Source organism: Thiomonas intermedia (genome assembly GCF_002028405.1).
GTDB classification, from domain to species: domain Bacteria; phylum Pseudomonadota; class Gammaproteobacteria; order Burkholderiales; family Burkholderiaceae_C; genus Thiomonas; species Thiomonas intermedia.
In genome coordinates this window covers 2319659-2375712 of sequence record NZ_CP020046.1, presented here as the reverse complement: position 1 = coordinate 2375712, position 56054 = coordinate 2319659, and the positions used below count along the sequence as shown (strand labels likewise).

The window sequence follows — 56054 nt, the reverse complement described above, 5'->3', positions numbered from 1 at the left end:
CCCGCACGCCATCAACCAGCCGCGAACTGGCCTGACCCGTGGTGTCGTAAACCAACACCGAGACATCCACACCCGCCGCTGCAAGCCCACGCGTGAGCGTCTCCACATGGCGCTCCATGCCCCCCGGCCGCTCGAAGGCGTATTTGGCGATATGAAGAACGCGCATCAAAGACCCAACTCAATAGGGCATCAGGCCAGGCTGCGGTAGACCGCCAAAGTTTGCTGCGCGCACTTCTCCCAACTGAACGCCTTGGCACGCTCCAAACCGCGCTCTGCGTGCTGCCTCGCAAACTGGGCGTCGTCGAGCAAGCGATACAAACCCTCGCGGATGGCCTCTGTGGAAAGAGGATCGACCTCCAGGGCCGCGCCCGCCGACACCTCAGGAAGCGAGGTGACGTTCGAGGTCAGCACAGGTGTTCCGCTGGCAAACCCTTCCAACACCGGCAGACCAAACCCTTCATAGAGCGACGGGTAGGCAAAAACGGCTGCGGCTGAATACAGATCGACCACTTGCGAGCGCGGCAGGTAGCCCGTGCGCACAACTTCGCCCTTGGCTTCCAGCTCCCTCACCCGTGAAAGCAGGGACGAATCGCGCCAGCCGCCGCCGCCCACAAGGACCAGCGGGCAGGCGCGGCGCGTGGCCGCTGGCAAGTCGGCATAGGCTGCCACTAGGAGACCGTCGGACTTGAGCCCGAGGGGCGGGGGTGGCGGCGGTGAGCCGCGCGGTTTATGCGCGGCCAGGCACGCCGCCAGCGTCTTCATCACTTGCACAGGCTCCTGGGCGGCCCGTTGGGGCGCAGAGCAGGTCGTGCGGGGCGCGATCTGGGCGCACTTTCCCTCTTTGCTCGTCACCCGGCGCGCAGCACATGCATGCGCTTGATGTTCCAGGCCATGGTCACGAGGTTCCACTCGCCTCGCGCCTTGTGCAGCCCGCGCATGCTCATCTGACGCCAGCCCATGACGTGCTTGATGATGCCGAACACGGGCTCGACGGTCTGCTTGCGCAGTTTGTACAGCGCCCGGCCTGCCTGTGTGCACAGGCGGTGGGCCATGTTGGCGACCGGCTCCGCAGTTCGCGGCGCGTCGGGGTCGGGCCCAAACCGTTCGGCCAGGGGCACGTGATGCGACTCGCGCTTCATCGCCAGCAGCGGCTCGATTCCCGCCTGCACGCAGGCGAGCACGTTCGCCTGGCTGCAAAAACCGTTGTCGGCAACGAGGGTCTGCACGTTGCCAAGCGCCCCGGGCAACGCCGCAATCTGCTCGAGCGTGGACACCACTTCGCGCTTGTCATTGCAGGCCTGCGTGACGTGCGCGGTGACCACCATCATCGTCTCGATGTCCACGCCGGCCTGGGCGTTGTAGCTCTGCTCGAAGCCGCCGCCGGACACCGGCATGATGCGCGACTCCTCGTCCGTCAGGTTGACCTGGTCGCTGTCCTGGGGTCCGGCCTGGGGCGGCTCAGGGTCCCGCCCGCGCGGCTTCTTCCCGGCCTCGCGCTGGGCCCGGCGCTTGGCCTCTTTGGTCTCGAACTCCTGCTGCTCCGCTTTGAATCGTTCGGCGGCGCGTTGCGCAATCTTGGCCTTGGCCTGCGCGATGGCGCTCAGGCGGTCCTCGCGGCGCGCGATCTCGGCGGGCACATCCATGCCATCGGGCGCGCTGGAGCGATCATCCTTCTCCGCCCGCGCCAACAGGTCCTGGACTTCCTGGCGCAACTGCGCCTCGATCTTGTTGGCATGCCCCCACGACAGCGCCTTGTGCTTGCTCGCGCTGGCTCGGATCTTGGTGCCGTCCAGCGCAATGTGCCCGAGCTTGAGCAACTTCATCTCGCGCGCCAGCACCAGCACCTGCACGAACAGCGCCTCGATCTCCTTCAGAAAGCGCCGCCGGAACGCGGCCAGCGTATCGTGGTCCGGATGCGTATTGGCCGCCACAAAGCGGAACGCCACCGAGTCGTAGGTCGCGCGTTCGATCTTGCGGCTCGAATGCACCCCGTTGGCATACCCGTAGATCAGCAGTCCCAGCAGCACCGCAGGGTGATGCGCGGCCGAACCCCGGCCCGCGTACTGCTTGACCAAATCGTCCAGATCGAGCCGATCAATCACTTCGACAACAAAGCGCGCGAGGTGATCACTGGGCAACCACTCGTCCACCGACGGCGGCAGAAGGTAGGCCGTGTCTCGATCAACACAAACAAAGCGACTCATCGCGAGGAACTCCTCAATGGACTGTCGCCATTGTCTCGGATCGAACCATCAGGCGAAAGCCTGGAAAGTCCGACAGCCTCCTAGGCGTTCCACGTTTTTACGGGGTTCCAGAGTGGCGACGGAAAGCACAAAGCCCCGATACCGAAGACCGAAGGCCTTCAAGGTCTCTGCGACCTCTTCCGATGTCCTCACGCGAAAGTCTGCGTCCGCCCCGAGGTGGGTGACAAAAAGCTTGCCTGCCGGAATGCCATACACCTCTGCAAGCTCGCCCGCGACAAAGTGCGAATCGGTGACCACCCGGTCAGCCCTGGCTAACGCCGAAGCCAAATGCTTGTTGAGAAAAGCCACTCGCTCTACAGGATGAAACTGCGGATAGCGCACATGCGAGAGGTCGTGCGCCGTGATGACCAAGGGGCCGGCATATCGCACCGGGACGTAGTTAGGCTCGTGGTAGACAAACCCTTCTCTGGCCAAGACACCAATACGGCGACCATCCTGCCATTCGCGCAAAGCCTGCCTTGCCGCGTATGCCCCTGGAACCCCCCGTATCGCCACCTTCAGCGCTGCAAGCCTGCCCCGTGGGCTCATCAAGGCCGGGGCGGCATGGGCAGACCGATCTTCATTCACATAGGCGTGAAGCGCCTCACCGCGATAAATGCGCCCCCCCAGGAAACCCGCCACGGCATCAAGTTCTCCCGTGGCCGTCAGCGCCTCGATGAGATGTTGCGTGTAAAGGCCAATTCCGGTGCGCGGCGGCAACAGCGACTGCACATTGAACAAAACTTTCAAGCAACGGCTCCAGTGGCCGCATCACCCTGCAGCATCCACGCTAGAGTGTCTTCCAGGGCATGGCGGGGAGCAAACCCGATGGCTTCTGTGAGCTTGTGGTGCGAACCACGAAGCACGGGAATTTCGTTCGGCCGCACGAAGGCTGGGTTGACTTGCACGGCCATGGCATGACCCGTCCTGCGGGTCATGATGTCCAGCACCTCGCGCAAGGCCACCGCCTTGCCCGAACAGACGTTGAAAACCTCAGACCGCACATCAGCCTCCAGCAACCCCATGTAAGCCGCGGCCACATCGCGCACGTCCGAGAAGTCTCGGCTGACGTCCAGATTGCCCAGCTCGATCTTGGCCGCGCGGCGTTTGAAATGACTCACGATCTTGGGAATGAGAAACTTCTCGTCCTGCCCTATCCCGGTGTAGTTGAACGGCCGGGTCATCACGATGGGCAATCGGTCGAACCAGGTGCGCACCATGTGTTCCATGGCGAGCTTGCTGCAGGCATAGTGGTTGACGGGCGCGGGGCAAACCGATTCATCGATGACCTCGATACCCGGGGTGCCATAGATATTGGCCGAGCTGGCAATCAACACCTTGCACGGCAATTCAGGCAACGCAGCAAGGGCTTCGAGCAGATTCAACGTGCCGAACAGGTTGACATCATAAAAGGCACATGCGTCTCCGCTCGCCACGAACGAAAGCCCAGCCAGATGAACCACATGCGTGGGCCGTGCCCCCTGCACAGCTGCGCGCACCGCGGTGGCATCCGTCAGATTGCAGGCCAGATCGCGATCTGCCGACGAAACCCCCTCACCCAAACCGACCACACCATAGCCTTTGCTACGGAGCGCAGGTACCAGATAGCGACCAGTAAACCCGCCCGCTCCAGTCACCAGTACGACGGGTGCGCGCATCAGAAAGAAAACCCGGCTTCGTTACGGCGCAAATCGGCCTCCACCATCATGGCGCACAGTTGCTCCAGCGTGGTGGTCGGCTCCCAGCCGAGTTTGGCCTTGGCCTTGGCTGGATTGCCAATGAGCAAGTCAACCTCGGCTGGCCGGTAAAACTTCGGATTGATGGAGACGATGGTCTTGCCCGTGGCAGTATCGATGCCTCGCTCTTGCTCATTCTTGCCCTGCCATTCGAGCGTGATGCCAGCGCCTTTGGCGGCCATGGACACGAAGTCGCGCACCGTCTCGGTACGGTTGGTGGCGAGCACGAACGTGTCGGGCTCGTCCGCCTGCAGCATGCGCCACATGCCTTCCACGTAGTCCTTGGCGAAACCCCAGTCGCGCTTGGCGTCGAGGTTGCCGAGTTCCAGCACGTCCAGCTTGCCGAGCTTGATCTTGGCCATGCTGTCGGTGATTTTGCGCGTGACGAACTCGCGGCCGCGCAGCGGGCTCTCGTGGTTGAACAAGATGCCGCTGCTGCCAAAGATGCCGTAGCTCTCGCGGTAGTTCACCGTCATCCAATGGGCATAAAGCTTGGCAACACCGTAAGGGCTGCGGGGATAGAACGGGGTGTCTTCCACTTGCGGAATGGCCTGCACCTTGCCAAACATTTCCGAGGTACTGGCCTGATAGAAGCGAATTTTCGGATTGACGATGCGAATGGCTTCCAGCAAGTTAAGCGCGCCAATACCGGTGATCTGCGCCGTGGTGTGCGGCTGGTCGAAGCTCACCCCGACGAAGCTCTGCGCCGCGAGGTTGTAGACCTCCGTGGCACCCGTGCTCTGCAGCAGACGAATGGACGACCCCAGGTCCGTCAGGTCGTACTCGACCAAATGCAGTTTCGGATGCTTGGCAATGCCCAACTCGTCGATCCGCCAGAAATTAACGGAGCTAGTACGCCGGTACGTGCCGTAGACCGTATAGCCCTTCGACAGGAGGAGCTCCGCAAGATAAGCACCATCTTGGCCGGAAATTCCCGTAATAATGCAATTTTTCATATCAAATTAACCAAAAAATTTATTAACCATGTCTGCAACATACGCGACATCATCTTCACTGAGAAGGGGTGAACTCGGCAAATTTACGGCCTTCGCCGCCAGTTCGCACGCAACCGGATAATGTCCGCTTGAAAATCTAGCATACATGGGCATCATGTGCGCCGGATAAAATCCAGGTCGAGTCTCAATTCCGCGGGACTTCAAAAATTCCCGCAAACCATCTCTAGACCCACCATCGTTTACAGAGATAGTGCACATCCAAAACGAATTTGTTGTGCCGCCAATCTCCCAGTGCAATTTTGCATATTTAGAATCGATTTGGCTTCTATATTGCTCCGCTATTTTTCTTTTTTTACTCAAAATATAATCAAAATTCTCCAATTGACCGACCCCAATTGCAGCGCAAATATTGGTCATTCGATAATTATACCCTACAACGTCGTGCCAATATTCCCTGTCACCAGCCAAACCTTGGCCACGCAGCTTTCGCGCTGCGGTTAAGTATTCAGGGTGCACACCAATGAGTGCGCCACCCTCACCAGTGGTAATTGTCTTATTACCAAAGAAACTTAATGTGCCAATATGGCCAAATGTCCCAACGGATTTTTCACCAATCTTTGAGCCGATAGCCTCCGCGCAATCCTCAACGACAAAAATATCATTGCGCTCAGCTATTGCCATCAGCTGAAGCATGTCCGATGGTTGCCCGTATAAGTGAACTGCCATAATTGCTCGTGTTCTTGGAGTTATCGCACGCTCAACAGCACTCGGATCGATCTGCCACGAATCCGTTAACGAATCCACAAACACCGGAGTGGCACCAACGTACGCAATTGCATTAACACTCGCAATATACGTAAACGTAGGCACTATAACCTCATCACCAGGGCCGATCCCAAGTGAGAGCAGCGCCAAATGTAGCGCTACGGTACCGTTGCAAACCGCAACTGCATCGGCAGAACCAGTGACCTGCCCCAGCATACCCTCAAACTGACCGATGAACCTCCCTCGCGAAGAAATCCAGTTTGAATCAAGACATTCCTTTACGTATGCCTTTTCTGCCGACCCGAGCATTGGCTCATATACCGGAATATTTTTCATTTCTCAATTTCCATTAATGACATTTAAATAACTGCGTGCCATATCCGAGAAGGTGTACCCCTTGTGGACATCTGCAAGAATATGCTGCGCACGTACAAATTCAACCCTTTCGGCCAAGACCACCTGAATCATCTTTACAAGTTTATTTAAATCATACGGATCAAAGATCCACCCAGAAAATAAATTCTCTGAAATTGAATATCTCAAAAACATTTCCCGGACAACGGGTATATCCGAAACAATTACGGGCGCTCCAAGAGCGACGGCGCGAGACACATTAAATATATCCCCCCCCTCAGCCAAACTTGGGTGAACAACCGCAGCCGCGTTCGCGATCAGGAAATTCAGCATTGCGATTGGGACTGTTGGCAAGAACAAAATTTCACGATCCAGACGCCGCTCCTGGATATATTCGAGAACTTCAGCTGAAATGCTATGCGAGGTACAAATAAGTTTTACTTGAATTTGCTCAACTCTCAATAATTTTTCGACAGCCTTAACCAGCGTGATCGTATTTTTATGAGGTCGATCTACTGAAGGGTAAATCAAATATTTTCCCTCGCCCTTCGCGAGCATTTCAACCAATTCGATATGCTTAACAGGAGGAACGCGAGCCCGTAGAATCTGAAATGCTTCTGATCTCGATGAAGTCCGCCCCAGCTCATCTACAAAGAATCCTTGCGGAATGACGCTAATTTTCTCCGCAGAAACCGACGGAAAAAATCGTCGCAGTTGTCTATCGCGAGTGTAATTCGAATAACAAATGACATCATTTGCATTGTTAATCGCCTTGGAGATAGAAATATGCAAATTTTCCCCCAATACTCCCTGCGGATATCGGCTCGGAAAAGCCGCTGTAACCAAATCTGGAAATACAACGACCTTCCGCACTCTGTGAATAGATTCGACAAGATATCCTTCAAATGCATTTATAAATAATATGCATTTAACTGACTCATCTGAATCAATAATTCGCCCCAATCGCCGCGACTCCAATCGATATGACGCCTCCAAGAATTTAATTTTCTCGTTTTGAATGGTTGCGTCAATGCTCGACTTAAAATTCGCAAAAATCCGCAGGAAACGCATAATGCGCAACCTATGCGCGATCGCCCGCCGCCGCCTCCAAATCGCGCGCCAAGCTACAAGCGCACCTAAGGCGAAAATCAAAGGAAATGTCAACAATCCGAGGGAGACTAAAAGGAACGCCAACAACATTTTAGGAATTAAAGTTATTGGCGAAAAATCCAATAACCGTGCAAATAGAACAATTAAACGATCACGCACGGCTTCCATTCGCCCACCCGTCGATGCTCTGATCTTAGATTTCTTCATGGCTACGCCCCCCCATCGAGCGCGCCTCAAAATCCAGCTTCCGGCCATCTCCACTTTAATTTCAACTTTTCCTAAATCAATTCCATTTGTTGTAAGCGCTTTAATAAGGCCATCATAATGTCGGCGCGTGGTAAATACCCTAACTACCTCACCAATATCTGCAGCACCGATCAGCAAATCAGCAAACAAGACGTTCAAACCCTCACTCGCCGAAGTTTCCGAGCTTCGCTGGTAAAATATAATATCCATAAATTGGGTATCAATCAGAGGGGATTTGAATGGAGGCCGCTCTTAATCGCATCCCAAAATTCTGGCGCCGCCTGAATATATGTTTTTCCATCAAGGACCTCCTTACTTGGCATTCTTTCCCTTAGAGCATCTTGATTATTAATCATATATTTAATTTTTTCTGGCAGATTGGATCCATTTAAATCAAAAAATTCCATTCCTAGCTGGAATTTCTCATCAATTTCTCGCATAGCTGCATAACCTGCCGATAAAGTTGGAGTTCCTAGCCTTGCAGCCTCTATCGCCGTATAGGTTCCATTATCAAACCGCGTGCCATGCAGGAGGAATGCTGATCGAGCGATCGTTGCTAAAAATGTCGCGTCGTCTAAATACCCTGTGAAATTCAGCGCCCTTCTTAGAAGCGGTGAATTCTTAATTTTCTTCGCTACAGATTTAATATATGGATGCGCATCAACCTCGGAGAATTCCGGCGAAAATTGGAAAACCGAACCAATTACGTCGACATATATAGGCTCGGCGCATTCACTAAGAATTAACTCGATCGAATCCAATATTTCAAGATGATTTTCATGCTGCGAGTAGGTGGTCGCCCAAGATATTCTATTTCGGCTGCGCACCTCTTTTGACAACGAATAACCAACATCTAGCATCGGATCGAAATCCAATGGTGCTCGCAATACTTTTTCAGAATGGGCACCTATGAAGTTAATTATGTCTGATCTAGTTTGATTCGATGTTGCGACTATAAAATTCGCGCGCAATGAAATTCCAGCGCGCAGATCCATTAGGCGCCATCCATTTTCATCGAATATATCGGGGTAATACCGGCAAACATAGTCGTACACGACCACTGAATATGGCTTTTTAATTCTTGCTGAATATGGTATGTTATCGGAGGCAATCAAATAAAAGTCGGCCTCTTCGAAATTACTCATTCCGTCATTAAAAACAACTACATCCTGACTCGTTTCATCAATATTTTTTGAGTAATCTTCTTGAAATTCATCATAGACCTTAAAGAGATCGCTCGGCATAATTTGAAGCGTGAACTCCCTTGCATTTACGCCATAATTTCCTAGCGACTCAATTGAGCCCTTTCTAAATTTTGTACCTTTCGGATATCCAAAGCTCACCCTCACCTCGTCTCCACGCTTCTTCGAGCCGATCACTAGCATTTTTGCCATGTTGACGGCACTTTTGAGCACCCCTCCTTCATAGGGCGCAGGCAATATTACCGCTATATGTAAATTCATGATTTCTTATTGATTTCACGTGCTGCTGCACCTACAACGATTTGTGAATTTGGTATATTTCTCACCACAGCGGTGCCCGCCCCAACAATGACTTTGCGGCCGATCCGAACGCCTGGTTTAATTGAAGACCCGACGCCAATTAGCGCTTTTTCTCCTACATAAACTTGACCGGCTAAGGCGCAACCAGGAGCGACATGTGCACCGCTACGTATTTCGTTGTCGTGCTCTACGATTGCACCTGAATTTATGATCACAAAGCTACCAATCTGGGCATGAGTACCAACACTTGCATTCTGCAAGATAACAGCTCCGCGCGATATCGACGCAGATCTTGAAATATAGGCCCTTGGGTGTATTATTGCTGGGAATTCACACCCACTCTTCGAGAGAGCGCGCGCAATCTGTAATCTTTTTGTATTATCTCCCAAAGCAACGACGATATTCTGTATTCCAATATTTTTTATTACCTCCATCTCGCTTGCTCCCGAATAAACAGGCAAGTCATACAAGCGTGATTGGGAACCCTGAGGCGCCACAAACCCCACGGCGCGAGCCCATCCCCCTTCAATAATTGCCTCAAGAACTACCTTCGCGTGGCCGCCAGCGCCAATTATTAAAATTTCCTTCATCATGCGGCACCTGTTCTCCCGTACTCATCGGCGAATCGAATAATGTCATCCTCCCCAAGATAATCGCCGCTCTGTACCTCGATCATGACGAGGTCAACCATTCCAGGGTTGCTCAAGCGGTGCTGGGTACCCGCAGGGATGTAGGTGGACTCATTGGTCCGCACGAGCATGTCTTTTTCGCCGTTGATCACTCTTGCAATGCCGGAAACGACAATCCAATGCTCACTGCGGTGGTGGTGCATCTGCAGCGAAAGCGTGCCTTTGGGTTTAACCACAATGCGCTTGATTTTGAAATCTTCAGCTTCTTCAAGCACCGTGTAGGTGCCCCACGGCCGGTGAACTTCGCGGTGGATTTTGTAGGCATCGTGGCCGCTGGCCTTGAGCTGTGCGGTGATCTGTTTAACGTCTTGGGCGCGGCTGCGGTCGGCCACAAGCACGGCGTCTGGGGTGTCCACCACGATCAGGTCGTGCACCCCCACCAAGCCGACAATGCGTTGCGGGCTTTGTACATAGCAGTTGCGCGCGTCGTGCAGCAAGGCTTCACCGAGGATGCGGTTGCCTCGCGCATCGGCATCTTGCAGGTCGCTCAATGCGTTCCACGAACCGATGTCGCTCCAGCCTATGTCGCACGGCACCACGGCCACCTCGGTGGAGGGTTCCATCAAGGCGTAATCAATCGAGATGTCGGGGGCGTATTCGAAGGCTTTGGGTCGCATCTCCACCTGGCTGATGCCACCGCCCTGAATTTCCGCCGAAGCGCCCAGGCAGTTCTGCACGCTGTCGAGCACATTGGGGGCATGTTCTGAAAGCTCGCGCAGCACGGCATCCACACGGAAGCAAAACATGCCGCTGTTCCAGAGGTAGCGCCCGCTGCTCAAAAATTCGGAGGCCTTGGCCAGCGTCGGTTTTTCCACAAAGCGCAACACGGTGTTGCCCTCCGCTTCGATATAGCCGAAGCCGGTTTCTGGGGCCGTGGGCTGGATGCCAAAGGTCACCATCTTGCCCTGTGCCGCGAGCTCGCAGGCTTGATTCACGGCAGTGGTGAACTCTGCCTGCTTGGTGATGAGATGGTCTGCGGCGAGCACGAGCAAGGTGGCATCTGGCCCGAGGTGCTTCTCGGCCCAGAGGGCGGCGGCGGCCAGCGCGGGGGCGGTGTTGCGGCCGAAGGGCTCAAGAATGTAGGCCGTGGCCTTGCCGGTGGGGTTGACCTGGGCGTACTCGTCTTTGGTCTTGAACACGAGATCGCGGTTGGTGACGGTGAGGACTTGCTCGACGCCCGGCAGGGCCGCTGCACGCAGAAAAGTCTTTTGCAGCAGGCTCTGGCCGTCGGCCAACTGCATGAAGGGTTTGGGATGCTGCTCGCGCGAAACGGGCCACAACCGGGTGCCCGCACCACCAGACAGAATGACGGGCAGAAGTTTTTGACAGGTGTTCATAGGAGGATGGGCCACGTCAAGGCGTTCGACGCTGGCTCTGTTTGCGTTGGGAGAAAGCTGTGTTCGCAACGCGCTTCCGTAGCATTTTGGGGACAGGTGGCGGCATCTCGTGAGGGTGCATCACTTGGTCGTACTGACTGACGACCTCGTCAACCTCGCCAAACATCTTCACTTTGCCACGCTCCATCCACAGCACTTTATTACAAGTTTTTCGGATTGCGTCGCTGTTGTGAATAGCGAGCACCACAATCTCCGCACGAGCATGCAGGTCTTGCAAGCGTTTGTTGGCTTTGTCCTGAAAGCTGGCATCACCCACTCCGAGCACTTCGTCGAGCAGCAGGATGTCGGCCTCCACGGCGGTGGAAATGGCGAAGGCCAGGCGCACGCGCATGCCGCTGGAATAGGTGCGCAATGGCAGGTCGAGGTAGTCGCCCAGCTCGGTGAATTCGGCGATGTCTTCGGTCTTGCGCTTGATTTCGGCGTCGGTCATGCCCAGCAGCAGGCCGCGCAGGCGGATGTTCTGGCGGCCGGTGGACTGGTCGTCCATGCCGAGGGCGATGTCGAGCAGCGGCACCGACTTGCCTTGCACGTCCACCGTGCCACTGCTGGGCGGGTAGATACCTGCCATGACCCGCAGCAGGGTGCTCTTGCCGGCGCCGTTATGGCCGATGAGGCCCAGGCGGTCGCCGCTCTCCAGCTTGAGGCTGAGGTCGTCAATGGCGCGCACCACGACCACGCCGGTGTTGTCTTCGGCAATGCGGTTGCGGCGTCCCATGCGCAGCACGCGCTTTTTGAGAGACTGCCCCGACACATCGAAGATGGGCAGGTCGAGATGGACGTTTTGGAGGGTGATGCTGGCAGGCATGGGGTTGTGGGGCTCGGGTGTCACACCAGGGTGACGAGGTCGCTTGAATACGCAGGCAATTGCCTATCGGCGGTGAGCAAGCGCAGCGGCTCTGAAAGGGCTTGCGCGATGAGTAGCCTGTCGAACGGATCTTTGTGATGATTAGGCAGCAAAACAACTTTCAGAGTGTGCTGCCAGGTGACGGGTAACTCTTGAAACCCCGCCAGATGAAGCTGCCGGGTCAACTCGGCAACCTCAACCTCAATTTTCCCCAGGCCCGCCTTGATGGCAATTTCCCACAACGAGGCGGCGCTGACATACACCGCGTCTGCGGCTTGCAACTGCTCGCGCGCTGCACCCGACAGGCGGGGGTCGTCTGTCATCGCCCACAGCATCACATGGGTGTCCAGAAGCAATTTCAAATCTTTTGCCCTTCGGTGAAACTCTGCAGCACCTCGGCGGGCAAAGGATCGTCAAAGTCTTCAGCGAGTTGAATTTGGCCTTTCATCAAGCCGAGGCGCACGGTCGGCTTCGCCGTGGCCTGCAAGGCAGTCAGCCGAGCCACGGGCCTGCGCGCCCGGGCGATGATGACCTCTTCACCATGCTCGACACGCTCAATCAATTGAGACAAGGTGGTTTTGGCTTCGTGAATGTTGACGGTCTGCATAGCACTCGCAATTTGCACGGAAATTGAGTCTAGTTTAGCCAACTTCAAATCAGATTCGGGCTTTCGACCAATAGCCCCCCCTTTTTTGAGGCTTGAGCCCTGTGTCCAGAGGGGTTTGGTGTCATGCATCAGCCTGCACTGCCCTGACTCCGCTTTGAATGACAGCGCAACGCGTTCACACCCAATACGGAATGCGCCGGTGGTAGCGCCCGGTCATACCCAGCGCGAGCAGCCAGCCGAACACGGCCATGCCGATGGTGAGCCCCCAGGTGAAAGGCGGCGGCACTTCGCCCACCAGGGGCTGGCGCACGATGTCGATGAGATACGCCAGCGGGTTGAACTCCACGATCCATTGGTGTTTGCCGCTGAGCATGCCGCCATGAAACAGAATGGGGGTGACGTAGAACGCGACTTGCAGCAGGGCGCTCACGATTTGTGGCAGGTCGCGAAAGCGCGCCGAAATCAAACCTGCCACGGCCGCCATCCACATGGCGTTGAGCAAGAAAAGCGCCAGGCCCGGAATGAACAGGGGCATGGTGGCCCAGCTCTTCACACCGAAGATCACCAGGGTGATCAACACAATGATGAAGTTGTGCGCAAAGATCACCGTATTGCGCCACGCGACCTGCAAGATGTAGATAAGCCGCGGGGTGTGCACCTGGCGGATGTAGTTGGCGCTATTGATGTAGGCGGTACAGCCTTCATTGACGATGCTCGAGAACAGCCCCCACATGACGATGCCGATGGCTAGCAAAGGTAAATAATCACTGAGGTTCTGACCGAATAAGGTGCCATACACCACCCCCAGCGTGCCAACCAGTACGCCCATGCTGATGGTGAGCCAGAACGGGCCAACTTTGGAACGCGCATAGCGCTGGCGAATTTCGAGCCAGCCCAGCAGGCTCCACAAACGCCAGGCGAAGATGCTGCGGGTAAGATCGTTGAGGGCGGTTCGGAATGCAGACATGGGCGAGGCAAGGCGGCCTAAAAGCGAGTCATCTTAAAGGACAGGCACACTCACCCGCCTTAAAAACCCGGCATTCCGCGGGATCGGGAGGATGGTCGGATTTGAGTGATTGATTCTGCATTGAGAGGGATGAACGGTTCATGGGTCGTGACCAAGCGACGGCCGCTTCCCCTCTCGATCTCATTCGCAGGCGGAAAAGGCCGTTTTGCCCCACCCACCCCGTGGGGGAAGACGGGGCTGGGCATTTCCCCCTCCCAACCTCCCCCACCCCGTGGGGGAGGGGCATTCTCTCCCCTCACGCCGTGGAGGGCGTGTTCTCTCCCTCTCCACTTGTGGGGAGGGCCGGGGTGGGGAGGCTCGGTCTCAAACGTCAACGTACCGGATCATTCGCTCGGCACGGACTTCGCCTCCCCTGGCCGAAACTGCATGTGGTGCAACTGGGCATAGAGCCCGCCTTTCTGCAGCAATTCGTCTTGGGTGCCGAGTTCGATCAGGCGGCCCTCGTCGAGCACCGCGATGCGGTGGCAGTGGGCTATTGTTGCCAGCCGGTGGGCGATGACGATGGTGGTGCGGCCTTCCATGAGGCGGTTGATGGCCTGCTGCACGAGGCGCTCGCTTTCGGCGTCGAGCGCGCTGGTGGCTTCGTCGAGAATGAGCAGAGGGGCGTTGCGGTAAAGCGCACGGGCAATGGAAAGTCGCTGGCGTTGTCCGCCCGAGAGCTGCGAGCCGTTGTGACCCACCGGGGCCTGCAAGCCGCCGGGCAGGCCCCGCACGAACTCGCCTAGCGCGGCGGCGTCGAGCGCGGCCCAGGCGCGGCTTTCGTCCACCTCGGAACCAAAGCTCACGTTGGCGCCAATGCTGTCGTTGAGCAGCACCACGTCTTGTCCGACATAGGCGATCTGCTCGCGCAGGCTGTGCAGATTCCAGTCGCGCAGCGGCACGCCGTCGAGTAGCAGACGGCCCTGGCTGGGTTCGAGCAGGCGCGGCACGAGGCGCATGAGCGTGGTCTTGCCAGCACCCGACGGGCCCACGAGCGCGAGGCTCTCGCCCGCCTGCACGCGCAGGCAAATGCCGTCGAGCACAGGGCGGTCCATGGCGCTGAGGGTGACGCCCACATCGTCGAACTCAAGGTCGCCGCGCACGCGCTCGACGGTGTGCGTGCCGGTGTCGTGCTCACGCGGCGCGTCCACAATGCCGCGCAGACGATCGAGGGAGGTCAGCGCCCGCATCATGGGCTGAACGATGTCGGCCACGCGCCGCAGCGGCGAGAGCGTCATCATCATCGCCGTGATGAACGACACAAACCCGCCTACGCTGTGACGCCCAGAAACATCGCTCTGCCACATGGCAAACACGATGACGACCGACACGGCCAGGGCCGACAACCATTGCGACACCGGCGTGGTGGTGGAACCCGACACCAGCGTCTTCACGGTGGTACGGCGCAGGGCCTGGTTGATGCGGTCGAACCTCTCAGCGAAACCGCCCTGGGCGTTGTGCACGCGGATGACCGGCGCGGCCAGCATGCCCTCTTCCAGGGCATAGGAGGTTTCTTCTGCGGCCTTCTGCATCTGCGCATTCAACCGTTTGGCGCGGCGGCTGATGATGCGCATGGTGAAGATGAGCGGCAGCAGAATGGCCAGGGTCAACAGCGTCAGACTCCAGTTGACCCACAGCAGGTAGCCGAACAGCGCGATCAGGGTAAAGCTGTCGCGCACCAGTGTGAGCAGGCCCGGAAAGATCATGCCGAGCGCCAGTTGCGCTTCGTACACAGCCGCGCCAATCAGGCTGCTGGCACTTTCGCGCTGGAGTTGCGCCAGCTGCGCGTGCACAATCTGCCCGTAAACCAGTTCACGCACCCGCGCGAGCACGTTCTGCGTCAACCACTGTGTAAGAAACTGTGAGGCCAGCCAAGCCAGCCCGCGTACCGTGAACAAGCCCATCAACACCGCAGGCACGGCCCACAAAGGAAAGTCCCGCTTGGCCGTGAAGCCCACGTCGAGCACATGCTTCATCAGAGCGGGAAGCACCGGCTCGGTGGCCGCCACAATCGCAGCGAACAACACGATGAGCAACGCGGCGGAGCGATTGCGGGGGGTGGCGTTGAAAAGTTCAAGCAGCAACTGAACCGCGGCACCAGACCGTTTTTTAGAGCCTTCAGAACCTTGTAGACGCATAGAAAAATTCATGCAAATAAAACGTCAGAGCATAGCGCCCCTTCTATCCCCTAGGCCTTCAGTCCTTGTCGGCATTGCGATTGTCTTTGCAGCTGCGTCCACTCCCTTGCCGACAGCATGGGGTTCATTTGCGCTAGTTCTTTTATTGCTAGCCTTTTTTACCCAGTCATATAAGGCAGAAATATGGAAAGGCCTTTTTAACAATCAGCCATCTCAAGCAGCTTGGCTATTTCTAGCCGCGCTTGCAATTGGCATGCTTTATGGAAAGACCGACCTGCACCAGGCATTTGAATTCTGGAGCAAATACCTAAAGTTATTAGCCATTCCACTGATCATAGCAATGGCTCCAAATAAAAAGTGGAGAATTCTCGCACTCAATTCTGCGCTAGCCGCCATCACGTTGTCGGTGATTGTATCTTACATGCGATATTTTGGATTAATTCATCCATTTATCGACCCAAATCAAGCCTATATTGGATTTCAAAACAGAATTACTTTTGGCTTATACACTTCCGTCGCAAGCTATATCTTTGCGTATAGAGCAATAAGATCTCAAAAAATTAATTTACAAATATATTATGCTATATTGTTCGTTTGCATGGCCTATAACACATTGGCCATTAATAACGGCCGAACAGGATATGTCATATTTTTTTCGCTAACAGCATTATTTTTGGTGCGTCATATCAAAAAAAGTTGGCGCCTACCATCCTTTGCCATTGCCATGATTGGAATAGCGGCAATTTTGCTCGCCTCGCCTATTTCCCGTGATCGTCTAGAAAGGACATTAGCTAATGCACAAACACTGGAAAGCAAACACCCCACCGAAGAAAGTTCGATAGTCATTCGCTGGCAATTTTTCAAAAATAGTCTGGCAATTATTGAGAGCGCCCCTATCTTGGGGCACGGCACCGGGTCTTTTGAGACACAATACGCTCAGCAAATCCTCGGCACAAAACAAGTTGGATCATCCAACCCACATAACGATTACTTGTTGATCGTAGCCCAGCTTGGCGTGCTAGGCCTTCTGGTTGAATTTTACTTAATCATCGCGCTATATAAAGCAGCACAAGGCTTAGCACCCGAAAAAAAGGAATGGGCTTATGCACTGCTACTTGCATTTATTTTATATTCGGCGCTCAACTCGACTCTACTCAACGCTGGAGAGGGGCGTTTCTTTGCCATTTTATTTTCAATAATTCTCCTACCTGATCGAGATTGGAACAACCCGGGCCCAGCATGGCATATAAGAAATATATCGAAACATGAATGACTCAGTCAAGTTTAGCGTTATTGTTATCACTAAAAATGAGGCCAACAACATCACCGACTGCCTTCAGTCGGTCAAGATGCTGGCTGACGAGATCATTGTTTTCGATTCGGGAAGTACCGACGGAACTCAGGAAATATGCGTCAGCCTCGGGGCAACCGTCTATGAGACAGACTGGCCAGGCTTTGGATCTCAGAAAAATAGGGCGTTGGGGCAGGCAACTGGTGAATGGGTGCTGTCCATCGATGCAGATGAACGCCTCACACCAGAACTTGCCGCCGAGATTAAAACGGTCATCCGACAACATTCATCTCTTCACGTATACACCTTGCCGCGCATATCAAGCTATTGCGGCCAGTTCATGCGCTATGGCGGCTGGTATCCGGATCGAGTCGCGAGATTGTTTCGGCGCGGCAGTGCCCAATTTTCCAATGATATTGTGCATGAATCATTAATCACAGATGCATCCTTGGGTGCATTGCATAACCCGCTCTTGCACATTAGCTATCGCTCCCTTGATGAAGTTCTTGAGAAGATCAATTTTTACTCCAGCGCCGGCGCCGAGAAATTAGCGAAATCAGGACGAAAAACTTCACTGACAGCGGCAATAGCGAGGGGGTTCTGGGCCTTTATTCGCACTTACTTTTTGAAACTTGGATTTCTCGATGGCAAACTCGGATTATTGCTCGCCATTTCAAATGCAGAAGGAACCTACTACAAATATATCAAACTATGGCTCATTTCGCAACAAGAGATCAGAGATGGCCAATGAAATAAGCATAATCATCCTCACTTATAATCGTAGCGACGCCTTAAATGCCGTTTTAAATGCGCTCGCACAGCAGGAAACCATACCTAGTGAAGTCGTTATCACCGATGACGGCTCAAACGCAAGCCATACTCAAATTACACAAAGTTTTCTACATAGCCAGGAATGGCCATTCAGAATTAAATATATATGGCACCCAGACATCGGCTTCACTGCATCAACCGCGAGAAACCAAGGGGTTCTCAACTCAGGCGGAAATTACCTTATTTTTCTTGATGGCGATTGCATTCCGCGCCATGATTTTGTTTCTCAGCATGTGCATCAGAGAAGACAGGGCTGCTTCATCAATGGCAGCCGCATTCTGCTCGATCAAGATATTACAGAGGAAATTATTCGTCGCCCGGAGCTTGTTCAAAATTCAATTCTATTTTGGATGAAACAGCGTTTTTTCAGACGGATCAACAAATGGATTCCTATGGTCGCGAGAATTCCGCCCTTTCTGCGTCACGCATCTCCCCATTTCAAATGGAGCGGCATCAGGAGCTGTAATTTTTCGCTTTGGAGAGATGATTTTTTCAAGGTCAATGGCTTTGATGAAGCTTTTGTTGGATGGGGGCACGAGGACGCGGACTTTGTCTGGCGGTTGCAGCGGGCAGGCCTCAAGCGGATCAACGGCTACTGGTCAACAGAGGTTTTTCATCTTTGGCACTTCGAGGCAAGTCGGGATCGTGAGTCGGCAAACGCTCGACGGCTAGGCGAGCGCATGACGAACCCGACATCGTCGTACAAAGCTGAGCAAGGCCTTCTGGAGGGTTCTAGCCACCGCTCAGAGATTCTCTTCTCCGTGTGACCCGCCGGAACCAATCCCCCATTTGCAACTCAGTCTTGTTGTCGCCAGGTTCTGATTCAATTGCGCAAAGCAGCAAGACTTGCGAATTTTTACGACGGCGGGGCTCCTGCCCTTCTTAGAATTTCAACGCTGTGTTTGCGATCGCTTGTTGAAGCAACGCGGCCCCTCTATTGACACTCCATGCAGCGACGCCGATTTGTTCTAGGTTCCCTCTCCACTCCGCTTCTTCGCGGGGCTGCTTCGTTGGCCGGGCTTGCCGCGCTGAGCCGTTCGGCGCAGGCGCAGTTCAAGGTGGATGTCTCGGGCATCGGCGCCACGCAGATTCCCGTGGGCATCGGCGCTTTCCGCGACCCTAACCATTGCCCGCAGCCGATCGCCGACATCGTGCGCGCCGACCTCACGCGCAGCGGGCTTTTCGCCGTGAACCATCTGGGCGGCCAGACGCTGACCGAGCAAGGTCCGCCGAATTACGCGGCCTGGCGTTCGCAGAACCTGGAGGCCGTGGCCGGTGGCAGTGTGGCGCAGGTGGCCGGTGGGCGCTGGCAGTTGCAATTCCGCCTCTGGGACGCGGTGAAGCAGGCCGACCTTGGCGGCTTGGCGCTGACCGTGATGCCGGGCGATCTGCGCTTGGCGGCGCACAAGATCAGCGATTACATCTATCAGAAGCTCACCGGGCTGCGCGGGGTGTTTGCCACGCGCATTGCCTACATCACCAAGGCGGGACCGCACAGCTTTTCGCTCAACATCGCCGACAGCGACGGGGCCAATCCGCAGTTCGCGCTGCGCAGCCGCGAGCCGCTGCTTTCGCCGGTGTGGTCGCCCAACGGTCAGGAGCTGGCCTACGTCTCCTTCGAGACGGGCAAGCCGGTGGTCTTCCTGCAGAACGTGCGCAGCGGCGCGCGCCGCATGGTGGCCAATTTCAAGGGATCGAACAGCGCGCCGGCCTTCTCGCCCGACGGCGGCACGCTCGCCGTGGTGCTCACACTCACGGGCCGTTCGCAGATCTATCTGATGCCGAGCAAGGGCGGCACGCCCCGGCAGTTGATGCGCTCGTACTCGATCGACACCGAGCCGACTTTCTCACCCGACGGCCAGAGCCTTTACTTTGTCAGCGACCGCGACGGCGGCCCGCAGGTCTACAAGGTCGGGCTGAGCGGCGGCAGCGTGCAGCGCGTGACTTACAGCGGTGGCTACAACGTCAGCCCGACCATCAGCCCGGATGGCAAGACGCTGGCCTACATCTCGCAAAAGGGCAACAGCTTTCAGCTCTGGTCCATCAATCTCGAAACCAACGCCACGCAGTTGCTCGACGATGGCAGCGACTGCGGCCACCCGAGCTTTGCCCCGAACGGGCAGATCGTGCTTTATTCTGCGGGCGGCCGTGGCGGCGAGGTGCTCAAGACCGTGTCGATTGACGGCCGTGTGCGCTCCACCCTGTCGCAGGCCGGCGTGCAGGTGCGCGAGCCCAGTTGGGGCCCCTGGACGCCGGATCGCTGAGGCTGAACTGGCCTTTCGACCCACGGCATTCAAAACCGATTTTCTTAGAACCGCTCCCCTTTTTCCTACCCTCCCCTGATCTGATCGGAGAAACTCGTGAACATGCGCTCTACCCTGGTTTTCACCGCACTCGCCGCCGCCCTGGCTCTTGGTGGCTGCGCCTCACCCGTCCCCGTCAAGCAGGCGCCGGTCGAGTCCAAGGCGCCCACCTCCGTTGAAAGTGGCACCGCGGGCGCCAATGCCAACGGCGCCGGCCAGAACCAGGTCGCTGCCGTGCAGGCACCGGCCGAGAGCAATGCGGGCGCTGGCCCCGGCTCCGATGTCCCCAAGAGCGTGTACTTCGGCTTTAACAGCTACACGGTCGACAGCCAGTACACCCCGGTGCTCAACGTCAATGCCTCTTACCTGACCCAGCATCCCCAGGCTCATGTGCAGCTGCAGGGCAATACCGATGCGCGCGGCAGCCGCGAGTACAACCTCGCCCTGGGCCAGAAGCGGGCCGATGCGGTGATGAAGGGCATGGAGCTGCTCGGCGTGAAGCCCGCTCAGATGGAGGCCATCAGCTTCGGCAAGGAAAAGCCCAAGGCGCAAGGCACGAGCGAGGCTGATTACGCCGAAAACCGTCGTGTCGACATCGTCTATCAACGATGAGCCGCGGCCTTGCCTTTTCGCGTCAAGTGGCCCCGCTGCGCCATGCGCGGCGGGTGCTGTCGACGACCTTGTCGGTGACGGTCCTGGCCGCCGGTCTGGGAATTGGTCTGGCCGCGCCGGCCCGGGCCGACATGTTCCCGGACAACGAGGCCCGGCGCGCCATTCTGGACCTTCGCTCGCAACTCACGCAAAACCAGCAGAGCACGCAGAACCAGCTCGCTCAACAGGCCCAGCAGATTCAGCAGATCCGCAATTCGCTGCTCGATCTGTCCACCCAGATCGAGCAGATGCGCAGCGAGATGGCGCAGTTGCGCGGCAAGCAGGATGCCGCCACGCAGCAGCTCAACGACGCCCTGGGCAAGCTGCAAACAAGCCAGCAGCAGCTCACGCAGCGCCTCAAGCCGCTGGAGCCGGTGCAGGTGCAGATCAATGGCCAGAGCTACACGGTGCAGCCCGCCGAGAAAGCCGCGTTCGAGCAGGCCGTGGCGACGTTCCGCAACGGCGACTTTGCGGGCAGCGCCACGCAGTTGAAGGCCTTCCTGGCGCAGTATCCGTCGAGCCCGTATGACGCCGATGCCCAGTATTGGCTGGCCAATGCCCAGTATGCGCAAAAGCAGTACAAGGACGCGATCGCCACGTTTCAGGGCCTGATCCAGAACAGCCCGAACAACCCGCGCCTGCCTGAGGCCATGCTGGGGCTGGCGAACTGCCAGATCGAAGTGCGGCAGATTGCCGCCGCGCGCAAGACGCTCAACACCCTGGTGCAAACCTATCCGCAGTCTGAAGCGGCACAGGCCGGCCGCGACCGGCTGGCCAAGCTGAAGTGACCGAGGCCTACACCGCGGCGGCACCAGCAGCCGTGGTGTTGCTTTCGGGCGGCATGGACTCCGCCACGGTGCTGGCCCTGGCCCGCGAACAGGGCATGCGCTGCTACGCCCTGTCGCTCGATTACGGCCAGCGCCATCTGGCCGAACTCGATGCAGCGCGCCGGGTGGCTGCGGCGCTGGGCGCGGTCGCGCATGAGATCGTGCGGCTGGATCTGGGCCGTTTTGGCGGCTCGGCACTCACCGATCCCGCGCTGGCCGTGCCTACAGACGGCCGCCACGGCAGCGGCATTCCCGTCACTTATGTTCCGGCGCGCAATACCGTCATGCTCTCGCTCGCCCTGAGCTGGGCGGAAGTGCTGGGTGCGCGGCATTTGTTTTACGGCGCCAATGCGGTCGATTACTCCGGCTACCCCGACTGCCGCCCCGAGTATGTGGCGGCGTTCGAGCGTCTGGCCAATCTGGCGACGAAGGCGGCCATCGAAGGCCAGGCAATCCGGGTGCAGGCGCCCATCATCGCGCTGAGCAAGGCCGACATCATCCGCACCGGCCTTCGCCTCGGCGTGGACTACGCCATGACGGTGAGCTGCTACCAGGCCGATGCCCAAGGCCGCGCCTGTGGGCGTTGCGATGCCTGCCGCATCCGCGCCCAGGGCTTCGCCGACGCCGGCGTGCCCGACACCACCCGCTATCAACACGCCATCGGGGACTGAGATGGCCGCGATGGCGATGGGCAAACGCCCATGCCATCACCTTGCGGAGCAGGGCCGTGGAACAATAGGGTGATGCCAGGGGACAAATGCGTCCCCGCCTTCTTTTCCTGCACACGCCATGCCGTCCGTATCCGTTCACGCCATCAATGCCACCGTTCTCTGGGGCGGCTTCGCGCTGAGCCTGGTGTTTGGCGCCATCATGCAGCGCACGCGCTTTTGCACCATGGGTTCGGTGAGCGACATCGTCAACATGGGCTCGTGGATGCGCATGCGCATGTGGGTGCTGGCCATCGCCACGGCCACCATCGGTTTCAACTTGCTGGCCGCCGGTGGCGTGATCGATGCGTCCCAGACCATCTACACCACCGCCAAGGTCCTGTGGCTCTCGGCCATGGTGGGGGGCTTGCTGTTTGGCTTCGGCATGGTGCTGGCATCGGGCTGCGGCAGCAAGACCCTGGTGCGCATCGGCGAGGGCAATCTGAAGGCCGTGGTCGTGTTCATGATGATCGGGGTGTTCGCCTACATCACGCTGCGCGGCATCACCGCCGAGGTGCGGGTGCGCGTGTTCGACAAGGTGGCGCTGAACCTCTCGGGCCCGCAGGATCTGCCGGCCATCGTCGCCCACGCCACCGGACTGTCGCTGCCCAGCCTGCAAGTGGCGCTCGGCCTGGGTGTGGGACTTCTGCTGGGCATCTGGGCCCTAAGCGCCCGCGAATTCCGCAACACGAACAACCTGCTGGCCGGATTCGGGCTTGGCGCGGTGATCGTGGGCGTGTGGTTCCTGTCGGGCAAGCTGGGCTTTCTGGCCGAAGACCCGCAAACCCTGCAGGCCGCCTACCTCGGCACGCAGAACAACAAGATGGAATCGCTGAGCTTTGTCGCGCCGCTGGCCTACACCCTGTTCTGGTTCATGATGTACAGCGATGCGAGCAATGTGCTGACCCTGGGCGTCGTCTCGGTGTTCGGCGTGATCGCGGGCTCGGCCGGCATGGCGTTGATCACCCGGCAGTTCCGCTGGGAGGGGTTTCGCGGCGCGGAAGACACGGCCAATCATCTGGTCGGCGGAGCGCTGATGGGCATCGGCGGCGTGACGGCTCTGGGCTGCACCATCGGCCAGGGAATGAGCGGCGTGTCCACGCTGTCGATCACCAGCTGGATCGCGTTTCTCTCCATCGTCGGCGGCGCCGTGCTCGGGGTGAAGTACCAGGCCTGGCGCGTCGAGCGTGCCGCCTGAAGCCTTCGGCCCGATGCACTCTGCCGCGCCGTACGCGCCCTCGACCATCGATGCCGAAACTGCGGACCTGAGCCGACGGTTCGGTGGAATGGCGCGGCTGTACGGCGCCAGCGGCGCGGCGCGCATTGCCCAGGCGCATGCGGTCGTCGTCGGCGTGGGCGGCGTGGGTTCGTGGGCCGCAGAGGCGCTCGCCCGCAGCGGCGTGGGCCGCCTCACCCTCATCGATCTCGATCACGTCGCCGAATCCAACATCAACCGGCAGATCCAGGCCCTGGACAGTACCCTGGGCCAGTCCAAGGTAAGCGCGCTCGAACACCGGTTTGCCCACATCAATCCGGCTTGCCACGTCACGTGCGTGGAGGAGTTCGTCGATGCCGACAATGCAGCCGCGCTGATCCCGGCCGACGCCCAACTCGTACTCGATTGCTGCGATCAGGTGCGCGCCAAGGCCGCCTTGGCCGCGCTTTGCCTGCAGCGCCGCCAGTCCCTGTTCATGGCCGGCGCCGCTGGCGGCAAGCGGCACGCCGACGCCTTGCAATGCGCCGATCTCTCCGAAGTCACGCATGACCCGCTGCTGGCCAATGTGCGATACCAGTTGCGCCGCCAGCATGGCGCGCCTCGCAGCGGCCGCATCGGCGTGCTCTGCGCCTTTAGCAAGGAAGCCATCGTCCGTCCGGACACCGACGCCTGCGTCCTGCCCGGCGAGACAACCTCCCAGCCCGACAACAGCCTGAACTGTGCCGGCTTCGGCTCCAGCGTGATGGTGACCGCCTCCATGGGCATGATGTTGGTCGCGCGCGCACTCGACGCCGTGCTAAGATTGCGGGCTTGATTTCTGTGGGGGTCGTTAGCTCAGTCGGTAGAGCAGCGGACTTTTAATCCGTTGGTCGCGTGTTCGAGTCACGCACGACCCACCAAACTGCCTCAGTTAAGATCTTCACTCAAGCGATCAGACATCAGGGTTGTTAGCTCAGTTGGTAGAGCAGCGGACTCTTAATCCGTAGGTCGACAGTTCGAGCCTGTCACAACCCACCAAATTGCAAAAGCCAGCCTCGCGCTGGCTTTTTGCTTATGGGCCGCAGACGCCAGTGTTGGCGCGGGCTGCGGCCGTATTGCGGGGTTCTGCCTGAAGTCGGTGTTTCCAGCCGTTTTTGCGCCCCAAACCTCTCTTTTTTCTCGGTTTGACCTGTCTTCGCACCTCGTGGAAAGACCATAAAAAGACTATATTAAGACCTGAAAGCATCTGGAGCACCGCCATGCGCTACTCATCACAAGTCAAGCCGATCAGCTATCTCAAAGCCAACGCCGCCGAGGTTCTCTCGCACCTTGCGGAACAGCGCGAACCGATGGTGATCACCCAAAACGGTGAGGCTAAGGCTGTCCTGCAAGACGTCGCCTCGTTCGAAGAGACGCAAGAAACCCTGGCACTTCTAAAAATCCTTGCGCTGGGCAATCAGGATGCCGCCGCTGGCAAGGTTAGGCCTATGGCTGACGTTGTTGCCCGTCTCCGCACCAAGCGAGCCGCAGTCTGATGGCAGGCACGTCGGCCACGTTCGATGTTCTGCTCACCAAGGGCGCGGAGCAGGATTTGGAGGCCACCCACGACTACCTCTCCGAATTCGATTGTGTGCCCAACGCCAACCATGTGCTGGATGAGTTGATGGACGTTGCGGAGAGTCTGTCCAAATTCCCGGAACGCGGTAGCTATCCGAAGGAACTGGTCGGCCTTGGGATCAAAGAATATCGCCAGATCTTCTTCAAACCATACCGCTTGATTTACCGCACTACGGGAAGCCAAGTCATCGTTCACCTGATTGCTGATGGGCGCCGCGATATGCAGTCAGTGTTGGCAAGAAGGCTGCTTGGTGCTTGAATTGCGGCAACACGCAGCAGTGCTCATTGGCTCTAATGGCGAGTGGTCTGGTTGTAAACTTCACGCCGCCCATGCATGAAAAAGGCCCAGTGCGACACTGGGCCTTTTTTTGTTTTGGCGGGGCCGCCACACGGCCGCGCTCAGGAACGGTTCAGCGCGTGCGGTCCTTGGACAGGAACTGCCGGATGCCGTACATGGCCCCGCCGAGCAAGCCCATTTTCAGCAGGCGTGTGAACACGGAACGCACCAGGCGCTTGCGCAGCAAGAGCGAGATCACCGAGCCCATCAATGACCCGACATAGGGATGGCCGCGGGTGAAGTCGAGCAGGCGCAGCAGCGAGTTCGCCGGATTGAGCGAACCCAGCACCGAGCCCGACAAGGCCTTGCGCACCATGTGGGCCGGCTGAACGCTGTCGCGGAACTGTTCGACCGCCTGGACGAACTCCACCCGTTCAACTGCGATGCGCGCAACCAGCAGTTGCTTGCGCACCGAAGCGGGCAACTGCCGGGTGAAGTCGGAGGAAGGCAGACTCATGGCGACAAGGCCACTCAGGAACGGGCGCGCCACACGGCGGCATCCTTGGCCAGCTCGGCACGGGTGGCGGCGAACGGCACGGGCGCCTGTTCGATCGCCTGGCGTATGCGATAAAGACAGTAAGCCGCGACGCCAAAGTCAAGCACGCAGAGCACGGTCAGCACCAGCCAGTGGCTGCGGTCCCAGAACAGGATGACCAGCAGCGCCGTGAGACTGCCCACGGCGAGCAGTCCGAACAGCACCGCAACCGCGCCGAGCACGAGCAGGACCAGAAGCCGCTGACGCTCTTCGGCCAGCTCGATGCTGGCCAGCTCAATGCGGCTTTGCAGCAGCGAGGCCGCGCTGCCGATCAGCCGCTGCCAGGCCGCACCCAGGCCTTCGGGCTGGCCGGTGTGCGCGTCGTTTGACATGGCCTCGCGCGAGTTCAGCGGCCGCGGTTGATCAGCAGGCCCACGGCCAGTCCGACGGCCGCGGCCATGCCGATGGCCTTCCACGGATGGTCATGCACATAGTCGTCGGTGGCCTGGGCGGCGGCCTTGCTGCGCTCGACCACGGCATCCTGCAGGTCCTGCGCCTTTTCGGCTGCCTGACGCAGCAGATTCATGCCGCGACGCTGCAGTTCGGCGGCGTGCTCACCGGTGGTCGCCGCAGCCTGTTTGAGCAGATCTTCTGCGTGGTCGATCACGAGGGCGACGTCGGATTTGATCTCTTGGGTGGACTTGGCAGACTTGGTCATGGTGAACTCCTGAAAGGGGTGAAAAAAACACGACTTCCGAGAGAGCATGGTAGTGCGCATCGCAGCAAAGGGCATGATGGACGGCAAATACACCGACATTCCGGTTCAGGGCCGTAAGGCTGCAACCAGACGCTGGGGATGCAAGAACAAATCGAGTGCGGCGAGGATGCCGGGCGCCACGATCTGTGCGGCCGTCAGCGCGCGCGCATGCGCGCCCTCCGGGCCGAGCACGGCCACCCCGAGCGTGGCCAGGCTGAGCATGTCCACATCATTGCGGCCATTGCCTACAGCGGCCACTCCAGCCGTCAGCAAGGCCCGCGTGCGAGCCGCCTTGTCGGCGCCGGTGGCCACCACAGTGTGGCGCACCGGCAGCCCCGCGAGAGCGCGTTCGACCGTGCCGTAAGTGTCGCCCGTGAGCACCTCGACATCCATCAACGGACTGAGCGCGACCAGGCGCTCGGCAACGCCCTCGATCAGGGCGCCTTCATAGGCCAGCGTGCCGTTGAAATCGAGCAGCAGATGACGCAGACAGAGCGTTGCGGCGCCCGGAATGGGGACGACCCATCCGGCACGGGACTTCATGCCGACCCGCCGCGGATGCGCTGGACCAGCGCGGTGGTGGAGCGTCCCTCGACAAAAGGGATGGCCACGGCGCGCGCGCCCCAGCTCTGCACCAGCGCGGTTTCGGCCAGGGTGGTCATGTCGTAGTCGCCGCCCTTGACGTAGATGTCGGGCCGCACGCGCTCGATCAGGGCCAGGGGCATGCGCTCCTCGAACAGGGTGACGAGGCTGACGCTTTCGAGCGCGGCGAGCACGGCGGCGCGGTCGTCCTGCGCGTTGAGCGGGCGCTCCGGCCCCTTGCCGAGCAGGCGCACGGAGACATCGGCGTTCAGGCCCAGCACCAGGCTGGCGCCCAGGGCGCGGGCCGCCGCCAGATAAATGACATGGCCGCGGTGCAGGATGTCGAACACCCCGTTGGTGAAGACGACCGGACGCGGCAGGGCCGCAAGCCGCGCATCGAGCTGGTCGGAGGGGACGATCTTGTCGAGGAAGTGCATGGGCGCAAAGCTTAGCGGCTGCCGCTCATCGCGATGGCTGAACGCCGCGTTCACGATTGCTCACCCCTGAACCGGATGGAAGCCGATATCATTTTGATCAATTCAAATGCCTTCATCCATCGATAGGCCTGCATTTCAGGCGCCTCGGGAAAGTGAGTCTTCCCTGTGACTTCCGCATTGCTCGGCCGACTGCGCCTGTTCTGGCAGAACCTCGATCCCATGGTGCCCATGACCCTGGTCGGCGCCGCCGTGGGCTTCGTCTCGGCCATTGCGGTCGGGGGCTTCCGCCAGGCGATGTACGCCATCATGCGCCTGTACTCGGAGCAGGAGCATCTGGTCGCCGCCGCGACGGGGCTGCCCTCGTGGGCAAGGGTGGTCATTCCCGCAGCCGGGGCCACGCTGGGCGGCTTGATCATGTGGGCCGGGCAACGCTGGATCAAGCGCCCACGCGGACCGGAATACATGGAGGCGGTGCGGGTGGGCGATGGCATGCTGCCCCTGGGACCGAATCTGACTCGCACCCTGTCCTCTCTGGTGGGCGTGAGCAGCGGCATCACGATAGGCCGCGAAGGCACCATGATCCAGTTCGCGGCGCTGGTGTCGTCGCTTCTGGGCCGTCTGGCCAAGACCGACGCGGCGCACCGCCGCCTCATCGTGGCCTGCGGAGCCGCCGCGGGCTTTGCCGGCGCCTATCACGCGCCGATCGCCGGCACCCTGTTCGTCGCTGAAATCATTCTGGGCGGGCTGGCGCTGCGCGAGATCGCCGCCGTGCTGGTGGCCGCCGTGATGGGGGAGCTCACCACCCAGGCGCTGTTTGCCACCGGGCCGCTGTATCTGTCGCACGTCATTCCGGTCGTGGGCTTTTCCGACCTGCTCGACGCGGTGTTCATCGGCCTGCTCGCGGGCCTGCTGGGCCCGGCCTTTCTGTGGCTGCTCGATACGGCGCGCCGACGCTATCAGCCGCTGATCGGCTTTCTGCCGCTGCGCATGGGGCTGATGGGCCTGCTGATCGGCCTGCTGTCGATGATCCGCCCGGAGGTCTGGGGCAACGGCTACAGCGTGGTGCAGTCCATGCTGGTCGATCACTGGGCGCTGTCCACGCTGGCCCTGGTGTTCGTGCTGCGCATCGTCGCGGTGACGGCGGCCAGCGCGGCGGGCATTCCCGGCGGCGTGCTCACGCCCACCCTCATGCTCGGCGGCGCCATTGGCCTGATGGTGCAACACACCCTGCTGCTGGGCGATGCCTCGCATGCGCAGGCGCTCTGGGTGCTGGTGGGCATGGGCAGTCTGCTGGCCGCCACCACGCATGCTCCGGCCATGTCGGCCATCATGGTGTTCGAGATCACCCGCAACTACAACGTGGTGCTCGCGGCCATGCCGGCCTGCGTCGTGGCCTCGGTGGTCGGCAGTCTGCTGCGCGAGCGTTCGGTGTATGCGGAAGCGTTGGGATTGAAAGAGCAGGGCGGCTCGAAGACTTCCCTGTTCGAGGCCATCACAGGCCGCAAATCGGCCTCAGAAGCGCCGGCCGGCGACACCGAAGGCGCCCCGCAGGGCCTCAACCCGCGCAACCCCGATCAGTCGCGCGACTGAGGTTTCGACATCAGCAGATCGGTGGTGGACGGACTGCGGTGACGTTCGCGCCAGTCGTGCACGCAGGGCCCCAGATCGCCCAGCGCCTTCGCCACCCGCACGCCATCGGGCAAACGCTTGCGCAGCGCTGGGTTGGAGCCGCCCACCCACAGCTCGATGGACCCGGGCAGACGGCCCCGCAGCTCCGCCAGGGCATCGAGCACCTGCGCGGCCTGCAGCAGGGGCGAAAAGCTCAGCACCAGCACATCGGCCGCATGCGCCTGGACCGCCCTCGACATATCGCCCAGCGGAAGCTGCGCGCCGAGTTGCACGCAGCGGCAGCCCTCCAGCACCAGCATGGCCTCGGCCATCAGCAGGCCCAGAACATGCGGCTCCTGGGGCACGGTGGTCATCAGCACCTTGGGTCGTGACTGCGCCGTCTCACCCAGCGGAACGGCACCGATGGCGCTGCGCAACACACGCTGGATGACTTCGGCATACAGATGCTCCTCGAACACTTCGAGCGTGCCGCGCATCCAGGCCAACCCGACCCCGGTGTTGAGCGGAGCGACGACTTCGGTGACGAAACGATCGAGCCCCATGCGCATGACGTCCTGCTGCAAGGCACGGCGCAGCCGTTCGGCGTCGTGCTGCTTGAGTAGGGCGAGATAGGCGCTGACCATGGGGCTGTCGGCGGGTTCCGGCGCGGCCGATCTGGCCCCGGGGGCCACGGTGGCATCGGTCAACACGCCGCGGCCGCGCGCCAGGGCATCGAGCTGCTCGATGGGCAGCGCGACGATCTGCGCCGGACGATGCCCGACATCGAGCAAACGCCTGATCAGCCGCAACCGCTCGACCTGGGCCTCCGGATACAGGCGGTCGCCCGCGCCGTTGCGTTCGGGCTGCGGAAATCCATAGCGTCGCTCCCACACCCGCAGCGTGTCTTTGCCGATCCCGGTGTCGCGCTCCACAGCAGCGATGCCGAGCGGCAGGGCGGGGTTCAGAGTGAGGTCATTCATCGAAAAAAGTCATGTCCTGGACAAATGATGGCCGGGGCGAAATGCCTGACGTTCAGGGCCTGCGTGACGCGGCTGAATCCGTTCCCGAGAACCCGACGTAATGGCATATTAAGACCGCCTGTCGAAAACCTGATAACCCCTCCATTGTCCAGGACAAAGAGTGATCCGCTTGGAAGCATCAAGGATCTCAAGCATCATTGTCCTAGACAAAACTCAACCATGATCGGAATTGTCCATGTCTGTGTCCGCCCCCTTCCGCCTGTTCGCCGCCATGATGTGTGTGGCGGGTTCTCTCGCGTTCGCCCCTTCGGCCGCAGCCGCCGAATCAGCCCCGGCGACCGCGGCCACCTGCCCCGCCCTGCTCAACAAGACCTTCCCGCGGCTGCAGGACGACAAGCCGCAAAGCCTGTGCCAGTACGCGGGCAAGGTCATTCTGGTCGTGAACACCGCCAGCTACTGCGGCTTCACCCCGCAGTACAAGGGACTGGAGGCGCTGTACCGCGAATACGGCAAACAGGGCCTGGTGGTGCTGGGATTTCCGTCGAACGACTTCCACCAGGAGATGGACAACAACACCAAGATCGCCGCCTTCTGCAAGGACACCTACAACGTCCAGTTTCCGATGTTCGCGCCCTCGCATGTGACCGAGCCCCGGCCCAACGCGCTGTATGAACAACTCATCCTGGCCACGGGCGATCAGCCCAAGTGGAACTTCTACAAGTACCTGATCGGGCGCGACGGCAAGGTCGCCGGCGTCTACCCCAGCCTGACCTCGCCGGACAACAAGGACTTCGTCGCCAAGATCAAGGCCCTGCTTGCCCAGAAGCCCTGATCCTCCTGGGTTTCACCTCGGCTCAACCCTTCCCCACCCCGCCTTGAAAGCCCCGCCATGAACGCACCGGAAAAACTGTTTGCCCAGGCCGCAGCCGCCGCCCTGCCCGATGTGCAGGCCACACCCGACCTGCGCCACATTGCCATTCAGCAGGTCGGGGTGCGCGATGTGCGCTACCCGGTGCAGATCCGTTCCGCGCAGGGCGTGCAGCCCAGCGTGGGCACGTTCGAGATGACGGTGGCGCTGCCGCCCGAGGTGAAGGGCACGCACATGTCGCGCTTCATCGAGATGCTCGAAGCGCACCCTGAACCGCTCGATGCGCCGCAGCTCGGCATCCTGCTACAGCACATGCTGGTGCGCCTGCAGGCCAGCGAGGGCGCCATCACGGCGCGCTTCACCTACTTCGCGCGCAAGGCCGCGCCGGTGTCGGGTGTGGAGAGTCTGATGGACTACGAGGTCACCCTGCGCGCGGAGCAAAAAGCCGGGGCGACGACGCTGGTGCAGAAGGTGCAAGTGCCGGTCACCAGCCTTTGCCCGTGCTCGAAGGAAATCTCCAATTACGGCGCGCACAACCAGCGCTCGCACGTCACCATCGGCGCCACGCTGCGCGGCGATCTGGGGCTGGACGAGCAGATCCGCATCGCCGAGACGGCGGCCTCCTGCGAGCTTTGGGGCCTGCTCAAACGGCCGGACGAAAAGTACGTCACCGAGCGGGCCTACGACCACCCCAAATTTGTCGAAGACCTGGTGCGCGATGTCGCGGTGGCGCTGGAGCGCGACGAACGCGTGGCCGCCTACACCGTGGAATCGGAGAACTTTGAATCCATCCACAACCATTCGGCGTATGCCTTGGTGGAAGGCCGCAAACCCTGACGCGGCCAGGGAGCCAAGACCATGCGCATTGCCATCATCGGAACCGGTATTTCAGGCCTCGGGGCGGCGTGGGCCCTGCGCCATCACGCCCAGATCACGCTGTTCGAGGCCGGCTCGCATTTCGGCGGCCATACCCACACGGTGGATGTCGATCTGCCCGGCGAAATGCCCTTCGCCGTGGACACGGGCTTTCTCGTGCTCAACGAGCGCACCTACCCTCGGCTGCAGGCGCTGTTCGCCGAGCTGAACGTCCCGCTGGCGACTTCCGACATGTCGTTCTCGGTGCAGACCCCGCTGCCCGGCGGCAACGCCCTGGAATGGAGCGGCTCCAGTCTGGACACCGTTTTCGCCCAGCGGCGCAACCTGACGCGGCCCGCCTTCTGGCGCATGCTGCGCGACATCCTGCGCTTCAACCGCGAAGCCACGGCGCTGGCCCGGCGGCCCCAAGCCGAACTCGACCCCCCCCTCACCGTGGGCCAATACCTGCGGCGCGAAGGCTACGGCGAGCCGTTTCTGCACTGGTATCTGCTGCCGATGACCGCCTGCATCTGGTCGTGCCCCCCGGGCCAGATGCTCGACTTTCCGCTGGTCACGCTGGTGCGCTTCTGCGACAACCACGGGCTGCTGCAAGTCAACAACCGGCCCCAGTGGTTCACCGTGCGCGGCGGCGCCCGGCAGTATGTGCAGAAGATGCTCGCCCAACTGCCCGACGCGCGCCTGCGCACCCCGGTGCAGCGGGTGACGCGGCACGACGACGGCGTCGAGGTGCACACCCATGAAGGCCCGATCTGGTTCGACCGGGTGATCTTTGCCTGCCACAGCGACCAGGCCCTGGCCCTGCTCGATGCGCCCAGCCAGGACGAGCGCGAGGTGCTCGGCGCGATACGCTACCAGCCCAATCGCGCCCTGCTGCATACCGACACCAGCCTGCTGCCGCGCGCGCGCCGCGCCTGGGCGGCGTGGAATTACGAAAGCGGCCCGGCACATGGCGACCAGGCCCCCACCGTGTGTCTGCACTACCTGCTCAACAAGCTGCAGCCGCTGCCCACGCAGCGTCCCATCGTGGTCTCGCTCAACCCGCTGCGCGAACCGGCGCAGCACACGGTGCTGCGCGAGATCGACTATGCCCATCCCATTTTCGATCAGGCCGCGATCGCCGCGCAGCAGCGCGTACCGGCCCTTCAGGGGCGGCAGCACAGCTATTTCTGCGGCGCCTGGTGCGGCTATGGCTTTCATGAAGACGGCCTGAAATCGGGCCTTGATGCGGCGCAGGCCCTGATGTCCGACGTGGACGCCCAACCCGCGCACCGCGCCCTGGCGGCGTGAAGGCGGACACCATGGCCACTGCCGACGCCGCGCCGAACCGCCCGCTTCTGGGCAGCGGTCCGGTGCGGCACCGCCGCCTGCGGCCGACGACGCATGCGTTCAGCTATCGCGCGATGTTTCTGCTGCTGCCCATGCGCAGCCTGGCCCGCGACGCCACGCTGCTGCCCATCGCCCGCAACCGCTTCGGCGCCATGAGTTTTTACGATGCCGATCACGGCGACGGCCGCGGCGACAGCCTGGCCTGGCTCGAATCCCTGCTGGCGGCCGAAGGCCTTGCCGACGCCGACGGCGAGATCTGGCTGCAGACCTTCCCGCGGCTCTGGGGCTATGCCTTCAAGCCCGTGAGCCTCTGGTATTGCGAACGCGCCGACGGCAGCCTGCGCTGCGCCGTGGCCGAAGTGAACAACACCTTCGGCGAACGCCACTGCTACCTGCTCACCCCCGATCCGGGCTGCGACCATCTGCAGTGGGGCGCGCCATACAGCGCCCGCAAGGTGTTCCACGTCTCGCCGTTCTGCACGGTCGAAGGCAGCTACCGGTTTCGCTTTCTGCGCAGCACGACGACCACGCCCGCGCGCCTCGTCCTGCGCATCGACCACGACGACGACGCCGGCCCGCTCATCGAGACCAGCCTCAGCGGCGCACTGACGCCGCTCACCGCCGCGCGCGCCCGCATGGCCTTGCTGCGCCACCCGCTGCACAGCTTTGGCGTGATGGCACGCATTCACTGGCAGGCGTTCAAGCTGTGGCGCAAGCGTGTGCCCTTCCATGCCAAGCCCCTCCCTCCCGACCCCTTTGTGAGCCGATCATGAGCGCCCGCCACCGCACCCTCTCCCCGCTTTCCCCCGTGTCCTCCGGCGTGGCCGTCGTCGGCACCCGGCGGCGCCCCCCGCCGCTGGCCGCGCGCGGCGTGATGCGTCTGCTCGAGCGCCTGCAGATCGGCCGACTCGATCTGCACGGGCCGGACGGCATCTGGCGCCACTTCGGCCACGACACCCAGGGCCCGCACGTCGAAGTCACCCTGCACGACTGGCGCGTGATGGGCGAGGTGCTGCGGCGCGGCGATATGGCCTTCGCCGAGGCCTGGACGCGGCGCGCCTGGGACACGCCCGATCTGCCCGCCCTGCTCGAACTGCTGGCCGCCAACCGCGACATCATCGCCCGCGCCCTGCACGGCAGCCTGCTGGGCCGGCTGCCCGACCGCATCCGGCACCTTCTGCGCCGCAACAGCCGTGCCGGGAGCCGCGACAACATCCACGCGCACTACGACATCGGCAACGCCTTCTATCGTCTCTGGCTCGACCCGGGCATGACCTATTCCAGCGCCCTGTTCAGCGGCCATGCCGCGCAGACGCTGGAGCAGGCCCAGAACGCCAAGTACGGCCGCGTGCTCGACCAGTTGCAACTTCAGCCAGGCGCACGCGTGCTCGAGATCGGCTGCGGCTGGGGCGGACTGGCCGAGGCAGGCCAGCAGCGCGGCCTGCACATGGACGGCATCACCCTGTCCACCGAACAGCTCGACTACGCCCGCGACCGGCTCGCGAACGCCCTCCCCCAGGCGCGGCTGGAACTGTGCGACTACCGCGACCTCGACCGCCTCGCCCCGCCCGAGGGCTATGACGGCGTGGCCTCCATCGAGATGTTCGAGGCCGTGGGCGAGGCGTACTGGCCGGGTTTTTTCCGCACCTTGTCGCGCCATCTCAAGCCCGGTGGCCGCGCCTGCATCCAGACCATCACCATCGCCGACGATCTGTTCGACGATTACCGTCGCGGCACCGACTTCATCCAGCGCTACATCTTTCCCGGCGGCATGCTGCCCTCGCGCGCGGCCTTCATGGCCCAGGCCGAGGCCGCCGGGCTGGAAGTTGTCGAGGAACTGGCCTTCGGCCCCGACTATGCCCGCACCCTGGCCCTGTGGCGCGAGCGCTTCACGGCCCAACTCGACGCCGTTCGCACCCAGGGTTTCGACGATCGCTTCGTGCGGCTGTGGACCTTCTACCTCGCCTATTGCGAAGCCGGCTTCAGCCAGGGCTCGACCAACGTGTGGCAGTTCACCCTGCGCCATGCCCGCCCACGCTGAACGCAGCCGCCGTGGCCTGACGCGTCGCCACCTGCTGCTGGCCGCGACGGCCACGGCCCTGCCCCTGCCCGTGCTGGCGCAAACAGCGGCGGACATCCCCGAGGAGGTGCGCGCCGAGATGGCCGGGGCGCGGCTCTCGGGCAGTGGCGAGTTTCGCTACTTCGGCTTTCTCGTCTATCGCGCCACGCTCTGGGTCGGACCCCAGGGGCTGGGCGCGGAACTGGGCGACGCCCCTTTCGCCCTGCAACTGCGCTATGCCCGCAGCCTCAAGGGCGCCGACATCGCAGCGCGTTCGGAGGAAGAAATGCGCAAGCTCGGTGAAGGCGGGCCGCAGCAGCGCAGCGCCTGGCTGCAGGCCATGCAGCGCCTGTTTCCCGACGTAGCCGAAGGCGATACCCTGACCGGCGTGTTCACCCCAGCGGGCGCTGCACCGGCACAGTCGCGCTTCTACTTCAACGGCGCCCTGCGCGGTGCCGAGGGCGGCACGGCCTTCGCCCGGGCGTTCTTCTCCATCTGGCTGTCGCCCCAAACGCCTGCGCCCGATCTGCGCAAGGCGCTGCTGGCCAGGGCGTCGGCATCCCCATGACCCGGAGATGAACAGGATGAAGGTTTCATGGGCCACGCCATGCAAGGGCTCCCCCTCCCAGCCTCCCCCACAAGGTGGGGGAGGAGGAGAAAGCGCTGCGCGCAATCTGCGTAAGCCCTCCCAGCCTCTCCCACAAGACGAGGGAGGAGGAGAAAGCGCTGTACGCAATCTGCGTAAGCCCTCCCAGCCTCTCCCACAAGACGAGGGAGGAGGAGAAAGCGCTGCGCGCAATCTGCGTAAGCCCTCCACGCCTCCCCACAAGGCGGGGGGAAGTAGAAGGCGCTGTGCGTGATCTGCGTAAGCCCTCCCAGCCCCCTACGCACTGGGGGAGGTGCCGTCTTTGCTCCCTCCCCACCCGTGGGGAGGGCCGGGGTGGGGAGGTGCCGTCTCAAGCCACACCCTGCCAGAACCCTGAACGCACCATGAGAGAGTGCCGGACTGCCCCGAGCACGGGCTCGCTCGCGCTATTGCGCTACGGGGCTCCCAGTCTGGCGTTCGCCTTCGTCGCCCTGCCGCTTTATGTGTATCTGCCGGAGCATTACGCCACGCGCTACGCGGTGCCGCTGGGCTACCTCGGGGCGGTGCTGCTGATCACCCGCTTTGCCGACGCGCTGTTCGACCCCTGGCTGGGACGGCTGGCCGATCATCTGCTGCGGCGCGGCCAGGCCAAACCCGCGCTGATCGCCGCCTGCGTGCTGATGTTCATCGGCTTTGCCGCGCTGTTCGCCTTGCCCGCGCTGCTGCCCTTCGGCGATGAAAGCGGCGCGTTCACGCTGGCGTTCGTCGGCGCACTGTTGCTCACCTATCTGGGCTTCAGCGCGGCGTCCATCGTGCACCAGGCCTGGGGAGCCACGCTGGGCGCTGACGAGGCACAACTGGCCCGCACCGTGGCCTGGCGCGAGGGTCTGGGGCTGGCCGGGGTGCTGCTGGCGGCCCTGGTGCCCCAACTGGGGGGCGCCAGGGCGCTGGTCGTCGTGTTCGCCTTCGCCCTGTTGGCCGGACTCGCGCTGATGTGGCGCGCGCCCGAACCCGCGCCGCACCACGCGGCCAGGTCCGTGCTGCACTGGCGCACGCTGCTGGAGCCGCTGCACAACCGGCGCTTCGTGGCCCTGCTCGCCGTTTTCGTCACCAGTGGCATCGCGGCGGCGATTCCGGCCACGCTGGTGCTGTTCTTCATCCGCGACCGGCTCGACGCGGCGGTGCTCGCTGGGGTCTATCTGTTCGCCTATTTCGCCGCGGCCGGCCTGCTGGTGCCGGCCTGGCTGCGCGCGGTGCGGCGCTTTGGCGCGGCACGCTGCTGGCTGGTCGGCATGGCGCTGGCGGTGACCGCCTTCGTCTGGGCCGCGCTGCTGCAGCCGGGTGATCGCTGGGGCTATGCGGTGGTGGTGGTGCTGTCGGGCGCGGCGCTCGGCCCCGATCTGGTGATGCCGCCGGCCCTGCTGGCCGGGGTCATACGCGAGGGCGGCCACGGCAACCGCCTCGAAGGCAGTTACTTCGGGTTGTGGAACTTTGCGACCAAGCTCAATCTCGCACTGGCTGCGGGGCTGGCCCTGCCGCTGCTGGCGCTGTTCGGCTACCGGCCGGGCACGATTGAAACCGGCACGCTGCCGCCGCTGGTGGTGGCGTACTGCCTGCTGCCCTCGATGCTCAAACTTGCTTCCGCCGGTCTGCTCTGGCACTTTTTTGTGCGTGCACGGTCAGGCGCGGCTCCCTTGGCTTCCTGAATGGAGAGTGGTCCCATGTCGTCCTTTTTTGCTTTGCGTTCCTGGCTGTCCTTCCGCCGTGGCTGGCTGCTGGCCGCCGTTCTGGGCATCAGCCTGCTGTCGGGCTGCGCCAATGTCACGCCGCTGGCCTACCGCGGGCAGACGCCCGCGCTCGATCTCAAGCAGTATTTCAACGGACGGCTCACGGCGGTGGGCATCGTGTTCGACCGCTCGGGCAAGATGACGCGGCGTTTTCACGTCACCATCGACGCCTCGTGGAAGGGCGACGTGGGCACGCTCGACGAGCACTTCGTCTACCACGACGGCGCCAAGCAGGAGCGCATCTGGACCCTCCGCGAGCTGCCGGAGAAAGACGGCGAGAAGCGCTACGTCGGTACCGCGGGCGATGTGATCGGCGAGGCCATCGGCCGCGCGGCGGGCAACGCGCTGAACTGGCACTACACCCTGGCGCTGCCGGTCGATGGCACGATCTATCACGTGCAGCTCGACGACTGGATGTACCTGATGGACGACCATGTGCTGCTCAACCATTCGGTCATCACCAAGTTCGGCTTCAAGGTGGGCAGCGTGTTCCTGTCCTTCCACAAGCCATGAGTCTGAACCCGCGCATCGACGGCTGGAAGGGCCGCCGCGTGTGGGTGATCGGCGCGTCCACCGGCATCGGCCGCGCTTGCGCCGATGCGCTGCTGCGGCGCGGCGCCCGGGTGGCCGTGTCGGCACGCAATGCCCAGGCCTTGCAGCACATCGAGGGCGCCCTGGCCCTTCCCCTGGACGTGACCGATGCGCCGGCGCTGCACGCCGCCATGCAGACCCTGCAGCACGCCTGGGGCGGTCTCGACCTGCTGCTGTATTGCGCAGGCACCTACCGGCCCATGCGCGCCGCCGCCTTCGACCTAGCCGCGGCCTTGCAGCACGACGACGTGAACTACCGCGGTGCGCTGCACGCGCTGGATGCGGCGCTGCCGGTCTTCAACGCCCAGCGCTCGGGCCATATCGCCCTCGTCAGCAGCGTGGCCGGCCTGGGCGGATTGCCGCAGGCGCTCGCCTACGGCCCGACCAAGGCGGCGCTGATCAACCTTGCCGAAACGCTCTATCTCGATCTGCATCCGCAGGGCGTCGGGGTGCATGTGATCAATCCGGGCTTCGTCGAAACCCCGCTGACGGCGCAGAACACGTTTGCCATGCCCGCGCTCATCAGCCCCGAGCAGGCGGCTGACGCCATCCTGGCCGGACTGGAGGCGGGGCGCTTCGACATCCACTTCCCGCGCCGCTTCACCCTGTGGCTCAAACTGCTGCGCCTGCTGCCGCGCGGGCTGTATTTCCGCGTCGTCAGCCGGTTCACCGGACTGTGAGCGCGCCTCAGCCGTTGTTGATGCGGCTGATGATCGCGTCCGTGAAGGCCTTGGTATTGGCCCGCCCGCCCAGATCGCCGGTGCGGATCTTGTCGACATTCAGGGTGTCGGAGATGGCCTGGCGCAGGCGGCCGGCCTTGTCGTGCAGATCGACGTGGTCGAGCATGAGGGCGGCCGCCAGCATCAGCGCAATGGGATTGGCGATGCCCTTGCCCGCGATGTCGGGGGCCGAGCCGTGCACCGCCTCGAAAATGGCCGCGTCTTCGCCAATGTTGGCACCGGGCGCCATGCCCAGCCCGCCCACCAGACCGGCGGCCAGATCCGACAGAATGTCGCCGAACAGATTGGTCGTCACCAGGGTGTCGAACTGCCACGGGTTGATGACCAGCTTCATGCAGCAGGCGTCGACGATCACATCATTGAGCTCGATCTGATCGGCGTACTTCTCCTTGTGCAGCATGTAGGCCGTTTCCAGGAAGATGCCGGTGAGCGCCTTCATGATGTTGGCCTTGTGCACCACCGTGACCTTCTTGCGCCCCAGGGCGATGGCGGTGCGGAAGGTGTAGTCGAGGATGTTGCGCGCGCCCTGGCGCGTGTTCACCCCGGTGGCGATGGCCACGGCGTGCGGATCGCCGTCGATCGGGATGTAGTGCTCGTAGCCCATGTACAGGCCTTCCACATTCTCCCGGAACACCAGCAGATCGACATCGTCATAGCGCCCGCCAGGGATCAGGGTCTTGGTGGGCCGCATATTGGCGTACAACTTGAACGCCTCGCGCAGGCGGACGTTGCTGGAGCGATAGCCGCCGCCCGAGGGCGTTTCCAGCGGCCCCTTGAGCGCCAGCCGCGTGGTGCGGATGCTGGCCAGCGTGGCCGCGGGCAGCGGGTCGCCCGCCGTCTTCACCCCGCCCAGGCCGGCGACCTGCGAGTCCCACTCGAAGGGCGCCTCAAGCGCGTCGAGTGCGGCCAGGGTGGCGTCCATGATCTCGGGGCCGATGCCGTCTCCGGCGATCAGGGTGGCGGGAATGCGGGTGCTCATTGAAGTCTCCGGTAGAGGGGGTCACCCCATCTAGCAAGGGTCGTGCCGTGGGGCGTGTGATTCCCTAAACTGTAGCGAACACAACCAACGAGAAGGAGCGAACATGAATCTGCGCAGCGGCCTGGTCATTCTGGTAATGGTGCTCATCGCCCTCTTTTCCGTACTGAACTGGGGCGTGTTGATGGCGCCCACCGATCTGTCGCTGGGCTTCGCCTCGGCGAGGGCGCCGCTGGGGCTGATCATGCTCGCGCTGATCGTGGCGCTGGCGGCCGTCTTCCTGGTCTACATCGTCGTGCTGCAGGCCGGCATGATGGGTGAATCGCGCCGCGTGGCCAAGGAACTCAAGGCACAGCGTGAACTGGCCGACAAGGCCGAGGCCTCGCGTTTCGACGAATTGCGTCAGCTGCACAGCGCTGACCAGCAAGCGCTGCTGTCCCGCGTCGATCAGCTCGACCGCGAACTGCGCAGCGCCATCGAAGCCCAGGCCAACGGCATCAACGCCACCCTGGGCGAGCTTGACGACCGCCTGCAAAAAACAGGGACGCCGCGGCTGATGGGCTGATTCCCCCTCCCGCCCTCCCCCACGATGTGGGGGAGGTGAGAACGGCGCTGCGCGCGACCTCCGGCTTGCCCCTCCCGCACAGGGTAGGGGAGGAGGAGACAACGCTGCGCGCAGTCCGCGTAAGCGCCTCCCCACCCACACCGTGACGTGTTTACTCCCTCCCCACGCGTGGGGAGGGCTGGGGTGGGGAGGTTGAAATCGGCAGCACGCTCGGCGCCAGACAGGTCGTGGCGTTGCAGGCCTGCACCCGCAGCGCCAGGGTGTCGCGTTGGGCAGGCGTGAGCGTAGGCAGTTCCAGCCTCGGCTGCCCCTCCCACACCGCGATGCCCTGCGGCGCGAAGGCGGGACGGAACGACTGCGGCGGCGGGTAGCGCACCCCGGCCAGCGCCCGCCCGCCCGCCAGCACGGTCGTGGCGATCAGATTCGGTGCCGAAGCGGGGTGGGCGTTGATGTGGAAACCGGGCGCGATGCGCAACTGCAAGGTCTCGCCTTGGCCTCCGGTTGCACCGCCCAGCCACTGCACGCTGACCCGATCGGACGAGCAGGCGCCTTGCGGCAGACCGGCGCAGTCGGCAGGCCGCGCCAGCCGCGCGGCTGGCGACGACGGCCAGACCGCGCGCCCGGCGGCGCTGTCCAGCGTCTGCAGCAGATCGGGCCAGTCCAGCGGACGGGCCGAGACCTGCAGCGCCATGGGGCGCAGTGCGCGGCGCGCGGCCTCGGCCCCATGCGCCTGTCCGGTGCGCTGGGCGAGATCGACCAGCACGGCCAGGGCCGCGCTCTGGCCGGAGGGTCGGTGCACATCGCCCTGCAAGGGCGTGGGGAACGGCAGGGCATCGGATGTGGGAGCCGAACGCAGGCTGCCGTCTGGCGCGGCGAAGCGCGTCAGCATGGCTGCGGCCAGATCGCCGGCGCGCTGGCTCCACCGTGCATCGGGCTGCACGCTGGCGAGGGTGAGATAGGCCCGAGCGAGTTCGGCGTAGTCGTCGAGAAAGCCCGGATGGCCTGGGTGGCGGCCCACCCATTGATGCACCAGCAGACGCTGGCGCGGGTTCCAGGCGTGCTGCCAGGTCCAGTCGGCCGCGCGCACCGCGGCAGCGATCAGCTCGCGGTCGTCCAGCGCCATGCCGGCCTGGGCCAGCGCGCGGATGGCCAGGGCGTTGTCGGCGATGACGATCTTGTCGTCGCGCCGCGGCTGCGGCCGCCGGTTACGCGCGGCAAGCAGGGCGCGGCGCGACGGCGCCAGTTGTTGCAGGCGCGCGGCCAACTGCCCTTCGCGCAGCAAACGCTCGGCCACGTCGCGCCGCTGGCGCAGCACGCCTTCTTGCGCGCCGGCATGCAGCGGCGTCAGGTCGTAAAGCGCGAACCACGACGCGGTCTGCGCCTTGCCGAGCACGGCGCCAATCTGGGCCTTGGTCCACAGATCGGTGGCGCCCTCCACCCCGCCGGTTTCGGCGGCGATGGACGTGGCGAACACGCCCTGGGGCAGGCGCAGTTCGCGCAGCAGAAAGTCGGCGGTGCGCTGCGCGGTCCAGCGCAGGTCGGGCAGACGGGTCTGCGCGTAGGCCCGCGCATAGACCGAGAGCAGCTGGGCGTTGTCCGCCAGCATCATCTCGAAATGCGGCACCGACCAGCCGGGATCGACGGCGTAGCGGCGAAAGCCGCCGCCGAGCTGATCCATCAGCCCGCCCTGCGACATGGCCTGCAGGGTGAACACGGCGGCCTGCGTGTCCTTCGGATGGCCCGCGGCGCCGCGGGTCAGCAGCCATGCCAGCAGCGGCGGCTGCGGAAAGCGCGCGGCCGTGGTGGCCGGGGCAAAACCGCCGTCGAGGGCATCGAAGCGCTGCAGGGCCTCGGCCTGCGCGGTCTGCGTCCATCCAGCCGCATCGATGGGCGCCGAGGCTTCCCCAGCCACGGCCGCGGCCTGCATCGCCTGGGCGATCTGGGCGGCGATGCGCTTGACCTCGGCCGGATGCTCGGTCCAGTTCTTGTGCAGCGTGGCGAGCAGGATGGGAAAGCCCGTCTGCTGCGCCGTGGTCTTGGGCGGGAAGTAGCTGCCGATGTAGAACGGCTGCAGATCGGGGGTGAGAAAAACGTTGTTCGGCCAACCGCTGTCGCGCGTCATGATCTGCCGCGCCAGCATGTAGATGTGGTCGATGTCGGGCCGCTGCTCACGGTCAACCAGAACGTTGACGAACCAGCGGTTCATCAGCGCGGCGATACGCGGGTCGCGATACAGCTCGCGCTGCGCCACATGACACCAGTAGCAGGCGGAGTAGCCGATGGAGAGATAGATGGGCTTGTTCTCGCGCCGCGCCTTCTCCAGGGCCTGCGGTCCCCACGGGTACCAGTCCACCGGATCGTGGGCGTGTTCCAGCAGGTAGGGATCGTGCGAGAGGGCCAGCCGGTTCGCGGGCGCCGCCTGGGCTGCACCTGCCCCCAACACGCCCCCTAGGGCGACGCAGAACAGCAGTGCGCCGAGTCGATGCCGCGCACGCATCAGCCTTCCTCCCTGAGTTCCAGCGCGCGCGTCAGTGCCTGCTCTCGGGCAACCTGCAGCGCCTGCGCGATGGCCGCGGGCTTGCCGCCGGACTGCGTGACCCGCTGGGCGATCACCCCCGCGTCCACGCCCTGCGCCGCCGCCAGCGCCGCCAGCAGCCGCGCACGCTGGGGATAGGGCTGCTGCGGGAAGTCGCCGCCACGCCCGCGGTGATCGGCCTCGCAGGCCTGCAGCGCCTGGGCGAACCGCTCAGGGCGCCGCAGCGCATCGCAGCGCTGCAGCAGGCGCAGCGTGGCCTCGGCACCGAAGCCCAGGCAGCGGTGAATATTGCCGTGCTCGGCGGCCACCAGGGCGGCCAGCTCGGCGCAGTCGGTCGGCACCCGCAGCCTTCGCGCCACCGCAGCCGCCAGCGCCACGCTGCGCTGCTCGTGGCCGATGTGGCGCGGCAACACGTCTGCGGGCGTCGTGCCTTTGCCCAGATCGTGCATCAGGCAGGCCCAGCGCACGGCCAGCGGCGCATCGAGCGCAACGGCGGCCTGCAGCACCATCATGACGTGCACGCCAGTGTCGATCTCGGGGTGGTAATCGGCCCGCTGCGGCACGCCCCACAGACGGTCCACTTCCGGCAGCAGCCGCGCCAGCGCGCCGCATTCGCGCAGCACGGCGAACAGGCGCTGCGGCTGCGGCTCCATCAGACCGCGCGCCAGTTCCTGCCACACCCGCTCGGGCACCAGCGCATCCACCTCGCCCGCTTCCACCATGTGACGCATCAGGTCCAGGGTTTCAGGCGCGACCGAAAAATCGCCGAACCGCGCCGCGAACCGCGCCAGCCGCAGAATGCGCACCGGATCTTCCGCAAACGCGGGCGACACATGCCGCAACACCCGTGCCTGCAGATCGCGCTGGCCGCCGTAAGGGTCGATGAGCGCACCCTCGGCAGACCGCGCCATGGCATTGATCGTCAGATCGCGGCGCAGCAGGTCCTCCTCCAGCGTGACCTCGGGCGCCGCGTGCACGACAAAGCCCCGATAGCCCGGCGCCGTCTTGCGCTCGGTGCGCGCCAGGGCGTACTCCTCGTGGGTGAGCGGATGCAGAAACACCGGAAAGTCGCGCCCCACCGGCACGAAGCCGACCTCGATCATCTGCTGCGGCGTCGCCCCCACCACCACCCAGTCGCGGTCGCCATGCGGCCGCCCCAGCAAGGCATCACGCACCGCGCCGCCCACCACATAGGCCTGGCCGGGAGGATGGGCGAAAGAAGAAGACATGGAGGGCAGTGTAAAAGGCAGCAGCAAAATGGAAACAGGCCGCGCGGGGCGGCCTGTTTCCATTCAAGTCAATCTGTGCTCACGGCAATGAGGCTTGCCATGGCCCGTTGTCCGTATTGCCGCTGTTCTGCCATGTGCCATTTGCCGACTTGCTGGTCGCGTCGAATTGCCCAATGTAGGACGCGCCGGAACTGGTCGTCCCAGCAAACTGCCCCTGATCATTCAGCGCACCCGTCAGGGTGAATTGACCTGAGATGCTGGATGTGCAGTTGTTCGCATTCTGTGCTGGGTCGATCACACCATCCGCATTCACTACGACCGAACAACTACCGGAATCTCCGCCAGTCTGTAATTTGGAAGAGTAGGTCGCCGACCAGGTCCCTTGGTAAGCGGCGACACCCGAGGTCGTACTCGGTGTCAGGTTCACTCCATTCACGGGTTGGCACGAACTCCAATTGTTCGAGACGGTTGTATTGTTTAACGGCGCACTCACGGTCACCGATGTCGCATTTCCGCAGCTACCAATTGGCAGGACATAACTGCCATCGCTTCCTGTTGGGTTAGTGGATGTTGAACAAACCTGCTGCGTGAGCGCATTCGTCGCGGTGACGTAGACACCAGAAACCCCAGCTCCCGAGCCGTCCAAAACCCTCCCTGACAAACCATAGAACAGGGTGCATTGAGACTGATTATTGGAGGGCGGCGTCGGCGCCCCCCCTCCGCCCCCTCCGCCCCCTCCCCCCCCACACCCCGCCAGCAAGGCCACCAGGCCCAGCGCGGCCGCGTGTCGGTAACGCCACATTCCGTTGTTCATATCCCCTCCGATGGTTTTCTGGTCTAGATCAAATCATGCCCTCCCGAATGGGGGAGGCTGCGCTTGAAATTGTCCAACTTTCATCGAGGCTGTTTTTCAAGTGTTTCAAAAATTGACACTTTTTTGTGCGATCGTGCGCAATACGTCCGCAAAGGCGTGGCTTGCTTTAGACTTTACAAATCCGTGCCTGCTGATATGAAAGACGCTGATGATCGCCCTGTCGAACCATCAGCCGGTCAACTTTTGATCTTTCCGCGAAGACATTCCGGCGAATGGCGTTCGACATACCACCCCTGAAGGCTGAATCCTGGTGCCAGGACATCGCACGGTGGGCGGAGCATTTGCCCTTGATGGCGGCCTGCTTCGACGCTCAGAGCCGACTTTTGTATTGCAACACCGCCTATGCGAACTGGCTGGGCCAGTCGGCCGAGGCCTTGCGCGGTCAGCCCTTGGAGCAGATGGTGTCCGCAGCGGCGATGCAGTCCATCGCCCCGCAGGTCGCCTCGGTGCTGCGTGGCCAGATCACGCAATACGAGCGCCAGTCCCACCTCTCGGGCCGCCATGGCGGCGCCTGGCTGCAGGTGCGGCTGGTGCCCTTTCCCGTCGATGAACATGGCGTCGTTCCGGGGTACTTCTGCTTCATGCAGGACACCACGCGCCTGCATGCCGGCGACTCCTCGCTCGACCTGCTGCGCACCAGCCCCGGGCTGACCATCTGGGAACTCGACCTGCAGACCGGGCAACTTCACGCCGAGCAGAACTGGCTCGACGAAGCGCACCGGCATGAGCCCAAGACGTTCACCATTCCCGAGTGGATGGGGCATGTGGTGCCGGCCGATCTGCCGGCACTGGAGCAGGCCATCGCGCGCATCAGCGCGCCCGACGGTTTCGTGCAGACGGTGGAGACGCGCTTCATCCGCGCCGACGGCCAGATGGTGACGACGATGAACCACGGCATGGTGCGCGAACGGGGCACCGACGGCGTGGCCACGCGCATCTTCGGCCTGACCTGGGACATCACCGAACTGCGGCAGACGCAGACCCGGCTGAACCGCAGCGAAAGCCGCTTCCGCATGCTGGCCGAGCTGTCGAACGAATGGTTCTGGGAGTCGGACCCCGAAGGCGTGCTGACCTACATCTCACGCAGTTCGAGACGCTCCGAAGAGTCGCCGCTGGCCAGCCTGAACCTGGTCGGTGCCAGCCTGGCCGCGCTCTACCCGGGACAGGAGTTCTCGCCTGAGTGGGCGCAGCTGCGCTTTCTCATGGAAGAGCACCAGGAGGTACGCGATCTGGTCGTGCCGTTCCGGCTGGAGAAAGACGCCGCGCTGCTGTGGTGGCGTGTCGATGCCGCGCCGATCATCGATCATCTCGGTCTGTTTCAGGGCTATCGCGGCGTGGTGCGCGACGTCACCCAGGCGCATCAGGCCGAGGAGAAGCTCGAACTCGCGGCCTACCGCGACACGCTCACCGGCCTGGCCAACCGCACCCTGTTTGAGAAGCACGTCGAAGACGCCATCGCCGTGACCCCGCCGGGGCAGTGCTTTGCGGTGCTGTTCATCGGCCTCGACCGTTTCAAGCTGATCAACGATGCCCTGGGCCACGCCGTGGGCGACCAGACCCTGATCGAGACGGCCAAGCGCCTGGTGCAGCTCGCCCGCCCCAACAACACGGCCGCCCGGTTCGGCGGCGACGAGTTCCTCATTCTGGCGCGGGACGCGCACGACGCGGCCGAAGCCATGCGCATCGCTGCCGTGGTGCAGGACAAGCTCAGCGAGCCCATCGAGCACGGCGGACGCACCCTGCAGTTCAGCACCAGCATCGGCGTGGCGGTGTTTCCGCAGCATGGCCACAGCACCGCCGAGCTGGTGGGCCGCGCCGACGCGGCGCTGCACGAATCGAAGATGCTGGGCCGCAATCGCGTGGAGTCGTTCTCGGTGGCGCTGCAGTTGCGCATCGAGCGGCGTCTGCAGCTTGAAGAGGAGTTGCGCGCAGCCATCGCCCATCACCGTTTCGAGGTCCATTTCCAGCCCATCTGGTCGCGGCTGCAGAGCGTGCTGCTGCACGACGAGTCGGCCAGTCTCGAAACCCTGCGCAGCGCCTATCGGATCACCGGCTTCGAAGCCCTGGCCCGGTGGACGCGCGGCAACGGCGAGCGCGTGCAGCCCGACGAGTTCATCTCCATCCTCACCGACAGCGGACTGCTCGACAGCTTCGGTCCGGTGATGATGTCGGTCGCGCTGGAGGGCTTCGCCCGGCTACGCAAGGAGCAGGGCTTCGAGGGCACGATGGCGTACAACGTGTCGCCGCGCCAGTTGCATGTCAACGCCTGTGTGTCCTGCATGACGGAGGCGGCAGCGGGTTACGGCATTCCAGCGGAGAGGCTGGTGCTCGAACTCACCGAAAACGTGGAGATCGAACACAACCCCGACCTGCTCGCCGTGCTCGATGCGTTTCAGAGCATGGGCGTGCAGCTCGCGCTCGACGATTTCGGCGCGGGCTACTCCAATCTGGGCTACCTCACCCGCCTGCCGGTCTCGCAAATCAAGCTCGACCGCGCCATCGCCGCCGGGGTGAGCGCCGACCGTTTCAAGGCGGCCATCGCCCGGGCCACGCTCACCATGGCCAAAACGCTGAACCTGGAAGTCGTGGCCGAAGGCGTGGAGACACTGGCCGACCTGCTCTGGCTGGAACGCGCCGGCTGCCCGATGATTCAGGGCTGGGTGTTCTCGCGCGCGCTCAACGTGCAGCAGGCGCTGAACCTGCTGCACGATCTGCGGGAACCCAGGGCCGACTAGGGCCTGTTGTCAGGACCGGAGCTCGCGCCGCAGGATTTTGCCCACGGGCGTCTTGGGCAGGTCGCCGCGGAATTCGATGTAGCGTGGCCGCTTGTAGCCGGTGAGCTGCTCGTGCAGGAAGTCGCGCAGTTGCGCTTCAGTCAGCCCGGGATCTTTCTTCACCACGAACAGCTTCACCGCCTCGCCCGAATTCGCGTCGGGCACGCCGATGGCGGCGGCTTCGAGCACGCCGGGGTGCATGACGGCGACGCCCTCGACCTCGTTGGGATAGACGTTGAAGCCCGATACCAGAATCATGTCCTTCTTGCGGTCGATGATCTTCACGAAGCCCCGGTCATCGACCTCGCCGATGTCGCCCGTGCGCAGAAAACCCTCGGAGGTAAAGGTTGCCGCGGTCTCTTCGGGACGGTTCCAGTAGCCGCGCATGACCTGCGGTCCACGCAGCGCAATCTCGCCAGGCAGGCCCGGCGCCACCTCGCGGCCGCTGTCGTCCACCAGTTGCAGTTCGGTGGACGGAATCGGCATGCCGATGGTGCCGCTGTAGCGGTCGGTGTCGGTCGGGTTGCAGATCGCCGACGGCGACGTCTCCGACAGGCCGTAGCCCTCGCAGATCGGGCAGCCGGTGCGCTCCAGCCAGCGCCGGGCCACGGCCTCCTGCACCGCCATGCCGCCGCCCACGCTGAGCATCAGCGTGCGCCAGTTCACCTTGTCGAAATCCGGGTGATTGAGCAGGCCGTTGAACAGGGTGTTCACCGCGGGGAAGGAATGCACTTCGTACTTCGCCAGCTCCTTGAGCGTGCCCGGAAGGTCGCGCGGATTGGGGATGAGGATCATCATGCCGCCCTCATAGGCGCTGAGCATCATGATGACGGTGAAGGCGAAGATGTGATAGAGCGGCAACGCGCAGATGGTGCCCAGCTGCTTGCCCTCGGGCAGCTTGCCCAGGGCCGGGCCATACCAGGCCGCCGACTGCAGGATGTTGGCGACGATGTTGCGGTGCGTCAGCGTGGCGCCCTTGGCCACGCCGGTGGTGCCGCCGGTGTACTGCAGCAGGGCCACGTCGTCCGCACTGACTTGCGGTCGGCTGAAGGACAGTTCCGCCCCTTTTCTGAGCGCCGCCTTCCACGACACATGGCCGGGCAGCGACCAGGCTGGCACGAGCTTTTTCTTGTGCCGCACCACATAGTTGACGATGGGCCCCAGCGGAAAGCCCAGCGTTTCGCCCATGTTCGCCACCACCACATGCCGCACCGACGTGCGCGCGATGACCTGCTGCAGGGTGTGGGCGAAGTTCTCCAGAATGACGATGGCCAGAGCGCCGCTGTCCTTGAGCTGGTGTTCGAGTTCGCGCGGGGTGTAGAGCGGGTTGACATTGACCACCACCAAACCGGCGCGCAAGACGGCGGCAACCGCCGCCGGGTATTGCGGCACATTGGGCATCATCAGCGCCACGCGGTCGCCCTGCTTGAGCCCGAGCGACTGGAAATAGGCGGCCAGTGCGGTGCTTTGCGCATCCCACTGCGCGTAGCTGGTCTTGTGCCCCATGAAGGCATAGGCCGGGCGCTCGGCGTAGGCCTTGAAGCTGCGCGTCATGAGCGCGTCCACATTGGAAAAAATTTCCGGGTCGATATCCGCAGGCACGCCTGCGGGATAGTTCGCCAGCCAGATCCGCTCCATGAACTGTCTCCTGCGTTGTTTTGAATGCAGCGCAACGGGAAAAAGCACGCCCGTTCGATTTTTGGAACATAGCCGATTCGACATGTTTCGGCTAGGGCAATGCACCGAGTGGGGTCAAGGGCCTGTTAACGCCGCTTCTGCACCCGCGTTGCCCCCAGGCGGGGAGGGATGCAAGGCGGAGGTGCGAGGCAAGGCATGCGGTCGAAGCTCAGGTCTTGGCGTCGCCCGGCACTGACACCTCTTCCACCGCCGCGTCCAGGCGGCTGCGCAAGGCGGCGATGCGGGCCATGGCGGCCTCCTTGTTGCTGACCTTGGGCTGACCGGTCTGCATTTCGCCGATGAAGCGGCTGGGCGTGCGTCCCGCTGCGCCGCGGCCCTGCTTGCGCTTGCTGCACCAGCTCAGCACCAGGGTCTGGCGCGCACGGGTCACGCCCACATACATCAGGCGCCGCTCTTCCTCCAGCGCCGTTGCCGACAGCGGCCGCTCCTCGGTGAAGAAGGGCAGCAGCCCCTCCTCGCATCCGGCCAGCACCACATGCGGCCACTCCAGCCCCTTGGCGGCGTGCAGGGTGCACAGGGTCACGGCGTCGCGCTGGTCGCCGCGCTCCTGCAACTGGGTGATGAGCGAAATGGTCTGGGCGATCTGGGTGAGGCCGACCTTGTCTTCTTCAGCCTTGCGCTCGATCCAGCCGCAGAAGTCGTCGACGTTCTTCCAGCGCTGCTCGGCCTCGCGCGGGTTGTCGCTGTGCTCTTCCAGCCAGGCGCGAAAGCCGATGGTCTCGAGCATCTCGCGCAGCAGCTCACCGGCCGGCGCGGTGCGGGCACGCCACTCGATGTCGTGCAGCAGACGCCCGAACTCGCGCAGATGATCGGCGGGTCGCGCGCCCACTGCGGCGGGCATCGAATCGCGGAACAGCGCCTCGAACAGCGAGATCTTCCATTGCCCGGCGAAGGTGCTCAGCGCCGCCAGGGTTTGCGGCCCGATGCCCCGGCGCGGCGTGGTGACGGCGCGCAGAAAGGCGGGATCGTCGTCGGAATTGGCCAGCAGCCGCAGATAGGCGCAGACGTCCTTGATCTCGGCACGGTCGAAAAAACTCTGCCCACCGCTGACGACGTAGGGGATGTTGGCGCGGCGCAGCGCCTGCTCCAGCGGGCGCGACTGGTGATTGGCGCGGTAGAGCACGGCGATGTGCGCCAACTCGGCATTGCGGCCGCTGCGCAGCGCCTGGATGCGCGCGACCACCATCTGCGCCTCTTCGTCTTCGTTCTGCGCGGCGCGCACCTCCACCGCCTCGCCCTCGCCATGCTCGCTCCACAGGCTCTTGGGGTAGAGCTTGGGGTTGCTCTGGATGATGGCGTTGGCCGCCCGCAGAATGGCATTGGTCGAGCGGTAGTTCTGTTCCAGCTTGATGACTTCGAGCGCGGGCCAGTCGGTCTCCAGGCGGCGCAGATTGTCGAGCGTGGCGCCGCGCCAGCCGTAGATGCTCTGGTCGTCGTCGCCCACCGCGGTGAAGCGGCCTTTGTCGCCGACCAGCAGGCGCAGCAGGTCGTACTGCGCGGCGTTGGTGTCCTGGTATTCGTCCACCAGCAGATAGCGCAGCTTGCTCTGCCAGTGCTCGCGCACCTCGGCGTGCTGCTGCAGCAGGGTGACGGGCAGCCAGATCAGATCGTCGAAATCGACGGCCTGATAGGCCTGGAGCATGTCGGCATAACGCGCGTAGACCTTGGCGGCCACGCGCTCGTCGTCGTTCTCGGCCACGCGCGCCGCTGCCTCGGGCGTGAGCATGGCGTTTTTCCACAGGCTGATGGTCCACTGCCAGCGACGGGCCTGGGCGTTGTCGGTCGTGGCCCCGGCATCGCGCAGCAGACCGGTGACGTCGTCGGCGGCGAGGATGGAGAACTTGGGCTTGAGCCCCAACGCCTCGCCGCTTTCGCGCAACATGCGCACGCCCAGGGCGTGGAAGGTCGAGATGGCGAGCTTGCCGGCCACGCCGCGCTTGTCCACCAGTTGCGCCGCACGCTCGCGCATTTCGGCCGCGGCCTTGTTGGTGAAAGTGATCGCCGCGATCTGGTCAGGCTCGAGCCCGGCGCGCAGCAGCCGCCCGATCTTGTGCGTGATCACCCGCGTCTTGCCGCTACCCGCCCCGGCGATGACGAGGCAAGGCCCGGAGAGATGGGCGACGGCACGTTCCTGGGCGGCGTTGAGCATGAGGCTGACGAAGACGCAAAGCGGTGCAGTCTAGCCTTTCACCCCGTCGCCGACCCAACCGTGATGCCCTTTTCAAGCCGTTCGATCGGGCTCGCTTCGGTAGGGTTCATCCGCCGGCAAGAACACATGCTCGGCGCGCGCCTGCCCGGTCCACCTGGCCACCGCCGGATGGTCGGCGACGGCTTGCACATAAGCCCAGGCCCAGTCCGGCAGCTCGGGGCGGTAGGTGAGAAACCGCATGCAGACCGGGGCGTAGAACGCATCGGCCACGCCGAACGCACCGAACAGAAAGGGGCCGCCGCTGGTCTGCAAGGCGCTCTGCCACATGAGCAGAATCTGGTCGATGTCGCGCTGCACGGCGGGGTTCCAGCCGCGGCCCGGCAGATCGGCCTCGATATTCATCACCATGTGCTCGCGCAGCGCCGCGAAACCGCTGTGCATGCTGGCGCACAGGCTGCGCGCCCGGGCGCGGGCCGCCGCATCCCTGGGCCAGAGGGCATGCTGCGGAAACCGCTCGGCAAGGTATTCGCCAATGGCCAGGGTGTCCCAGATGCGCAGCGCGCCGTCTTCCAGAATAGGCACGCGCGCCACGGGCGAGAGCAGTGGCACTTGCGCGGCGAACGCGGGCGTGTCCAGCCAGTGCTGGCGCTCTTCAAAGGGAATGCCAAAGGCGGTCATGGCCACCCAGGGGCGCATGGACCAGGAGGAGTAATTCTTGTTGCCGATATGCAGGATGAACATGGACAGGGTTCCCGGGATTCTGTCGGTCCATTGTCCCGCCGAGCCCTGCAGTCGCCAAACCGATTTTTCGCATGCCCACCATGCAGTCGCCGCATGGTCGCCGGGATGAGAAGTTCAGCGCCCCGCCGTAGCGCGCATCGAGCCGTATTCCGACTCCTGCCGACGCGGGTCGAGATAGGTCGGCGCCATGGCCTCGACCGATTCGGGATGCGCCACGCCCAGCTCGGCGGCAAAGCCCGGGAGATCGCCGCCGCACACGCTGTCGACCTTCATCGAGTCGAGGTTGTCGCGGCTCATCAAGGGGTCGCCGGGCGCCAGCTCCAGCAACGCGGCCTGCAGACGGCCCAGCGCGTCGGGCAGGGCGACGACGGGACGGCCGCAACCCCCGTCCACCCGCGCGTAGTGGCCGCACAGGCGCACCAGTTCGGCCAGGGTGTAGACCTTGGGGCCACACAGCGCGTAGGTCTTGCCCACGGTGTCGCGCGCCCGCGGCCCCACCAGGCTGTTGACGAAGGCCGTGACCACATCGCCCACCCACACCGGAGCAAAGCGTGTTTTCGCCCCGGCCAGCGGCACGATGGGAAACAGGCGCTGCAACTGGGCGAAGGTATTGAGGAATTGATCTTCTGGACCGAACACCACCGAGGGCCGGAAGAGCGTGAAGTCGATGCCCTGCTGCGCACGGATCGCGGCCTCGCCCGCACCCTTGGAACGCAGATACATCGAAGGACCGTCACGATCGGCGCCGAGCGCGCTCATGTGCACCAGACGGCGCACGCCCTGCCGGGCGCAGGCCGCGGCGATGCGGCGCGGCAGATCGACATGGGCACGGGCGAAATCGGCGCCATAGGGCTGCCCGCGCTTGCCGTGCAGAATGCCCACGAGGTTGACCACCGCATCGCGCCCGGCAACCAGTTTGGCCAGCTTGGCATCGTCGTGCACGTCGGTCTCGACCACGTCGACCAAGGGCAGTTGCACCAGATGCCGGGCGCGCTGCCGACGGCGCGTGGGCACGGTGACGAAATGATTGGCCAGCGACAGGGCATTGACCAGACGACTGCCGATGAAGCCGCTGCCGCCGATGACGAGAATGTTCTGCTGCATGAGAGTTCCTGGAAGATCGGGACAACGCCAAGTGTGCCAGAAGCCGCCTCAGTCCATGTTGTTTCGTGGCCGCTCTCAAGGAAACGCCGGGCCGCCCCAAGTTTCCTTGACCCCCACGGGGGGCGGGTCGGCGAGCCGACCCTGGGGCCGCTCAGATGGCACCAAAGCCGGGCTCAGGGTTGATTGCTGGCCAGCATGGCGTCCGACGAACCGACATCGCCCAGACGCGCCTTGAGCGACTGCGGCTTGCCGCTGAGGATGGCCGCGTACACCGTGGCATTGGCCAGCACGCGCTTCACGTAGTCGCGGGTTTCGGCGATGGGGATGTTCTCGGCAAAGACGGCGCCGGGCAGCAGCGGCTGATCGGGCAGGCCCATATTGCGCCAGCGCAGGGGCCGCCCCGGCCCGGCGTTGTAACCCGCGGCGGCCAGCGCCTCGGAGCCGTTGAACTGCTGCAGCAAGCCGCCCAGATAGGCGCTGCCGAGTTGCACATTCACTCCCACGTCGGCGATCTGGTCGTGGCTGTAACCGGCAAGGCCGATCTTGCGGGCCACCAGTTTGGCGGTCGCCGGCATGAGCTGCATCAGCCCCGAAGCACCGACCCACGACTTGATGTTGGCGATGAAGCGCGACTCCTGGCGGATCAGGCCGTAGAGGAAGGCCTCGTTCACGTCTTCGGCCCTGGAGGCGTTGCCGATGGCCTCGCGATACGGCATGGCGTAGCGCTGGGCGATGTCCACCCCGCCCTTCACCCGTTCGCTGGTGTTGATGCAGCGATCCCAGAGCTGCTGCTGGCAGGCCAGCTCGGCGGCGGCCTGCATCTGGCGATCATCCAGCCCGCGCAGCGAGAAGTTCCATTCGCGCACCGCATCAAAGCGCAGGTCGATGCTGAACAGCGCCAGCGAGCGCTGCAAACCCGGGCGCAACGCCTGCTGCGCCACGGCGGCCAGCGGCGCTGGCGGCAGCGAGGGCGGCAGGCTGATCTTCATGCCCAGCGCGTCGGTGGCGAGCTGGCCGTAGAAATCCCAGGGGTTGGCCACCTCGGCCAGCAGCGCCCGGCCTTCGATGGGGTGACCCAGCTTTTCGAGCGCGCGGGCGTGCCAGTAGGGCCAGGCCGGGTCTTGGTCGCCCTGGTCGATCAAGGTGCGGGTGGCCTTGCGCACCAGGGCCCAGTTCTGCACCCGCAGGGCAGCGCGGGCCTGCCACTCCAGCACCGTGGGCGAAGGCAGGTAAGTCGGGTCGGCCTGACCCATGCGGGCGAACCAGCTGGCCGCTTCCGGTTGCAGATTGAGCGCGGCGGACAGACCGATGCGACCCCAGAGCTGGGCGCGGTCTGGAGCGGGCAGTGCGGAGAAGTTGTCCTGCAGCAGCCGCGCGGCCTGGCCCGGGTCTTGCCGCGCCATGCTCAGCAACGCCAGCATCAGGTATTGACGCTGATCGGCGTTGGCGATGGCGGCCGACGGCCCTCTGCGCACCACATCGAGGACATAGCGCACCGCATCGGTATCGGTCTGGGCCAGAATGCGCCAACTGCCGGCGGGCAGGAAGGGCGCAAGCAGATCGCGCGCCTGCTTGGCACGGCCGTCGTCGTAGAACCGCCGCATGCGCTGCCACAGCATGTCGCGCGGCATGGCGCCGTCTTTCAGCAGGGCGGTGGCCGCACTGTTGCAGCCGGCGCCGCCGTAACGCTGGTCCATCCACAGCTTGAAGACCTGCGCCGTCACGTCGGCATGCGCGGTGACGTACTGGCTCTGAAGGTCATAGCACTGCACCTGCGGATCGTCGCGCATGATGAAGTGCGGATACACGCGGTTGAAATCGGCCCAGTCTTCGCGCTTGCCCAGTTCGAGCAGCCAGTCGTTGCGCAGGCGGTCGAGCACATAGGTGTGCGGATGGGCGCGGGCGAAGGCCTCGAAGTCCTGCTGCGTGGCTTCGTTGAGGGTGGGCTTGATCGCCCAGTAGGCCACCCAGGGTTCGAGCAGGGTGCCCCTGAGTTGCGGCAAGGCGTCGAGTGCGGGCTGCGGGTCGCCCCGCTGCGCGGCCTTCTGCGCGGCGAGCAGCAGCTGCGCCTGATCGACTGGAATGACCGGCATCGCCGGCATGACCACCGGCGCCGCGCTCGCACTGGCCTGCACCGCAGGGGCCGCGCCGCTGGCGGTGATGGGCGCCGCCTGCGCCCGCGCCAGCGGCGCCAACAGACTCAAACCCAAGACCAGCCCCAAGCTGCCGGAGCGGCGCAAAATAAGCGGCAACAACCCATCGATCCTCATAGGACGCAGCTTACCGTGAACCCGCCCCTGTACGACCCATTGTCCCCAGAACAACCTCAGCATTTGAGGGCCGATCTGCGACGCGAACTGATCACCAGGCGCCAGGCGCTGACC

56 protein-coding genes and 2 tRNA genes (2 of these 58 running past the window's edge) are annotated in these 56054 nt (G+C 62.9%); 27 read left to right on the top strand and 31 right to left on the bottom strand.

Going from position 1 to position 56054, the window contains the following annotated elements:
- The 16 genes from BVH73_RS11110 to BVH73_RS11040 form a co-directional block, all read right to left on the bottom strand.
- On the bottom strand, positions 1-166 hold the beginning of the coding sequence (locus tag BVH73_RS11110) for a glycosyltransferase (protein WP_079418669.1). It extends 953 nt beyond the left edge of the window; 166 of the gene's 1119 nt are visible here — the first part of the coding sequence; it begins with the start codon at positions 164-166; its stop codon lies off the left edge, out of view.
- A gap of 23 nt (positions 167-189) precedes the next feature.
- Positions 190-762: a glycosyltransferase family 4 protein gene (locus tag BVH73_RS11105; protein WP_079418667.1), complete on the bottom strand. Its 573-nt coding sequence runs from the start codon at positions 760-762 to the stop codon at positions 190-192.
- Between the two features lie 86 nt (positions 763-848).
- On the bottom strand, positions 849-2204 hold the full coding sequence (locus tag BVH73_RS11100; RefSeq protein WP_031403876.1) for an IS1182 family transposase: 1356 nt from the start codon (positions 2202-2204) through the stop codon (positions 849-851).
- A gap of 48 nt (positions 2205-2252) precedes the next feature.
- Positions 2253-2993, bottom strand: a complete 741-nt coding sequence (locus tag BVH73_RS11095) for a glycosyltransferase (protein WP_154048477.1) — start codon at positions 2991-2993, stop codon at positions 2253-2255.
- Positions 2990-3901: a GDP-mannose 4,6-dehydratase gene (locus tag BVH73_RS11090; protein WP_079418663.1), complete on the bottom strand. Its 912-nt coding sequence runs from the start codon at positions 3899-3901 to the stop codon at positions 2990-2992. Before BVH73_RS11090 ends, BVH73_RS11095 begins: the two co-directional genes overlap by 4 nt.
- Entirely contained in the window at positions 3901-4935 is a 1035-nt protein-coding gene (gene gmd, locus BVH73_RS11085; RefSeq protein WP_079418661.1) for a GDP-mannose 4,6-dehydratase, read from the bottom strand. Before gmd ends, BVH73_RS11090 begins: the two co-directional genes overlap by 1 nt.
- Before the next feature lie 6 nt (positions 4936-4941).
- A complete protein-coding gene (locus tag BVH73_RS11080; RefSeq protein WP_079418659.1) occupies positions 4942-6036 on the bottom strand; it encodes a DegT/DnrJ/EryC1/StrS family aminotransferase in 1095 nt (364 codons plus the stop codon).
- A gap of 3 nt (positions 6037-6039) precedes the next feature.
- Positions 6040-7569 (bottom strand): glycosyltransferase, encoded by a 1530-nt coding sequence (locus BVH73_RS11075; RefSeq protein ID WP_169836772.1) that lies wholly within the window; start codon positions 7567-7569, stop codon positions 6040-6042.
- 65 nt (positions 7570-7634) lie between these two features.
- On the bottom strand, positions 7635-8873 hold the full coding sequence (locus BVH73_RS15825; RefSeq protein ID WP_154048476.1) for a glycosyltransferase family protein: 1239 nt from the start codon (positions 8871-8873) through the stop codon (positions 7635-7637).
- Complete coding sequence (locus BVH73_RS11070) at positions 8870-9505, bottom strand: acetyltransferase (protein WP_079418654.1); 636 nt, start codon at positions 9503-9505, stop codon at positions 8870-8872. The genes BVH73_RS15825 and BVH73_RS11070 overlap by 4 nt, the downstream gene beginning before the upstream one ends.
- Positions 9502-10938: a mannose-1-phosphate guanylyltransferase/mannose-6-phosphate isomerase gene (locus BVH73_RS11065; RefSeq protein ID WP_079418652.1), complete on the bottom strand. Its 1437-nt coding sequence runs from the start codon at positions 10936-10938 to the stop codon at positions 9502-9504. The genes BVH73_RS11070 and BVH73_RS11065 overlap by 4 nt, the downstream gene beginning before the upstream one ends.
- A 16-nt stretch (positions 10939-10954) precedes the next feature.
- Positions 10955-11803 carry an ABC transporter ATP-binding protein gene (locus tag BVH73_RS11060; RefSeq protein WP_079418650.1) on the bottom strand — a complete coding sequence of 283 codons (849 nt, stop codon included), beginning with the start codon at positions 11801-11803 and terminating at the stop codon, positions 10955-10957.
- A 20-nt stretch (positions 11804-11823) separates the two neighbouring features.
- The gene (locus BVH73_RS11055) at positions 11824-12204 is read right to left on the bottom strand and encodes a type II toxin-antitoxin system VapC family toxin (protein ID WP_079418648.1); all 381 of its coding nucleotides are present in this window, start codon (positions 12202-12204) and stop codon (positions 11824-11826) included.
- Positions 12201-12578 (bottom strand): type II toxin-antitoxin system Phd/YefM family antitoxin, encoded by a 378-nt coding sequence (locus tag BVH73_RS11050; RefSeq protein WP_245800324.1) that lies wholly within the window; start codon positions 12576-12578, stop codon positions 12201-12203. The genes BVH73_RS11055 and BVH73_RS11050 overlap by 4 nt, the downstream gene beginning before the upstream one ends.
- Positions 12579-12624: 46 nt before the next feature.
- Positions 12625-13416, bottom strand: coding sequence for an ABC transporter permease (locus tag BVH73_RS11045; RefSeq protein ID WP_079418644.1), 792 nt, complete (start codon positions 13414-13416; stop codon positions 12625-12627).
- A 383-nt stretch (positions 13417-13799) separates the two neighbouring features.
- The gene (locus BVH73_RS11040) at positions 13800-15539 is read right to left on the bottom strand and encodes an ATP-binding cassette domain-containing protein (protein ID WP_245800323.1); all 1740 of its coding nucleotides are present in this window, start codon (positions 15537-15539) and stop codon (positions 13800-13802) included.
- A 64-nt stretch (positions 15540-15603) separates the two neighbouring features.
- Here BVH73_RS11040 and BVH73_RS11035 point away from each other — a divergent pair, with 64 nt between their 5' ends.
- The 13 genes from BVH73_RS11035 (at position 15604) to BVH73_RS10975 (ending at position 25274) form a co-directional block, all read left to right on the top strand.
- Positions 15604-16866 (top strand): O-antigen ligase family protein, encoded by a 1263-nt coding sequence (locus BVH73_RS11035; protein WP_079418640.1) that lies wholly within the window; start codon positions 15604-15606, stop codon positions 16864-16866.
- On the top strand, positions 16859-17635 hold the full coding sequence (locus BVH73_RS11030) for a glycosyltransferase family 2 protein (protein ID WP_079418638.1): 777 nt from the start codon (positions 16859-16861) through the stop codon (positions 17633-17635). Before BVH73_RS11035 ends, BVH73_RS11030 begins: the two co-directional genes overlap by 8 nt.
- Positions 17625-18482, top strand: coding sequence for a glycosyltransferase (locus tag BVH73_RS11025; RefSeq protein WP_079418636.1), 858 nt, complete (start codon positions 17625-17627; stop codon positions 18480-18482). The genes BVH73_RS11030 and BVH73_RS11025 overlap by 11 nt, the downstream gene beginning before the upstream one ends.
- Before the next feature lie 180 nt (positions 18483-18662).
- Positions 18663-19979: a Tol-Pal system beta propeller repeat protein TolB gene (gene tolB, locus BVH73_RS11020; protein ID WP_079418634.1), complete on the top strand. Its 1317-nt coding sequence runs from the start codon at positions 18663-18665 to the stop codon at positions 19977-19979.
- A 102-nt stretch (positions 19980-20081) separates the two neighbouring features.
- Entirely contained in the window at positions 20082-20630 is a 549-nt protein-coding gene (gene pal, locus BVH73_RS11015; RefSeq protein ID WP_079420550.1) for a peptidoglycan-associated lipoprotein Pal, read from the top strand.
- Entirely contained in the window at positions 20627-21457 is an 831-nt protein-coding gene (gene ybgF / locus BVH73_RS11010) for a tol-pal system protein YbgF (RefSeq protein ID WP_079418632.1), read from the top strand. The genes pal and ybgF overlap by 4 nt, the downstream gene beginning before the upstream one ends.
- 53 nt (positions 21458-21510) lie before the next feature.
- The gene (gene queC / locus BVH73_RS11005) at positions 21511-22167 is read left to right on the top strand and encodes a 7-cyano-7-deazaguanine synthase QueC (RefSeq protein WP_079420548.1); all 657 of its coding nucleotides are present in this window, start codon (positions 21511-21513) and stop codon (positions 22165-22167) included.
- 118 nt (positions 22168-22285) lie between these two features.
- Positions 22286-23401 carry a YeeE/YedE family protein gene (locus tag BVH73_RS11000; protein ID WP_079418630.1) on the top strand — a complete coding sequence of 372 codons (1116 nt, stop codon included), beginning with the start codon at positions 22286-22288 and terminating at the stop codon, positions 23399-23401.
- A gap of 13 nt (positions 23402-23414) precedes the next feature.
- Positions 23415-24233, top strand: a complete 819-nt coding sequence (locus tag BVH73_RS10995; protein WP_079418628.1) for a tRNA threonylcarbamoyladenosine dehydratase — start codon at positions 23415-23417, stop codon at positions 24231-24233.
- A 9-nt stretch (positions 24234-24242) separates the two neighbouring features.
- Positions 24243-24318: transfer RNA gene (locus tag BVH73_RS10990), tRNA-Lys, on the top strand.
- A gap of 42 nt (positions 24319-24360) precedes the next feature.
- A tRNA-Lys gene (locus BVH73_RS10985) sits at positions 24361-24436 on the top strand.
- Positions 24437-24657: 221 nt separating this feature from the next.
- Entirely contained in the window at positions 24658-24933 is a 276-nt protein-coding gene (locus tag BVH73_RS10980; RefSeq protein ID WP_079418626.1) for a type II toxin-antitoxin system Phd/YefM family antitoxin, read from the top strand.
- Positions 24933-25274 carry a type II toxin-antitoxin system RelE/ParE family toxin gene (locus BVH73_RS10975; RefSeq protein WP_079418624.1) on the top strand — a complete coding sequence of 114 codons (342 nt, stop codon included), beginning with the start codon at positions 24933-24935 and terminating at the stop codon, positions 25272-25274. Before BVH73_RS10980 ends, BVH73_RS10975 begins: the two co-directional genes overlap by 1 nt.
- A gap of 151 nt (positions 25275-25425) precedes the next feature.
- Here the strand turns inward: BVH73_RS10975 and BVH73_RS10970 are convergent, their stop codons facing one another.
- From BVH73_RS10970 to BVH73_RS10950, 5 genes are all read right to left on the bottom strand, one after another.
- The gene (locus tag BVH73_RS10970) at positions 25426-25809 is read right to left on the bottom strand and encodes a hypothetical protein (RefSeq protein WP_079418622.1); all 384 of its coding nucleotides are present in this window, start codon (positions 25807-25809) and stop codon (positions 25426-25428) included.
- 14 nt (positions 25810-25823) lie between these two features.
- Positions 25824-26219, bottom strand: coding sequence for a phage holin family protein (locus tag BVH73_RS10965; RefSeq protein ID WP_079418620.1), 396 nt, complete (start codon positions 26217-26219; stop codon positions 25824-25826).
- 14 nt (positions 26220-26233) lie between these two features.
- Positions 26234-26545 (bottom strand): ElaB/YgaM/YqjD family protein, encoded by a 312-nt coding sequence (locus BVH73_RS10960; RefSeq protein ID WP_079420546.1) that lies wholly within the window; start codon positions 26543-26545, stop codon positions 26234-26236.
- A 105-nt stretch (positions 26546-26650) separates the two neighbouring features.
- Positions 26651-27127, bottom strand: coding sequence for an HAD family hydrolase (locus BVH73_RS10955; protein ID WP_079418618.1), 477 nt, complete (start codon positions 27125-27127; stop codon positions 26651-26653).
- Positions 27124-27603 carry an adenylyltransferase/cytidyltransferase family protein gene (locus BVH73_RS10950; protein ID WP_079418616.1) on the bottom strand — a complete coding sequence of 160 codons (480 nt, stop codon included), beginning with the start codon at positions 27601-27603 and terminating at the stop codon, positions 27124-27126. The genes BVH73_RS10955 and BVH73_RS10950 overlap by 4 nt, the downstream gene beginning before the upstream one ends.
- A 165-nt stretch (positions 27604-27768) precedes the next feature.
- On the opposite strand from BVH73_RS10950, the gene BVH73_RS10945 reads away from it, so the two are divergent.
- Positions 27769-29193 carry a chloride channel protein gene (locus BVH73_RS10945; RefSeq protein ID WP_079418614.1) on the top strand — a complete coding sequence of 475 codons (1425 nt, stop codon included), beginning with the start codon at positions 27769-27771 and terminating at the stop codon, positions 29191-29193.
- On the opposite strand, the gene BVH73_RS10940 is transcribed toward BVH73_RS10945, so the two are convergent.
- A complete protein-coding gene (locus BVH73_RS10940; RefSeq protein WP_079418612.1) occupies positions 29178-30191 on the bottom strand; it encodes a MerR family transcriptional regulator in 1014 nt (337 codons plus the stop codon). The two genes, BVH73_RS10945 and BVH73_RS10940, sit on opposite strands and share 16 nt — an antisense overlap.
- Before the next feature lie 235 nt (positions 30192-30426).
- Here BVH73_RS10940 and BVH73_RS10935 point away from each other — a divergent pair, with 235 nt between their 5' ends.
- The 9 genes from BVH73_RS10935 to BVH73_RS10895 all read left to right on the top strand — a co-directional run bounded on the left by BVH73_RS10935 (position 30427) and on the right by BVH73_RS10895 (position 38964).
- On the top strand, positions 30427-31023 hold the full coding sequence (locus tag BVH73_RS10935; RefSeq protein WP_079418610.1) for a glutathione peroxidase: 597 nt from the start codon (positions 30427-30429) through the stop codon (positions 31021-31023).
- Between the two features lie 57 nt (positions 31024-31080).
- Entirely contained in the window at positions 31081-31896 is an 816-nt protein-coding gene (gene folE2 / locus BVH73_RS10930) for a GTP cyclohydrolase FolE2 (protein ID WP_079418608.1), read from the top strand.
- A 21-nt stretch (positions 31897-31917) separates the two neighbouring features.
- Positions 31918-33222 (top strand): NAD(P)/FAD-dependent oxidoreductase, encoded by a 1305-nt coding sequence (locus tag BVH73_RS10925; protein ID WP_079418606.1) that lies wholly within the window; start codon positions 31918-31920, stop codon positions 33220-33222.
- 11 nt (positions 33223-33233) lie between these two features.
- Positions 33234-34034 carry a DUF1365 domain-containing protein gene (locus BVH73_RS10920; RefSeq protein ID WP_179947947.1) on the top strand — a complete coding sequence of 267 codons (801 nt, stop codon included), beginning with the start codon at positions 33234-33236 and terminating at the stop codon, positions 34032-34034.
- Positions 34031-35302: an SAM-dependent methyltransferase gene (locus tag BVH73_RS10915; protein WP_079418602.1), complete on the top strand. Its 1272-nt coding sequence runs from the start codon at positions 34031-34033 to the stop codon at positions 35300-35302. Before BVH73_RS10920 ends, BVH73_RS10915 begins: the two co-directional genes overlap by 4 nt.
- The gene (locus tag BVH73_RS10910; protein ID WP_079418600.1) at positions 35286-35888 is read left to right on the top strand and encodes a chalcone isomerase family protein; all 603 of its coding nucleotides are present in this window, start codon (positions 35286-35288) and stop codon (positions 35886-35888) included. The genes BVH73_RS10915 and BVH73_RS10910 overlap by 17 nt, the downstream gene beginning before the upstream one ends.
- A gap of 422 nt (positions 35889-36310) precedes the next feature.
- Positions 36311-37612, top strand: coding sequence for an MFS transporter (locus BVH73_RS10905; RefSeq protein ID WP_079418598.1), 1302 nt, complete (start codon positions 36311-36313; stop codon positions 37610-37612).
- Between the two features lie 15 nt (positions 37613-37627).
- Positions 37628-38206 carry a DUF3833 domain-containing protein gene (locus BVH73_RS10900; protein ID WP_079418596.1) on the top strand — a complete coding sequence of 193 codons (579 nt, stop codon included), beginning with the start codon at positions 37628-37630 and terminating at the stop codon, positions 38204-38206.
- Positions 38203-38964 (top strand): SDR family NAD(P)-dependent oxidoreductase, encoded by a 762-nt coding sequence (locus BVH73_RS10895; protein WP_079418594.1) that lies wholly within the window; start codon positions 38203-38205, stop codon positions 38962-38964. Before BVH73_RS10900 ends, BVH73_RS10895 begins: the two co-directional genes overlap by 4 nt.
- 7 nt (positions 38965-38971) lie before the next feature.
- On the opposite strand, the gene BVH73_RS10890 is transcribed toward BVH73_RS10895, so the two are convergent.
- Positions 38972-40003, bottom strand: coding sequence for an isocitrate/isopropylmalate dehydrogenase family protein (locus BVH73_RS10890; RefSeq protein ID WP_079418592.1), 1032 nt, complete (start codon positions 40001-40003; stop codon positions 38972-38974).
- A gap of 103 nt (positions 40004-40106) precedes the next feature.
- Here BVH73_RS10890 and BVH73_RS10885 point away from each other — a divergent pair, with 103 nt between their 5' ends.
- Complete coding sequence (locus BVH73_RS10885) at positions 40107-40565, top strand: Signal transduction histidine kinase (protein ID WP_079418590.1); 459 nt, start codon at positions 40107-40109, stop codon at positions 40563-40565.
- A 151-nt stretch (positions 40566-40716) separates the two neighbouring features.
- Here the strand turns inward: BVH73_RS10885 and BVH73_RS10880 are convergent, their stop codons facing one another.
- From BVH73_RS10880 to BVH73_RS15820, 3 genes are all read right to left on the bottom strand, one after another.
- Positions 40717-43062 carry a thioredoxin domain-containing protein gene (locus tag BVH73_RS10880; RefSeq protein ID WP_079418588.1) on the bottom strand — a complete coding sequence of 782 codons (2346 nt, stop codon included), beginning with the start codon at positions 43060-43062 and terminating at the stop codon, positions 40717-40719.
- Positions 43062-44330, bottom strand: a complete 1269-nt coding sequence (locus tag BVH73_RS10875) for a multifunctional CCA addition/repair protein (protein WP_079420544.1) — start codon at positions 44328-44330, stop codon at positions 43062-43064. The genes BVH73_RS10880 and BVH73_RS10875 overlap by 1 nt, the downstream gene beginning before the upstream one ends.
- A 79-nt stretch (positions 44331-44409) precedes the next feature.
- Positions 44410-44757 (bottom strand): hypothetical protein, encoded by a 348-nt coding sequence (locus BVH73_RS15820; RefSeq protein WP_154048475.1) that lies wholly within the window; start codon positions 44755-44757, stop codon positions 44410-44412.
- Positions 44758-45494: 737 nt separating this feature from the next.
- On the opposite strand from BVH73_RS15820, the gene BVH73_RS10870 reads away from it, so the two are divergent.
- Positions 45495-47939 (top strand): sensor domain-containing protein, encoded by a 2445-nt coding sequence (locus BVH73_RS10870; protein ID WP_245800322.1) that lies wholly within the window; start codon positions 45495-45497, stop codon positions 47937-47939.
- A 9-nt stretch (positions 47940-47948) separates the two neighbouring features.
- Here the strand turns inward: BVH73_RS10870 and BVH73_RS10865 are convergent, their stop codons facing one another.
- The 5 genes from BVH73_RS10865 to BVH73_RS10845 all read right to left on the bottom strand — a co-directional run bounded on the left by BVH73_RS10865 (position 47949) and on the right by BVH73_RS10845 (position 55763).
- Positions 47949-49616, bottom strand: coding sequence for a long-chain-fatty-acid--CoA ligase (locus BVH73_RS10865; RefSeq protein WP_079418584.1), 1668 nt, complete (start codon positions 49614-49616; stop codon positions 47949-47951).
- 208 nt (positions 49617-49824) lie between these two features.
- Positions 49825-51825 (bottom strand): ATP-dependent helicase, encoded by a 2001-nt coding sequence (locus tag BVH73_RS10860; protein WP_079418582.1) that lies wholly within the window; start codon positions 51823-51825, stop codon positions 49825-49827.
- Positions 51826-51897: 72 nt separating this feature from the next.
- Complete coding sequence (locus BVH73_RS10855) at positions 51898-52566, bottom strand: glutathione S-transferase family protein (RefSeq protein WP_079418580.1); 669 nt, start codon at positions 52564-52566, stop codon at positions 51898-51900.
- Between the two features lie 114 nt (positions 52567-52680).
- The gene (locus BVH73_RS10850) at positions 52681-53670 is read right to left on the bottom strand and encodes a complex I NDUFA9 subunit family protein (protein WP_079418578.1); all 990 of its coding nucleotides are present in this window, start codon (positions 53668-53670) and stop codon (positions 52681-52683) included.
- 173 nt (positions 53671-53843) lie between these two features.
- On the bottom strand, positions 53844-55763 hold the full coding sequence (locus BVH73_RS10845) for a lytic transglycosylase domain-containing protein (RefSeq protein ID WP_245800321.1): 1920 nt from the start codon (positions 55761-55763) through the stop codon (positions 53844-53846).
- Here BVH73_RS10845 and BVH73_RS16095 point away from each other — a divergent pair.
- Positions 55753-55959 (top strand): hypothetical protein, encoded by a 207-nt coding sequence (locus BVH73_RS16095; RefSeq protein WP_245800320.1) that lies wholly within the window; start codon positions 55753-55755, stop codon positions 55957-55959. The two genes, BVH73_RS10845 and BVH73_RS16095, sit on opposite strands and share 11 nt — an antisense overlap.
- A protein-coding gene (locus BVH73_RS10840) for a 5-formyltetrahydrofolate cyclo-ligase (protein ID WP_079418576.1) crosses the window boundary here: on the top strand, positions 55956-56054 show its 5' portion. The gene runs 522 nt beyond the window's last position; 99 of the gene's 621 nt are visible here — the first part of the coding sequence; the start codon lies at positions 55956-55958; its stop codon lies off the right edge, out of view. Before BVH73_RS16095 ends, BVH73_RS10840 begins: the two co-directional genes overlap by 4 nt.

Bases quoted from the DNA above. Each gene is read 5' to 3' on its own strand.
- BVH73_RS11105 (WP_079418667.1), bottom strand. From the start codon at position 762: ATGAAGACGCTGGCGGCGTGCCTGGCCGCGCATAAACCGCGCGGCTCA.
- BVH73_RS11100 (WP_031403876.1), bottom strand. From the start codon at position 2,204: ATGAGTCGCTTTGTTTGTGTTGATCGAGACACGGCCTACCTTCTGCCG.
- BVH73_RS11090 (WP_079418663.1), bottom strand. From the start codon at position 3,901: ATGCGCGCACCCGTCGTACTGGTGACTGGAGCGGGCGGGTTTACTGGT.
- gmd (WP_079418661.1), bottom strand. From the start codon at position 4,935: ATGAAAAATTGCATTATTACGGGAATTTCCGGCCAAGATGGTGCTTAT.
- BVH73_RS11080 (WP_079418659.1), bottom strand. From the start codon at position 6,036: ATGAAAAATATTCCGGTATATGAGCCAATGCTCGGGTCGGCAGAAAAG.
- BVH73_RS15825 (WP_154048476.1), bottom strand. From the start codon at position 8,873: ATGAATTTACATATAGCGGTAATATTGCCTGCGCCCTATGAAGGAGGG.
- BVH73_RS11070 (WP_079418654.1), bottom strand. From the start codon at position 9,505: ATGATGAAGGAAATTTTAATAATTGGCGCTGGCGGCCACGCGAAGGTA.
- BVH73_RS11065 (WP_079418652.1), bottom strand. From the start codon at position 10,938: ATGAACACCTGTCAAAAACTTCTGCCCGTCATTCTGTCTGGTGGTGCG.
- BVH73_RS11060 (WP_079418650.1), bottom strand. From the start codon at position 11,803: ATGCCTGCCAGCATCACCCTCCAAAACGTCCATCTCGACCTGCCCATC.
- BVH73_RS11050 (WP_245800324.1), bottom strand. From the start codon at position 12,578: ATGCATGACACCAAACCCCTCTGGACACAGGGCTCAAGCCTCAAAAAA.
- BVH73_RS11045 (WP_079418644.1), bottom strand. From the start codon at position 13,416: ATGTCTGCATTCCGAACCGCCCTCAACGATCTTACCCGCAGCATCTTC.
- BVH73_RS11035 (WP_079418640.1), top strand. From the start codon at position 15,604: ATGCAAATAAAACGTCAGAGCATAGCGCCCCTTCTATCCCCTAGGCCT.
- BVH73_RS11030 (WP_079418638.1), top strand. From the start codon at position 16,859: ATGAATGACTCAGTCAAGTTTAGCGTTATTGTTATCACTAAAAATGAG.
- BVH73_RS11025 (WP_079418636.1), top strand. From the start codon at position 17,625: ATGGCCAATGAAATAAGCATAATCATCCTCACTTATAATCGTAGCGAC.
- tolB (WP_079418634.1), top strand. From the start codon at position 18,663: ATGCAGCGACGCCGATTTGTTCTAGGTTCCCTCTCCACTCCGCTTCTT.
- pal (WP_079420550.1), top strand. From the start codon at position 20,082: ATGCGCTCTACCCTGGTTTTCACCGCACTCGCCGCCGCCCTGGCTCTT.
- ybgF (WP_079418632.1), top strand. From the start codon at position 20,627: ATGAGCCGCGGCCTTGCCTTTTCGCGTCAAGTGGCCCCGCTGCGCCAT.
- queC (WP_079420548.1), top strand. From the start codon at position 21,511: ATGGACTCCGCCACGGTGCTGGCCCTGGCCCGCGAACAGGGCATGCGC.
- BVH73_RS11000 (WP_079418630.1), top strand. From the start codon at position 22,286: ATGCCGTCCGTATCCGTTCACGCCATCAATGCCACCGTTCTCTGGGGC.
- BVH73_RS10995 (WP_079418628.1), top strand. From the start codon at position 23,415: ATGCACTCTGCCGCGCCGTACGCGCCCTCGACCATCGATGCCGAAACT.
- BVH73_RS10980 (WP_079418626.1), top strand. From the start codon at position 24,658: ATGCGCTACTCATCACAAGTCAAGCCGATCAGCTATCTCAAAGCCAAC.
- BVH73_RS10975 (WP_079418624.1), top strand. From the start codon at position 24,933: ATGGCAGGCACGTCGGCCACGTTCGATGTTCTGCTCACCAAGGGCGCG.
- BVH73_RS10970 (WP_079418622.1), bottom strand. From the start codon at position 25,809: ATGAGTCTGCCTTCCTCCGACTTCACCCGGCAGTTGCCCGCTTCGGTG.
- BVH73_RS10965 (WP_079418620.1), bottom strand. From the start codon at position 26,219: ATGTCAAACGACGCGCACACCGGCCAGCCCGAAGGCCTGGGTGCGGCC.
- BVH73_RS10960 (WP_079420546.1), bottom strand. From the start codon at position 26,545: ATGACCAAGTCTGCCAAGTCCACCCAAGAGATCAAATCCGACGTCGCC.
- BVH73_RS10955 (WP_079418618.1), bottom strand. From the start codon at position 27,127: ATGAAGTCCCGTGCCGGATGGGTCGTCCCCATTCCGGGCGCCGCAACG.
- BVH73_RS10950 (WP_079418616.1), bottom strand. From the start codon at position 27,603: ATGCACTTCCTCGACAAGATCGTCCCCTCCGACCAGCTCGATGCGCGG.
- BVH73_RS10940 (WP_079418612.1), bottom strand. From the start codon at position 30,191: ATGAATGACCTCACTCTGAACCCCGCCCTGCCGCTCGGCATCGCTGCT.
- BVH73_RS10935 (WP_079418610.1), top strand. From the start codon at position 30,427: ATGTCTGTGTCCGCCCCCTTCCGCCTGTTCGCCGCCATGATGTGTGTG.
- folE2 (WP_079418608.1), top strand. From the start codon at position 31,081: ATGAACGCACCGGAAAAACTGTTTGCCCAGGCCGCAGCCGCCGCCCTG.
- BVH73_RS10925 (WP_079418606.1), top strand. From the start codon at position 31,918: ATGCGCATTGCCATCATCGGAACCGGTATTTCAGGCCTCGGGGCGGCG.
- BVH73_RS10920 (WP_179947947.1), top strand. From the start codon at position 33,234: ATGGCCACTGCCGACGCCGCGCCGAACCGCCCGCTTCTGGGCAGCGGT.
- BVH73_RS10915 (WP_079418602.1), top strand. From the start codon at position 34,031: ATGAGCGCCCGCCACCGCACCCTCTCCCCGCTTTCCCCCGTGTCCTCC.
- BVH73_RS10910 (WP_079418600.1), top strand. From the start codon at position 35,286: ATGCCCGCCCACGCTGAACGCAGCCGCCGTGGCCTGACGCGTCGCCAC.
- BVH73_RS10905 (WP_079418598.1), top strand. From the start codon at position 36,311: ATGAGAGAGTGCCGGACTGCCCCGAGCACGGGCTCGCTCGCGCTATTG.
- BVH73_RS10900 (WP_079418596.1), top strand. From the start codon at position 37,628: ATGTCGTCCTTTTTTGCTTTGCGTTCCTGGCTGTCCTTCCGCCGTGGC.
- BVH73_RS10895 (WP_079418594.1), top strand. From the start codon at position 38,203: ATGAGTCTGAACCCGCGCATCGACGGCTGGAAGGGCCGCCGCGTGTGG.
- BVH73_RS10890 (WP_079418592.1), bottom strand. From the start codon at position 40,003: ATGAGCACCCGCATTCCCGCCACCCTGATCGCCGGAGACGGCATCGGC.
- BVH73_RS10885 (WP_079418590.1), top strand. From the start codon at position 40,107: ATGAATCTGCGCAGCGGCCTGGTCATTCTGGTAATGGTGCTCATCGCC.
- BVH73_RS10880 (WP_079418588.1), bottom strand. From the start codon at position 43,062: ATGCGTGCGCGGCATCGACTCGGCGCACTGCTGTTCTGCGTCGCCCTA.
- BVH73_RS10875 (WP_079420544.1), bottom strand. From the start codon at position 44,330: ATGTCTTCTTCTTTCGCCCATCCTCCCGGCCAGGCCTATGTGGTGGGC.
- BVH73_RS10870 (WP_245800322.1), top strand. From the start codon at position 45,495: ATGGCGGCCTGCTTCGACGCTCAGAGCCGACTTTTGTATTGCAACACC.
- BVH73_RS10865 (WP_079418584.1), bottom strand. From the start codon at position 49,616: ATGGAGCGGATCTGGCTGGCGAACTATCCCGCAGGCGTGCCTGCGGAT.
- BVH73_RS10860 (WP_079418582.1), bottom strand. From the start codon at position 51,825: ATGCTCAACGCCGCCCAGGAACGTGCCGTCGCCCATCTCTCCGGGCCT.
- BVH73_RS10855 (WP_079418580.1), bottom strand. From the start codon at position 52,566: ATGTTCATCCTGCATATCGGCAACAAGAATTACTCCTCCTGGTCCATG.
- BVH73_RS10850 (WP_079418578.1), bottom strand. From the start codon at position 53,670: ATGCAGCAGAACATTCTCGTCATCGGCGGCAGCGGCTTCATCGGCAGT.
- BVH73_RS16095 (WP_245800320.1), top strand. From the start codon at position 55,753: ATGACCGGCATCGCCGGCATGACCACCGGCGCCGCGCTCGCACTGGCC.
- BVH73_RS10845 (WP_245800321.1), bottom strand. From the start codon at position 55,763: ATGCCGGTCATTCCAGTCGATCAGGCGCAGCTGCTGCTCGCCGCGCAG.